We start from the raw sequence: 42,496 nt of genomic DNA, 5'->3' as shown, positions 1-42,496 counted from the left end.
GTTAACCTGTATTTTGACCGCCATGACGGCGAGGCCTGCACCATCGAAGACTGGCTGCGGGTATTTGAGGATCAGACCGGGCGCGATCTGACACAGTTCATGCGCTGGTACAGCCAGGCCGGAACACCCACACTGAAGGTAGAAGAAGAATGGAATTCAGGAACATATACCCTGACCTTTACACAAAGCCTTAAGCCATCAGACGCGACACCCGATCCACTGCCGCAGGTGATCCCGATTGCCGCAGGTCTGCTGGCACCGGATGGTCATGAGGTCATGCCGACGCAGGTTCTTGAAATGACCGAAGCAACCCAAAGCTTCACTTTTGAAGGCCTCGATGCACGGCCGGTGCCGTCTGTACTGCGCGGATTTTCCGCGCCTGTCGTTCTGGAAAGTGATCTGCCGGTGGAGCAGCGTGCCTTTCTGCTGGCGCATGACACCGATCCGTTCAACCGATGGGAAGCAGGGCGCAGCATCGCGCGCGACAGTCTGCTGAACTCGATCCGGACCGGGGACGCACCGGATCACGCATATATGGACGGGATGCGCCTGGTGTTACAGGACGAAACGCTTGATCCGGCCTACCGCGCTCTGATGCTGGGCCTTCCAGGCCAGTCAGACCTTGCGACAGCTCTGCACAAAGAAGGCACAACCCCGGATCCCGATGCGATTTATGCTGCTACCGAGGCGATGCGCGATGCACGGGCCGCGCACCTGGGCGATCTGGCGCAGACGGTTTACGCCGTCCATCAGGTCAGTGACCCCTTTCGTCCCGATGCCGTTCAGGCCGGACACCGCGCCCTCTCAAACGCCATGCTGGCTCTGCTGGGCCGCCTTGATGGCGGCGCGCAGGCTGCGAGGCAATACGCAGCCGCGGACAATATGACCCAGAAGCTCGCCGCACTGAGCGTGATGCTGGAGGCCGGCACCGGCGATGATGCCCTTGCCGCCTTTGAAGCGGAGTGGAAAAGCGACCGCCTTGTTATGGACAAATGGTTTGCGCTGCAGGTGGTGGCCTCTGGACCTGACCAGACCGCGACAATCGCGACCCGGCTGACAAAGCACCCGGACTTCAATTGGAAAAACCCCAACAGGTTCCGCTCGGTCATGGGAGCGCTCGCCGGCCATCACCCCGGTTTTCACGCAAAAGACGGCGCAGGGTACCGCTTGCTGGCGGACTGGCTGATACGCCTCGATCCGGTAAATCCGCAGACCACGGCGCGCATGTGTTCAGCGTTCCAGACCTGGCGGCGATATGACGATGCACGGCAGGCGCTGATCGCATCTGAACTGGACCGGATCCTCGCCACACCTGATCTGTCGCGCGATACAACTGAAATGCTTACCAGAATCCGAGGAAATTCCTGATGAAACCAGTCCTTCTGATCACCGGCGGCTCCAGCGGCATTGGCGCGTCCTGCGCCCGCATCGCCGCTGCGCGCGGCTATGACCTCGCACTCAGCTATCGCTCCAGTGCAGCTGAGGCAGAGAAGGTTGCCAACGACTGCAAAGCGCAGGGCGCCGATGTCATCCTGTGCCAGGGCGATGTGGCCGACCCCGCGGATATCACGGCGATGTATGCACAGATTGACGACCACTTCGGGCGGATTGATGCGCTGATTAATAATGCAGGTGTCGTTGATCAGACGGCCAGGCTCACCGAAATGGATCATGCGCGCCTGAAAAGGATGTTCGACATCAATGTAATTGGCGCGATGCTGGTGGCCAAAGAGGCCGTTTTACGGATGCAGGCACAGGGCAAAGGGGGTGTGATCGTAAATATCTCTTCAGCTGCGGCGCGTCTTGGATCTGGAAACCAGTACGTGGATTATGCCGCATCGAAAGCTGCAATTGATTGCTTTACCAAAGGCTTATCGGACGAAGTTGCCGCAGATAATATCCGCGTCATGGCGATCCGTCCAGGACTGATTGAAACCGAACTGCATGCCAAAGGCGGCGAGCCCGGCCGTGCCGACAAACTAGCGCATATGGTGCCGATGAAACGCAAGGGCTCGGCTGACGAAGTGGCTCAGGCGATCATGTGGCTGGTATCGGATGAGGCAAGCTATGTGACCGGGTCAACCCTGGATGTGACAGGTGGCCGCTGAGGCGTTTCAGTACCGGCGGCGGGGTCGCAGCCGTGCGGCCCTGCTGACAGTCGGACTTGTGTGGCTGGCCCTCCTTGCAGCAATTGTACTTCTGGATGCCGCCTGGTGGCTGGTGGCGATCATCGGATTTTTCAGCCTTCCCGCGATCTGGGAGCTGATAAGCAACCCCGAAGCGGGGCTTGATCTGGATGACCGTACCGTGCGCTGGTTCTCAGGCCGCCGGGAGGCACAGATGGCGCTGAGCGAGATCTCGAAACTCCGCCTTGATACGCGGCTGGATTTCTCGGTGCGGGCGACACTGGTCCCGTATGAGGGACGCAAAATCCGCCTGCCCTATGAATGCACACCACCGCATGAGGCGCTGGAACGGGCCTTTGCTGACCGCGGGATTGCGTCAGAGCGCCACCACTTTTCGCTTATCGGCTGACAGGCTCAGGAATGACCGGCGTGCGTTCAGGCCGTTTCGCCGGGACCAGCGGTGCAAGGCAAAAAGGCTGCGCATTTGTCCATGCAGCCATTTCATTACGTTTACGCGGCACCCGCAGCGGCCCCCAGTCTGCGGCCACCCCGCGCCAGCGCGTATCGCGATCGTCAATGACCCCGTCACGCGGCACGGTCGACGCCATGATCCGCACGGCACAGCTCAGGTTTTCGCCACCCCGTTTGAGTGCTTCGCCGGTGCCCGCCCGGCATCCGTATCCGCGCGCTGTCGCAGGCGAGATCTGCAGCAGCCCGTACCATCGACCTTCTCCGCCGACCGCACGGGGCCGCCAGGTGCTCTCATGCTTGGCCAGTGCCGACATGAAGCCGACCCAGAATGCCTCGCGCACTGCAATACCCGCAATCGGATAAAGCGGACACCATTCCCCGATATCGGCAGGCACCATCTCAACAAGTTCGCGCCCGTGGGTGCGCAGCGCATCCAAAGCAGCAGCATTCCAGAGCGCGCTGTTTTCGGCGTGATGCCAGCGCATCTGGGGCAGTGCGCGGGCGTCGGATCCTGTGGCACCGGTCGGGTCCGCGCCGGCCGTCATTAGCGCCAGGATGGCCGCTGCAGAATATCGGAGAAAAGCACGTCGGATCATCGCGCGATATTGCGCCGCGCGCGGGGCCTGCGCAAGTCGCAGCAGAAAGGCAGCAGCGAACCGGCAGGAAACGGTGCGTTGCGTCAGGCCGGACAATGCCACGGAAAAGGCACCGGAAAGGCCGCTGCCGGCGGGAAATCAACGCGATGTCACCCTTCCGGCGCCGCCTTTTTGCCCGATTGCCCGCGCATCCTGGAGGCCTCTGTCACTCCCGGAATGGTTAAATGTCGCTGTTGTCAATTCTTACCGGAAACCGCCGGCCTTCCCGCAAGGGGGGGACCCCTGATCCTGTGCCGCCACTGGCCAGGGTCACCCCCGGGGCCGTCCGTTCCGGGGACGCAGCATCAGACGCGCCGGCGCAAAGACAGAGCGCGGAGGTGCTGCACATCCCCAGCCCGGTCGTCTCCGGCGAAGAAGATGCGCGTGACATCCACCGACAGCATGGCCAGTTTCTGGCACGCCAGGACCGCTGGGACGATCTGGTTGCTGAAATGGCACGGGCCGATGCAGCGCGTGATACGACACCCGCCGGCATGCCAGTGGCCGAACTTTTGTGTTTTGGCGCGCGCGCGGATGTGGTGATGGCCGTTGAACACGCGCTGTCCGACGAGAACGCCGCCGGGACCACCCCTCTTATTTCCGGCATCGAAGCGCTGGAGCATATGCTGGCCGATCATCCGGCCTGCGCCTTTCGCGCAGCAACGGTGGCACAGGCGCATATGGACATCGGCTGGACCTGGCGCGGCACTGTGACCGATGCGCAGGTACCGGAAGGTAACCGCGAGGCATTCGAGGCACATTTCGACCGTGCCGCCGAGATCCTCAGATCGTACCGGCAGCACAGTTCACGGTCGCCGCTGATCAGAGCCGCCTTTTGTGCGCTGCATGGTCGGGGCACAGGCACAACAGATGATCTCGTGCGCGACTACGAAACGCTTATTGATCTGCACCCCGATAACCCCGCGCCCATGCGCAGCCTTGGCGCCTATCTGTCGCCGCGCTGGTTTGGCAGCCACGAAAGGCTGGAACTCGAGGCCCGCAAAACAGCCGCGCGGCTTACCCCCGACTGGGGCGCAGGTGGCTATACCTGGGTCATGATGGATGCGCTGGCGGATGATAATAACGCCTGCGCTCAACTCGACCTCGAATTCTTTATCGAAGGGCTGCACGATATTCTCGACCGCCGGCCCGATCAGCACACGGTCAATCTGCTGGCGGCATGGTGTGCAGTGTCCCTCGGCCGCCAGATGAGCGGGCATACCCGTGCCGACACCACCCGCAAAGCCGTCGCAGGCTGTTGTGACTGGATCGTGCGCGGCTTCATGACCGAAATGCACCCGCTGATCTGGGCCCATGCGGCACAGGGGTTTGACAACAACATCAGCATCGGATCGCCCCGCCGGTTTGCCAGTGCCGGAGAGACCGTGGCGCTGCGCACCATCCGGTCTGTCTTCGACACAGAAATCAGCGCCGGAAAGCGCATTTCATTCACCGCAGACGGGCCGGTAACGGCACCGGTCTGACACCGCAGGAAAGGAACAGTTTATGGGACAGATCCCCGCAGATGCCACCCACTGGGACAGCGGTGACTGGATAGAATGGCACCGTACCGCAATCGGAAAATCCCCTGCGCCCTCCATTGCGACACCTTCTGATCCGATGGCCGCCCTGACGGCCCTCAACGTGAATATGCTGAACAGCGCCCGCGCCTGGTGGGAGGCCACAGGCGAGCACCTGCTCGTCTATGATGCGATCGCCAGAGTACACGCAGCACTTGAATACGATCTGCCCGTTTCGGGCGAGGACCCCGACCCTGAGCGCATGATAAGGATCTGCGTGCTGCCGCCGCACGGCCCCGGTAACACGGTTGACGTTGATCTTGGACAACCGTTCAGTGCCGTTCTGCTGGTACGGATCCGCGACAACTGGACGGTAGAATCGCGGATGGTCTCACGCGCGCGGCTTAACTGCGCCGAAGAAGGCACGCTGAAGCTTTCCTGGGCTGCCCTGCCCGCAGCGCGCTGACGAACCGGTCCGGTATTTTAGCCGCCGTATCCGCGCCTGCCCTTGCGACCCTGCACAGGGTGATCTAAACCCGCTGCCAGTGCATTTTCTCCATGAGGCGCGGCATGCTTGATCTGACCAGTGAGACCCCAAAACCCAAAGTAATTGCTGGTGCAAAGCATGACTGGGAACTGGTGATCGGCATGGAAGTCCACGCCCAGGTCACCTCGAAAGCCAAGCTCTTTTCCGGCGCTTCCACAAAATTCGGGGCTGAGCCCAACAGCAATGTGGCATTTGTGGATGCCGCAATGCCCGGCATGTTGCCCGTGATCAATAAATTCTGTGTTGAGCAGGCCGTGCGCACCGGGCTGGGCCTGAAGGCGGAAATCAATCTCGAAAGCGCCTTTGACCGCAAGAATTACTTTTATCCGGACCTGCCGCAGGGATATCAGATCTCGCAGCTTTACCATCCGATTGTCGGCGAAGGCGAAGTGCTGGTCGAGATGGGCGACGGCACTGCGCGGCTGGTACGGATCGAACGCATTCACCTCGAACAGGACGCGGGAAAGTCGATCCACGACATGGATCCGAACATGTCTTTCGTCGACCTGAACCGCACCGGTGTGGCGCTGATGGAAATCGTCTCGCGCCCCGACATCCGCGGCCCGGAAGAAGCGGCGGCATATGTGGTGAAACTGCGCCAGATCCTGCGGTATCTGGGCACCTGCGACGGCAATATGCAGAACGGCAACCTGCGCGCGGATGTGAACGTCTCCATCTGCCGGCCCGGCGATTACGAGAAGTATCAGGCCAGCCAGGATTTCAGCCATCTCGGCACGCGCTGCGAGATCAAGAACATGAACTCGATGCGCTTTATTCAGGCCGCGATCGAGGTCGAGGCCCGTCGTCAGATCGCCATCGTCGAAGCGGGCGGCACGGTGAATCAGGAGACCCGTCTCTATGATCCGGACAAAAACGAGACACGCTCGATGCGCTCCAAGGAAGAGGCGCATGATTACCGCTATTTCCCCGACCCCGACCTGCTGCCGCTGGTGATCGAACAGGCCTGGGTCGATCAGATCAGCGCGGACCTGCCCGAGTTGCCGGACGCAAAGAAATCCCGCTTCATCAATGATTTCGGCCTTGCAGATTATGACGCATCGGTGCTGACCGCGGATCTGGACAGTGCGGGGTATTTTGAAGCCGTGGCGCAGGGCCGTGATGGCAAGATGGCCGCAAACTGGGTCATCAACGAGCTGTTCGGCCGCCTGAAAAAAGATGACAAAGACATAGCGGACAGCCCGGTCACGCCCGGACAGCTTGGCGGCATTGTCGATCTGATCGCTTCGGATGCCATTTCAGGCAAGATTGCAAAGGATGTCTTTGAAATCTGCTACACGACCGGCCGCGACCCGGTCGAGATCGTGAATACCGAAGGCATGAAACAGGTCACCGACACCGGCGCCATTGAGGCCGCAGTCGATGAGATCATCGCCGCAAACCCCGATCAGGTGGCGAAAGCCCGCGAAAACCCAAAGCTTTCAGGCTGGTTCGTGGGACAGGTGATGAAAGCCACGGGCGGCAAAGCCAACCCGAAAGTCGTCAACCAGCTGGTGGCTCAAAAGCTCTCTGGCTGAAAGGTGTGCGGGCGCACGGGATGCGCGCGCGTTACGGCCGGCACTTATCCTTGTGGTGGGCGCTCAGCGCTGCACGTTGCCGGTTCAGTCGCACAGCGACAGGATCAGCTGCAATAAAAACCCAGGTCCCGGCAGATCGGGCACCGAATACAGCACCGTGACCGCACTTAGCATGCAAGTGTACGCAATAACGCCCGGAAGCACCTGACGCGGGTGACTTCCGGATCGCTCTCACGGAACACCGGGGTCAGCCGCAGTGTCGCGGAGATGTCGTGTGACAGGACAATGTCGTCGGCTGGTCTCATCAGATTTTCCCGTATCACCAGGCCGGATAATCGCCTCTGGATGTGGCAGGATAACGGCGGATCATCCTTAAGAGACCGTAAGAACATCATCTGTCCGGGGACGCACCGGGGTAAAACATTTTGCCATGCGCCGTTTCCTGCCCTAAGTCTCAGGAATGCAGCCGAAAATCTCCGATCCTCTGAACGATGCCCCGTTCCGCTCCTCTGTCATGACAGTCCGCCCTGAGTGGCTCGATTATAACGGTCATATGAATATGGCCTATTATGCCGTGCTCTTTGACGAGGCAGCGGATGAAATCTACCCTGTGCTCGGGTTCGGTCCGGAATATCAGAAGACCGGGTTCACCACCTACACTGCTGAATTTCACATCTGCTATCTGCGCGAGTTGCACGAGGGAGATCCGGTCACAGTAACCCTGCAGTTGCTGGATTTTGACGAGAAACGCTTTCACATCTATCAGGAAATTCACCACACGGACGGCTGGTGTGCAGCAACCGGCGAATCCATGGGCCTGCATATTGATCAGTCAGGGCCACGCGTCGCACCGATGCCCGGCGAGATCCTCGCGCGCGTGCGGGCGCTCCACAAGGCACATGAGAATTTGCCCTGGCCTGAACGCGCCGGACGCAGCATCGGAATTAAACGTAAGCAGTAACCTGACGGAGGTCGGTCCGGACCGGAGGCAAGGCGTCTTTCCCACAGGTCAGCCGGTTGATATAGTTAACGCAGGTGTCTGAGAGGCTGAGCATGCCGCAATACGAATACAGGGTCATTCCCGCGCCGGACCGCGGTCTCAAAACGAGGGGTCTCAGCACGGCGGATGCACGCTTTGCAAATGCCCTGCAGACCCTGATGAATGACATGGGCGTGCGGGGCTGGGAGTACCAGCGGGCAGAAACTCTGCCCGTTACAGACGGCGAGCCGGAATCCGCCGGGACACAGTGGCGCAATATGCTGGTCTTTCGCCGGCAGATCCCCGAACGCTCACCGCTGATCCTGCAGGCTACCGAACGACTTGATGTGACATACCCGCCCGCACCGGTGGCGGATGCGGCGCAAAAGCGCGCGGTATCGCCCCGCCCGATGCCCTATTCGCAACCGGCAAGCCCGGATGATGATGCTTCTCAAAGCGAGGGTGCCACCCGGATGCTGCGCGACAACGGTGTCGAAGAACACAGCGACGTCTCCGGCATCTCAAACGCGCTTATGCGTCTTGCGGCCAGCAGAAATCACTTTAAATCAAAAAACTAAGACACGACGTTAAACATCCACATCAAGTGCGAGCGCGTGAATTTGTCCGATCAGTTCAGGCCCGAGTGCCGTATGAACAGCCCGGTGCCGTGCCAGCCGGTTCATGTCCTGAAAGGCCGGCGCCCGGATAGCCACATTGAAATGGCTCTCGACGCCTTCGGTGAAACCAGCGTGCCCGCGATGGCTTTCTGTGTCATCCACAACTTCCAGCCGCGTCGGCTGAAAAGCTTCACGTAACCTTATTTCGATCTCTTGTCGTTTAGACATTTTTTTGCCTCCGCCCCCTTCAATCTTTTCCTGTGCAGTCTAAACTAAGCGGCCTCGACTCGTATAGGTGCCATAAAATGCCAAAACCCGACCCCTTTGGATTCGACATGTCCGTGTCCTCCTCCAAAAAGAAAAACCCACGCGGACGGAGGGGCATGTCCGGTGCGTCGGAAACATCGACCCGCATCTGCGACAAAGAAGGCTGTGGTGAAGCGGGCAAATACCGCGCGCCAAGGGCACCTGATGTTCTCGATGACTATTACTGGTTTTGTCAGGCTCATGTGCGCGAGTACAATCTGAAGTGGAATTTCTTTGATGGCACCACTGAGGCCGAGCTGAACGCTCAGATGTCTAAGGACAAAGTCTGGGAACGCGACACAAAACCGATGGGCGACCCCGAAGCCAGGGCGTGGGCCCGGCTTGGCATTGAAGACCCGCATCAGGTGCTGGGCGCCAATGCAACGCAGAACCCCGGACGCGGTGCCCAGGCCGGGCGGCGCCTGCCCCCGACTGAACGGCGCGCCATTGAGATCCTCGAGGCCAAAGACACCTGGACCAAACCAGAGGTCCGCAAAGCCTATAAAGCGCTGATCAAAGTGCTGCACCCTGACATGAACGGCGGCGACCGCAGCCAGGAAGAACAGCTGCAGGAAGTCGTCTGGGCCTGGGACCAGATCAAAGGCAGCCGGAATTTCCGCGACTGAGACCGGGTGAGAGCGCGGTCCTGCCCCGGGCCCTTTCCCTTGCACCCCGGCGCAATATGTTGCACCAGATGACCCGGGCAACGCGTGCCCGGACAGACCTGTTTTTTCAAAGGACGACACCCATGGCCGACGGCGCACTGGACATCAACACCAAGCCCACCGAAGAGATACACGTGCGCGAGGTCTTCGGCATCGACACCGATATGGTTGTTAAGGGCTTTTCCGATGCCAGCGACCGGGTGCCGGATCTGGATTCCACATACAAGTTTGACCCCGACACCACGCTGGCGATCCTTGCAGGGTTTTCCCATAACCGCCGGGTGATGATCCAGGGCTATCACGGCACGGGCAAATCGACGCACATTGAGCAGGTCGCCGCACGTCTGAACTGGCCTGCGGTGCGTGTGAACCTCGACAGCCACATCAGCCGGATTGACCTTATCGGTAAAGACGCGATCAGGTTGAAAGACGGCAAACAGGTCACCGATTTTCAGGAAGGCATCCTGCCCTGGGCGCTGCGCAATCCGACCGCGATCGTGTTTGACGAATACGATGCAGGCCGCGCGGACGTGATGTTCGTGATCCAGCGTGTGCTGGAAGTGGACGGCAAACTCACGCTTCTCGATCAGAACCAGGTGATTGAGCCGCACCCCTATTTCCGCATTTTTGCGACGGCCAACACTGTTGGACTGGGCGATACGACCGGTCTTTATCACGGCACGCAGCAGATCAACCAGGGTCAGATGGACCGCTGGAGCCTCGTGGCGACGCTGAACTATCTCAGCATCGACGCCGAAACCGCGATCGTTCTGTCCAAAAACCCGCACTACAATACCGAGAAGGGCCGCAAGACCGTCAAACAGATGGTTACGGTGGCCGACCTGACGCGTACGGCCTTCATGAACGGAGATCTTTCCACAGTGATGAGCCCGCGGACAGTGATCGCCTGGGCGCAGAATGCCGAGATTTTCCGCAATATCGGCTATGCTTTCCGGCTCTCCTTCCTTAACAAATGCGATGAGCTTGAACGCCAGACCGTGGCGGAGTTCTACCAGCGCCTCTTTAATGAAGAACTGCCCGAAAGCGCTGCAAGCGTGAGCCTCGGCTGACGTGACGCTCGCCGCCATCAAAACGCGCGCCAGGCGCGAGGGACGGGGTGCTGGTGGATCCGTCTGCGGCAAAAACCGGACGGGGGCGCCGTCATGAGCAAAAAGCAATCTGACAACCCCGCCGACGCTTTTAAAAAGGCGTTGGGAGAAGCAACGAAGGTCATGGCGCATGACCCCGAACTGACGGTTTCGTATTCCGTCGATCCCGCCGGCATGTCCGGGGACGCGATGCGCCTGCCGCAGGTCAGCCGCCGCATGACGCGCGAAGAGGTCTTGCTGGCACGCGGAACGGCAGATGCGCTGGCGCTGAACCGGCGCTATCACAACGGCCAGACCCATGCGAAATATGCGCCTCAGGGCGATATGGCGCGGGATCTTTACGAGGCGATGGAAACTGCCCGCTGCGAGGCGATGGGGGCCCGGGATATGCCCGGCACTGCCGGCAACATTGATGCCAAGATCGGCCACGAAGCTATGCGCAAAGGGTATGACCAGGTCACCCAGGCGGCGGACGTACCGCTGTCTGTGGCCGCCGGATATCTGATCCGCCATCTGGCCACCGGGCGCGATCTGCCCTCAGGTGCGCAGAACGTGATGGAGCTGTGGCGCGGGTTCATTGAGGAACAGGCGGGTGGCACGCTTGAGAACCTTGATGAGACGCTGGCGGATCAGTCTGCTTTTGCGAAGTTTGCCCGCCAGATGATTTCGGATCTGGGGTATGGCGATCAGCTTGGCGATGACCCCGATCAGATTGACGAGGATCAGGAAGAAGACGCAGAAGACAGCTCAGAGGACGACAGCGAACCCGACAGCACCGGTCAGGACGATCAGGATGAAGAGGACGCCGATGCCTCCCCTGAACAATCCCAGGAAGAACAACAGGACGCAGCACAGGCCCAGGTCTCCATGGATGACATGGCCGATCAGGAAATGGGTGAAGAGGCCGAGATGCCGGAAGGAGAGGCCCCGCTGGAGCCGCCTGCCCCGCAGCCTGCCTCGGACGCGGATCCCAATTATCTGGTTTATCTCTCTGATCATGATGAGGAAATCGGCGCAGAGGAGCTTGCCGAACCGGTAGAACTGGAGCGCCTGCGCGCCTATCTTGATCAGCAGCTGGAACCGCTGAAAGGCGCTGTCAGCCGGCTGGCCAACAAGTTGCAGCGCCGTCTGCAGGCGCAACAGAACCGGTCCTGGGAATTCGATCTCGAAGAGGGCATACTGGACGCGGGCCGTCTGGCACGTGTGGTCGCCAACCCGACGACGCCGCTGAGCTTCAAGGTCGAGAAAGACACCGAATTCCGCGATACCGTTGTGACGCTGCTGCTGGACAACTCCGGCTCGATGCGCGGGCGTCCGATCTCCATCGCGGCGATCTGCGCGGATGTCCTCGCCCGCACGCTGGAGCGCTGCAACGTCAAAGTCGAGATTCTGGGATTTACCACCCGCGCCTGGAAGGGCGGCCAGGCGCGCGAGGCATGGCTCAACGACGGCCGGCCGCAGCAGCCCGGGCGGCTCAATGACCTGCGCCACATCATCTATAAATCCGCGGATGCGCCCTGGCGGCGGACGCGACCCAATCTGGGTCTGATGATGAAAGAGGGCCTGCTGAAGGAAAATATTGACGGAGAGGCGCTCGAATGGGCGCACCGCCGGATGCTGATGCGCGCTGAGGCGCGCAAGATCCTGATGGTGATCTCTGACGGTGCGCCGGTCGATGACAGCACGCTGTCTGTGAATCCTGCGAACTATCTGGAAAAACACCTGCGCGACGTGATTGCGATGGTCGAAAAACGCAAAGCCGTCGAGCTGCTGGCCATTGGCATCGGGCATGACGTAACACGCTACTACGACCGCGCGGTAACTATCACGGATGTGGATCAGCTCGCCGGAGCGATGACCGAACAGCTTGCCGCACTCTTCGACAGCAATCCGCGGGCCCGGGCGCGCATGATGGGCATCCGCCGCGCGGGATAAAGTGATACCTGCCTCCGGCGGGAGTAGTTCAGCCAAAGAAACCGGGGGATCCATGTTTCAGTCATTCAAAGTCACAGCACGGCCCGAACAGGGCCCGCCCCGCCTTGCCGCTTTGCGCGAGGTTCTGGCAGCTGAAGGGCTGGACGGCTTTCTTGTGCCACGCGCGGACGCGCATCAGGGCGAGTACGTCTCCGCGCATGACGAGCGGCTTGCCTGGCTGACCGGATTTACCGGATCGGCGGGCTTTTGTGCCGTCCTGACCGGAAGTGCGGGCGTGTTTATCGACGGCCGGTACCGGACACAGGTGAAATCCCAGGTCGCGGCTGAGTTCACGCCAGTGCCCTGGCCCGAAGTTACTCTGGGAACGTGGCTTGCGGAGCAGTTGCCCGATGGTGGCACGGTCGGATTTGATCCCTGGCTGCACACCCCCGGGCAGATCGAAACCCTTGAGCGTGCTCTCAAAGGCAGTGGTATCGACACGCGGGCCTGCGAGAACATGGTGGATCGTGTCTGGGACGATCAGCCGGCTCCGCCGCGCGCGCCGGTCCGTGTCCATCCGATGGAATTCGCCGGGGAAAGCCATGCTGACAAACGCGCGCGCCTTGCAGATGACCTGCGCGATGCCGGTCACCGCTCTGCCGTGATCACCTTGCCCGATTCCCTGTGTTGGTTGCTGAACATTCGCGGCTCGGACATTCCGCGCAATCCCATCGCCCAGGGGTTTGCCGTGCTGCACGACAACGGACATGTGGCCCTGTTCATGGCGGCGGAAAAACTCGACGGGCTGATGGAGCATTTCGGCCCGGAAGTCAGTGTTCAGGATCCCGATGATTTCGAAAGCTTTGTCGCCGGACTGGACGGACTTGTCAGGCTGGACAAAAGCACCGTCCCCGTGGCGGTCTCTGAACTTCTCGGCGACAGAGTGGTCTGGGGCGATGAGCCCTGCGCCCTGCCCAAAGCCCGTAAGAACGAGGCTGAAATCGCCGGAGCGGCGGCCGCACACCTGCGCGATGGCGCGGCCGTCGTAGAACTTCTGGCCTGGCTTGATGCGCAGCCCGCAGGCAGCCTCAGCGAAACGCAGGTGGTCAGCCGCCTTGAGGCCCTTCGGCGCAATGACAACGCGCTGCAGGACATCAGCTTTGAAACCATTGCCGGCACCGGTCCGCATGGCGCGATCATGCATTACCGTGTCACCGAAGAGACCGATGCCACGCTTGAAGACGGCCATCTGCTGGTGCTCGACAGCGGCGGGCAGTACCTCGACGGCACGACCGATATCACCCGCACAATCGCAATCGGTGAGGTGCCCGAAGAGGCCCGCGAGGCCTTTACACGGGTGCTGCAGGGCATGATCGCCATGAGCCGCCTGCGCTGGCCGCAGGGTCTTGCCGGCCGTGATATCGAGGCCATCGGACGCATGCCGCTATGGCTTGCGGGGCAGGATTTTGACCACGGTCTCGGGCACGGCGTCGGTGCCTATCTGTCTGTGCACGAAGGCCCGCAGCGCCTCAGCCGGATCAATCACGTGCCGATTGAGGCCGGGATGATCCTGTCGAATGAGCCGGGATATTACCGCGAAGGCGCATTCGGTATCCGTATCGAAAACCTGATCGTGGCCCGGGATGCGCCTGATCTGCCGGGCGGCGACGACCATCGCAACATGCTGGACTGGCGGACACTGACATGGGTGCCTGTGGACCGGCGCCTGGTAGTGCGGGAGATGCTGAGTACGGAAGAACGCGACTGGCTGAACACTTACCATGCGGCAGTGGCAGAAAAGATCGGCCCCCGGGTATCCCCGGATGCAAAAACATGGTTGGATGCGGCCACCGCGCCGCTCTAGACTGCGGACACACAAATCATTCTGCCGCGCACCAACGACAGAATATCGTTACAATACAAAGGGGAGGAGACCTGACATGGCCGATCATATCACCGTACGGAAATCTGCGGGCACGTGGTCTGTCAGGGCCGGTGGCGCCGTTCTGGGAGAGAGCAGCGATGCCCTCGAACTGGTAGAGGGCGACTACCCGCCGGTGATCTATTTTCCGCGCGGCGACATCGCTATGGCATTTCTTGACCAGACTGACAAATCCACCAACTGCCCGCACAAAGGCGACGCCACATATTTCTCGGTTGTAACCAAAAGCACCACGCTGAAAGATGTCGCCTGGTCTTATGAAGCACCCAAAGAGGGCGTTGCGCGCATCAAAGACCACCTGGCCTTTTATACTACCGGCGATGTGACAGTCGAAGAGATCTGATCACGAGTGTTCTTCAGCCGCCGTCGCCGCAAGAGCCCGGTTGTAAGCCTTGAGCGCATCCACATGGAAGAGCGCGCCAAGTAACTCAGGCGGTGCCGCGTTTTTATTCAGGGACACCACCGGAATAAACTGCACACCGGCTTCAAAAAGCGGCATTGCAGCTTCGAGCGTGGCCGTCGCGTCGACATAAACCCCGTCGCCGATCATGTCCCAGCAGACTTCTTCACTGGCGGCACGCGGATGGTCGGGCGGGCGCATCACTCCGTTCACCCGGAACATGGCCAGCAGATAGGCCTGCGGCCCTGCGGCAAGGTGGATATTCCGCCGTTCAAGCTGGCTGAGAAAGAAACTGCGGTCCACAATTTTTGAGGCCAGAGCGGTCGACATCGACACCGCCACCATGACCGCCAGCCCGGTCTGCCAGTCGCCCGTCAGTTCAAATACAATCAGCGTTGTTGAGATCGGCGCGCCCAGCACGGCAGCCGCCACAGCCCCCGTCCCGGCGAGCGCATAGAGCGAAATAGATCCGGAAACTTCGGGGAAAACGCTGGTGGCAATCAGCCCGAAGCTCAGGCCCGTCAGCGCGCCGATCATCAGCGATGGCGAGAATACCCCGCCGCCCATGCGCCCCGCCATGGTCACCGCCACAGCAATGGTTTTGATCACCGCAAAGACAATCGCATCCCGCAGGAAAAGCTGGCCGTCCATAGCGAGGAACGTCGTTTCATACCCGACGCCGATGATATGCGGATACCAGATGGCGATGCCGCCGAGCAGTGCACCGGCAACCGCCGGGCGCAGCCAGCGCGGCAGACCGGTGCGTTCCTGAATGTGATTACCGAAATCATCCGCCCAGAAAATTGCTTTCATCAGAGCCACAGCCACCAGTCCGCAAACCAGTCCGAGCAGGAGATAGGCCGGCATCTCCTGGTAAAACTGCACTTCGTTCACGGTGGTCAGCGTGAACTCGGTCACGCCGCCGAACTCAAGGCGGTTGATGACCGTGCCGGCTGCACTCGCAATGACAATCGGGGCAAAGGCATGTACGGCAAAGTGGCGCAGTACCACCTCAAGCGCAAAAAGCGCACCGGCAATCGGCGCGTTGAAACTCGCAGAAACCGCCGCCGCCACGGCACAGCCCAGCAGATCGCGCCCGGTGATCCCGTCTGCATGCATGCGGCGGTTGACCCAAGTGGAGATCACGGCCGCAAGGTGCACTACCGGCCCTTCCCTGCCACTCGACCCGCCGGTGCCCAGCGTGATCATCGAGGCCAGGGCAGATGCCAGACCGGCCCGCGTCTCGACCCGCCCGTCGTGCATCGCGGCGCCATGAATAACATCCGCCACTGAGCGTGCGCGTGCATCACGGGTAAAATTGTGCAGTATCAGACCGACCACCAGCCCGCCGCAGATCGGGATGATCAGGATCATATACCACGGCAAAGACTGCGCAAAACTGTGCAGCAGGCGCACGTCCTCGGTTCCGTAAAGAAAGGTTTGTAAGCTGTTGACACCCTTTCGGAAAAAGATCGCAGCGAACCCGGCCACGATACCGACCGCCAGTGCGATAAACCAGAACTGAACCTGACCCGGCCCGTGCTTGCGGATGTGAACGAGACCGTCGCGACAGGAGCTGACCGCCATGTCCAGTTGTCGTGAAATGTAGGATCGGTCGTTGTCAGGCATCCGTTGCCCGCCCGGGGGATTGCGGATTTTCAACGAGAGGCGCACACCGGTGCCTGATCATCCGCTGCACCCCTGAACAGCGAGCAATGACCTCGCGGCCGCACGGGCTTCATCGGTAATGGTGTCACCCGACAGCATCCGGGCAATCTCGTCTATGCGGTCGTCGCCGGGCAGCGGGACAACTGTCGAGGTGGTCATGCCGCGCGAGACCTGCTTTTCCACGCGCCAGTGATGCGTGCCAAGGGCTGCCACCTGAGGGGAGTGGGTCACGACCAGCACCTGGCCGTCCGCTGCCAGCGCTGACAGGCGACGCCCCACCGCATCCGCAGTTGCGCCGCCGACACCGCGATCGATCTCGTCAAAAATCATGGTCAGGCCGGTCTGTCCACGCGTCAGGCACACTTTGAGGGCCAGCAAAAACCGGCTGAGTTCACCGCCCGAGGCGATCCGGTTGAGCGGCCCTGAGGGCGCGCCGGGGTTGGTGGCGACGCTGAACGCCACCGCATCATGGCCCTCGGGACCGGGCGCATCAGGCGTGATCTGTGTCGTGAAAACCGCGCGCTCCATCTTCAGCGGTGCGAGCTCTGCACTGACGGCCTTATCAAGTGACGTTGCCGCTGACTTGCGGGCCTCGCTCAGATGCGCCGCTGTGTCCCTGTATTCCGCCTCGGCCTTGTCGAGCGCCTGCCGGAGCTTTGAGAGATCAGCATCCCCGGCATCAAGGGCATTCAGCTTTTCACGCAGGGTATCGCCGAATACAGCAAGATCATCCGCCAGTATATCGTGCTTCCGGGCGAGGCCGCGAATGGCAAAAAGGCGCTCTTCTGTGTTCTCCAGATCATTGGGGTCAAAGGATAAGTCCTGAACGGCGTCACCGATGCCGTCGAGCGCCTCACCCAGTTCGGACATCGCGCGGGACAGTGCCGCCATCGGCGCCTCCAGCCGCCCTTCAGCATGCGTTGCCGCACCATCAAGCCAGCGCATCGCCTCACCAAGCGCTGCTTCAGCCCCCTGCGCCCCCAAAAGCTCATGCGCGCGCACAACATCGTTGCGGATCTTTTCCGCGCCCTGCATCAGACGCCGCTTTACATCGAGGCTGGCCTCTTCACCGGGCTCCGGTGCCAGTGCATCCAGCTCCGCCACCGCGTGCCGGAGATAATCCTCTTCTTCGCGAATGACGGCCATCGCGGCCTCAGCCGACTTCAGCGCTTTGGTGGCCTGTCCGCGCGTGTTCCATGCCGCCCGGACCGCTGCGCGCTGCGCCTCCAGCCCGCCAAATTCGTCCAGGATGACCCGGTGACCACGCGGGTTCAGAAGCCCCCGGTCATCATGCTGGCCATGCAGTTCCACGAGTGTGTCCGAGAGTTGCCTTAGCACTTCACCGGAACAACGGCGGTCATTGACCCATGCGGTTTTACGCCCGTCGCGGCTGTTTATGCGCCGCAGGATCAGCTCATCCCCGTCCGGCAGGCCCGCGTCACGGAGCACCGTACGGGCCGGATGACCGGGCGTGAGATCGAACCAGGCCGTTACCTCGCCCTGCTCCGCCCCCTGCCGCACCAGATCCGCCCGGCCGCGCCAGCCCAGCACAAAACCCAGCGAATCCAGAAGGATGGATTTGCCTGCTCCGGTCTCCCCGGTGAGCACATTCAGACCGGGCTGAAACGCCAGTTCCAGCCGGTCGATGATGAGCATGTCGGCGATGTCCAGTCCGCGCAGCATCGGCGTTATCGGTCCTCTGGCGGTGGCCGGGTCAGAGCCAGTTCCCTTTGATGGTCTGGCGATAGACCTGCCGCAGCCATCCGTCACCGGCCGCTTCCAGGGTAAGCCCCTGCCCGGTGAGCAGCGCATAGCTGTCCTCGTACCACGAGGTCGAGCGATAGTTGTACCCCAGAATGGCGCCTGCTGTCCGTGCCTGATCTGTAAGGCCAAGCGAGAGATAGGCCTCGACAAGGCGGTGCAGGGCTTCAGGTGTCTGTGTGGTGGTCTGAAAATCCTCAACCACGACGCGGAACCGGTTGATCGCAGCAGAGTAATGCTCACGACGCAGGTAATAGCGCCCGATCTCCATTTCCTTGGCCGCAAGATGGTCAAAGGCGAGATCAAATTTGAGGATGGCCGAGCGTGAGTAGTCACTCTCGGGATAGCGCTCGATCACCTCGCGCAGGGACTGCAGCGCCTGAAAGGTCAGCCCCTGATCCCGACCGACTTCGTCGATCTGATCGTAATAGCTCAGCGCGAGGAGGTACTGCGCATAGGCCGCATCATCGTCGTCAGGGTAAAAATCAATGAAACGCTGCGCGGCGGACCGGCTGTTGGGATAGTCTTCGCCAGAGTGATAGGCAAAGGCCTGCATAATCAGCGCACGTCGGGCCCAGTCCGAATACGGGTAAAGGCGCTCGATTTCGGAAAAGTAAAACGCGGCCTCATCCGGCTGCGACCGGCTCAGCTCAAACTCCCCGCGTTCAAAAATCTGCTCAGCAGAATAGGTTTCCAGTGGAATTTCCTGCGGGTTGAAGAAGCTGCCGGTGGTCCGGCCACTGTCTTCGGCACAGCCGCCAAGTGCCACACCAACGAGCAGCGCGCCGATCACTCCGTGACGCGATCTGATCATTCCCATGCCGGCTTTCCTCATCCGTTTCCCCCGGGGCGCCGTATCCATGCGCATTCAGGTGTGTCGTAGCACAGAAAAAAGGCGCGCAAAACGCCCTTTGCACCTAATACATTGTTTGTGATGTTAAAAGCAGCCTGCCCTTCAGGCAACTGCGGGAATTTCATCCCAGACCAGTCCGTAACCCGGAAGACGCGCTGCGGTATCTTCATCACAGACGATCATGCGTACAGCACCCGGTGTCGCAAAAACCTTGCGCAACAACGTGTTGGTCAGCGAATGGCCTGCACGCACACCGGTATAGTGACCGATCAGCGGCGCACCCGCCATCGCCAGATCGCCCAGAGCGTCCAGCATTTTGTGGCGTACAGGTTCGTCACTGTGACGCAGACCGCCCGGGCTCAGCACCTGGTCGCCGTCGAAGACGACCGCGTTCTCGCCTGGGTTGCCGCCAAGCGCCAGACCACTGGAGAGCATCGCATCCACATCCGCCTGACGGCAGAAGGTGCGGCTGTCGCAAAGCTCGCGGGCAAAGCTGCCGTTGTTCATCACGAGCGATTTGCGCTGATGACCGATGGCGCGGTCTTCGAAGTCGATCTCAAAATCGATAATCAACGTCTCCGCCGGGGCCAGCGTTGCGGAGGCCTCGCCGTCGGTCACGGTAATTTCTTTCATGATTTCAAAAGCGCGTACCGGCGCATGCAGGTCACGCAGACCGCGCTGCATGATGCCGCGTACGAAGGGAGCGGCAGAGCCATCAAGGATCGGCACTTCGGGACCGTCGATCTCGACAAGCGCGTTGTGCACGCCACAGCCGGCAAGCGCCGCCATCACATGCTCGACAGTAGAGACCTGAAGACCGGAACTGTTTTCGATGCGCGTGCAAAGCGGTGATCGCAGAACAGCGTCCCAGCGCGCGGGCACCATACGGTCACCCACGGCCACGTCGGTCCGTGCAAACCAGATGCCGTGCTCGGCAGTTGCCGGCCGGATGGTCAGCGTGGCTTTTTGACCGGAATGCAATCCGCGGCCCGTAAAACTGACCGGCGATTTAATGGTAGTCTGCACAGTAACCTCTCAATCCCACAGGTTTTTCACCCGCTTGACAGCTAGTTAGGTGCTGACGCCCCTGGAGCCAACTCAATCTTTGCAACCGACTGAAACACTCCTGTTACATTTCGGCGCAAAGACGCCTGCACGATGCCAAATCCTTGATAACAATAAAAAAAGGGCTGCGTTTCCGCAGCCCCCTTCTCGTTATTCGTGATGGTTTCAGTTCGCTTGGCGACGCAGAAATGCCGGAATTTCGATGCGTTCCTGATCGGGGTCCACCTGATCCTGAGGCATCGGAGCGGGTGCGGCACTGCGATGCTGAACCTTTGGTTGCTGGCGCGGCGCTGGCTGCGGGGCACCTTCGCCGTGACCTGTCATCCGGTTGATCAGCGAGTTTATCCCAAAGCGCGGGCGTTCGCCCTGTTGGGCAGCTTCGCGGGCAACGCGTGCCTGGTGATCGGAAACGGTCTGCGGTGCGGCCTTCTCGGCAGCCGCGCGCAGGCGGGCAAGAGCTTCCGGTGAGGGCGTGCCGGGGGCAGGAGCGCGCGGTGCGACAAATGCTTCGGCCTGTGCTTCGGGCGCATCGCGGCGCGGCTCGAACGCCGCGACTTGGGGCTGATACGCAGGCGGCGGCAGATCGTCAGCGGCCTGCTGCGTGTCCTCGGCAAAGATATCCTCGGCCATATCGGAGGCCGCGGCCTGTTCAACGTCCAGGGTTTCAAAGAGACCCGGCTCGTCAGTGTCGCGCAGAGCGACTTCCTGCTGCGGTTCGGGTTCGACGGCCACGGCGGCGGGCGCCACTTCTTCTTCGACCGCGGCAGGCTGGCGCAACGGTTCGGAAAGCGACCGGCGCGGAACCGGCATATCGGCATTCACATCGGCGGCGTCGATGCCGGTGGCAACAACGCTGACCCGCATCAGGCCGCCCATATCGGTGTCGAGTGTGGAACCGACGATGATGTTTGCTTCCGGGTCCACCTCTTCGCGGATCCGGTTGGCCGCCTCATCGAGCTCGAAGAGTGTCAGGTCATGCCCGCCCGTGATATTGATAAGCACGCCCTTGGCGCCGCGCAGGCTGATTTCATCCAGCAGCGGATTGGCGATGGCTTTTTCTGCCGCCTGAACTGCACGATCTTCGCCGTCAGCTTCGCCGGTGCCCATCATCGCCTTACCCATTTCGTCCATTACGGCGCGTACATCGGCAAAATCGAGATTTATAAGGCCCGGCCGGACCATCAGATCGGTGACACCTTTGACGCCCTGATAGAGCACATCGTCCGCCATCGAGAATGCTTCGGTGAAGGTGGTTTTTTCATTGGCCAGACGGAACAGGTTCTGGTTGGGAATGATGATCAGCGTATCGACGACCTTCTGCAGGGCCTCGACACCGTCTTCGGCCTGGCGCATCCGCTTGGCGCCCTCAAACTGGAAGGGCTTGGTGACGACGCCGACAGTCAGAACACCCAGCTCACGCGCGGCCTGAGCGATGATCGGCGCCGCGCCGGTTCCGGTGCCACCCCCCATACCGGCGGTGATAAAGCACATATGCGCGCCGGCCAGATGATCCACGATCTCTTCGATGCTTTCCTCTGCGGCTGCGGCGCCGACGGATGCGCGCGCCCCCGCGCCAAGTCCTTCGGTCACTTTCACGCCGAGTTGCACGCGGTTTTCCGCGCGTGCTTGCTGCAGCGCCTGGGCATCGGTGTTGGCGACAACGAATTCAACACCATCCAGCTCTTTCTCGATCATATTGTTGACGGCATTCCCGCCGGCACCGCCCACACCAAACACGGTGATACGGGGTTTAAGATCTGCCTGTCCGGGCATCGAAAGAGTAAGTGTCATGGTTAAATCCGCCTGTGATGAAAACCCGCATTCGCGGGTATTTTTTCCGGTCCTGTTCCTTGACGACTTTATCCGTTGCCGGCCCCAGGGTCACGCAAAAAACGCAAATTTGCCACAAAATGTAGGGTGCAATCAGGCGTTGAGAGCCTGGTAGCGGGGCTATCGGCAAGATGTTGCGCAAAATCAAAGCGCAACACCTGGAACATGATGCAACCCTAACGAGAACGGCGCAGAAGCTGTGCCGGACGGTGGGGTGATTCACTACTTAGGGGCGCCTGCTCGATCGCCTTCAGACCTCTGTCGGGCCTTGTGGATAACTTATCATGCGAGTCATTGAGCGTCACCCGATTCTTTCAGCGGAACAGACGCAACCGGACACGTATCGGAAACAACTGTTGCCGGCGTGGAAACAACCCTCCCTCACCAGTTGTCCCGGAACCACCGCACCGCACGCTTCAGCGACCTGTTCGGATAGCCCTCGGCAGGAATATCAAAATCCCACCATTCATCCTGCGGATGCGCCGCAAAAAGGGACAGCCCGACAACCGAGGCAAATCCCGGACCGGTAGCAGCTTGCGGCAGCCCGTGCACACGCAGCGGCCGGCCCAGTCGCACCTGCTGTCCGAGAATCCGGCTCGCCAGACCATCGAGCCCGGGGATCTGGCTGCCGCCGCCCGTCAGTACAATTTGCTGGCTCGGAAGGTGGTCAAAGCCCGCTGCATCAAGCCGTGCGCGCACCTCTTCGAGTATTTCCTCGACCCGCGGACGCATGATCCCGATCACCTCAGCGCGGCTTACGGTCCTGCGATCGTGTTCAAAATCACCCGTGTCACCGCCGATTTCAATCATTTCGCGGTCATCCACACCCGTGGCATGTACGCCGCCGTAAAATGTCTTGATCCTTTCGGCATTGGCCATCGGGATCTGCAGACCCATTGAGATATCAGAGGTCACGTGATCGCCGCCCATCCGCACGGTGTCGGCGTAAATCATGTGTTTCTTTATGAAAATCGACACACCGGTTGTGCCGCCCCCCAGATCGATACAGGCCGCGCCAAGTTCCTGCTCATCCTCCACCAGCGAGGAATACCCGCTGACATAGGCCGACGAGGCGATCCCTGCGAGTTCCAGATCACACCGCTTGATGCAATGTGCCAGATGCTGCACGGCCTGTCCGTCTACGGTGAGCATATGCATATCCACCGACAGCATGGTGCCAAGCTGTCCGCGCGGGTCGACGAGACCCGAGCGGTGATCAATTGCAAAATTGACCGGCTGTGCATGCAGCACCTCGCGGCCCGGTCCGTAATCCGGTACATCACAGGCGGCCAGAACGCGTGCCACGTCCTGCTCTCCTACGGCTTCGCCCTCGAGCGGCAGAGCGGCATCAAGCCCGTAAGAGCGCGGCTCGGCACCAGCGAAACAGGCGATCACATGATCGACACGGATCCCGGCCATCTTCTGGGCACCCTGCAACGCCGTGCGGATCGCGCGTTCGGTCTCCTGCATTGCGCAGACCTCACCGAATTTCACACCGCGTGACCGGGTTGTGGCCGCACCGATCACCCGGAACCCCGATTGTCCGGCAAGCGAGCCGATCTCACCCTCATCGCCCAGCGGGCCGGTGCCGTCAAAGCGCAGCACCAGACAGGAGATCTTTGAACTGCCCACATCCAGGATCGCCACCACACCGCGCTGCATCGCGGCCTTGCGCATCTGTCTCATCTGCCGCTGATTGTCGTATAAGTCGCTCATTCTACTGCCCTGACACTTCCCGCATCTCCCACCAGGTCCCGGTGGCTGCCTTGCTCATCTGTACTGTCGGCCGCTGTCCCAGCCGCAGATCGATCCGCCGGATATCGCGGGCCAGCACGTCCTGCACGCCGTCCATCGCAATCACCCGGTCAAGCGCACCAACGGCGTCGGTTTCGGGCAGCAGAATACGCTGCCCCCGGTCGAGCACGACGTCCCACCGCCGCTCGCCCATCCGCACGATCCCGCGCAAACGCCCTCCGAGGGGAGCCGCGGCCCGGTAAATCTCCAGCGCTTCTTTGACATGCTCCTGCGCCCCGGCTCCCGCAATCAGGGGCAGATCCGGCCGGTCCATGCGGGCGGCCAGCGTATCAACCAGAACCCCGTCCACATCGACCATGTTCAGGCCCCCGGGACGGCGCCAGACCACCACAGGCCTGCGCGGCACAACGTCCACCTGCAGGATACCGCCCGGCCGGATACGCACGGTCGCGCTCTTTACCGGGGGCAGATCAGAGATCGTCGCGCGGATAGAGCTGAGGTCGAGGTCAAATGAGCTGAGCGGAAAGCCAAGCGGCACCACCTCGCGGATATCCGCCGCAAGCGCGTCGCCGGCCCCGTCAATCGCCATCAGGCGCACCATGAACTCCGGGCGGGTCTCAAAGGCGGCTTTTGCCTCGGAAACCGTTTCGCGGATCGCCTCGCGGCGCGTTTCATCCGAAAGCCAGACAGTGCCTGCCGTAAATGTCAGCGCCATCGGCAGGCCCGCGCGCAGCATCAGCCGGAAGGCCGGCGTCAGCATCAGACGCTGCATCCGCCAGGACCAGCGTGAGGGCGCAGGGTCACAGGCCGTGTTGTTTTTGCCCCGGAACCTCAGCGCGCGCATGAAGCGTCCTCCACCATCCAGGCACAGAGCGCACCGAAACTCATCCCGCAGGCCTGCGCCTGTTCGGGCGAGAGCGAGGTCGCGGTCATGCCGGGTTGCGTATTGGTCTCAAGTAGGATCAGCCCGTCCGCGCCACGGCTTTCGTCCCAGCGAAAATCCGTGCGACTGACACCGCGGCAGCCCAGCACTTTGTGAGCACGCAGCGCATAGTCGAGACAGAGGGCGGTGATCTCATCGGGGATCTCTGCCGGCACGATATGCCGCGAGCCGCCGGGTTTATACTTTGCATCGTAATCATACCAGCCGTCGGTCAGAATATCCGTGACCACCAGCGCCCGGTCACCAATTACTGTGGTGGTCAGCTCGCGTCCCGGTGCGAAGGCTTCCACCATGACTTCATCAGGCATATCAGCGGCCAGAGCCGGCGGCCCGTTGCTCGCCTCATGCACCAGATAGATGCCGACGGATGAGCCTTCGTTATTGGGTTTGACCACATAGGGCGGGTCCATCACGTGGCCTGCGCACACTGCGTCGCGGGATGTGATGAAGCTCTTTACCACTGGCAGTCCGGCAGCGACAAAAGCATCTTTGCTGCGCTGCTTATCCATAGCGAGGGCGGAGGCCAGCACGCCGGAATGCGAATAGGGAATGCCCAACCATTCCAGCAGGCCCTGAACGCAGCCGTCCTCGCCCCAGCGACCATGCAGGCAGTTCAGCACCGCATCAGGAGAGATGTCCTGCAGAACGGAGCACAGGTCGCGGCCCGCATCGACTGCGACCACTTCGTATCCTTCTTCCCGCAAAGCGTCAGCGCAGGCCTGCCCGCTGGACAAAGACACTTCGCGCTCAGCCGAAGGTCCGCCCATCAATACTGCCACTTTCGGGGGTGTCCTGCTCGACTTACCCACCTTGGTGCCTCTGGTGGACCGTTTCGGTCCGTTTTATTTTATAAGCTCCGGCTTTGCGCCGGTTCACCGTCTTTATCTGTGCATCCGAGCGTGGCGGTTTATGGTTAAATTGCCGTTAATTCTCGCCGACCCGCATGATTTCCCATTCTAGCGTGATACCGCTTTGGGCGTAAACCTTTTTTCGCACGTCCTCGCCCAATCCCTCAAGATCCGCCGCAGTGGCATCCCCGGTATTGATCAGGAAATTAGAATGCTTTTCGCTCATCTGCGCACCGCCACGCCGTGCGCCGCGCATACCGGCGTCGTCAATCACCTTCCAGGCCTTGAGATCATGCACGTCATCCGACTGCCCGGTCGATGAAAACCCTGCCGGATTGCGAAATGTCGATCCTGCACTGCGGTCTTTCACCGGCTGGGACGCGTTGCGCTTTGCCAGCTGATCTTCCATGCGTGCATGCAGCCTGGCGGGATCCTCCCGGGGTGCGTTAAAGACCGCAGCCGTGAGCACAGCCCCGTCCGGCAGCACGCTCTGGCGGTAGGCAAGCTGCAGATCTGATGCGGGTATGGTGATCACTTCGCCGGAACGCGTGACTGCCCGTACCTCCGAAAGGACATCCGCCGTATAGCTTCCGTAACAGCCGGCATTCATGCGCACGGCCCCGCCGATACTGCCGGGAATGGTACGCAGAAATGTCAGATCGAGCCCGGCATCCGCCGCACGGCGCGCGACATGCGCATCAAGGGCTGCCGCCCCCGCCGTCACCTGCGTTCCCGTGCAGTCAATTGCGTTAAACCCGCGGCCAAGGCGGATCACCACGGCACGCAGACCGCCATCGCGCACGATCAGGTTGGAGCCGACACCCATCGGGAAAACCGGAACCTCCGGCGGCAGGGCTGCGAGAAATGCACAGAGATCTTCTTCGTCCGCCGGTTGGAAGAGCCAGTCGGCAGGACCGCCCACACGCAGCCATGTCAGATCATTCAGCGTCCGGTCCGGCGTCAGCCGCCCGCGCACCTGTGGCATGTCCGTCATCAGGGCCCTCTCAGCGCAGCGTGATGCGTCTGATCCAGCGGCCAAGATAAATCACCGGCCAGCGCAGCACCGACATGCCGGCGACCATTACCAGCATTCCGATCCAGGGACCATGCGCCCAGGTCACCAGACCGACAATAGGGATGCCCACGGCGATCAGAATATAAGCATTGCGCCAGTGGTGGTCCCTGCTCGGCGTCATAGCGAGGATATTGGCAATAAGCGCCCAGACGGCGGCGAGGATCAGGGGCGTGCTCATCGGGGTATCTCCGGTCGTTCGCCCCGTGCCCGGGCAAGAAAATAACGCAGCGGATTGCGGAACATCGACACGAAGGCAAAGAGCGCAAAGCCCGCCACCCACCAGTTCCAGGCAAGCCCGGCCAGCACGATCAGCACCGGCGCCATCAGGAGCAGGGCGATGCCAGGCACATATTGCAGCCGCATCGGCAGCATCGCGACCGCCGCCGAGGCGAGAACCCATGCAATACAGATCCAGAGCAACATAGCCTTCCCCCTAGTAATATCTGATTTTTGACACGCCGCCACCGATTGCAAACCCCGCGACTGCGGGCACAAGGTATCCGCAGAGGACGAAGGCGCCGACAATGTTGTCATTCCCACCCGCGCGCGCGAAAAACATCGCGGCACCGATGCTCGCCGCGGCCACTGCGAACGCCGTTCCGGCCAGGGCGTATCCACGCATTCGCTTTTCCGTCAACAGACCCCTCACCCCACTGGCGACAGATATCCCGGCCGTAATGGCAATCAGTTTCATACCCGCGCTATGCCACCTTTTTCTTCAGCCGGTCCGGCAGAGCGTTGGCCCAGGCGCTGATCGTACCGGCACCAAGACAGACGACCATATCACCGGGCCGCGCCTGTTCACGCACAAGGCGCTCCAGATCATCTTCATCAACGACGGCGCGCGCATGCCGGTGTCCGTGACGGATAAGCCCGGCCACCAGATCGTCGCGCCCGTATCCTTCAACCGGGTCCTCGCCGGCGGCGAAAACCTCGGCGATCCCCACCACATCCGCATCGTTGAAACAGGCGCAGAAGTCATCAAACAAACTGGAGAGCCTCGAATAGCGGTGCGGCTGGTGCACGGCTATCACCCGGCCCTCCGTCGCATGACGGGCCGCTTTCAGCACCGCCGTAATCTCGACGGGATGGTGTCCGTAGTCATCAATGATTGTCACGCCGTCAATTTCGCCCACCCGGGTAAAGCGCCTGTTAACGCCGCCGAACGCGGCTAACGCGGTCTTAATCTGCCCGGCCTTCATACCAAGATGGCGGGCGACAGCGATAGCAGAGAGCGCGTTGGAGACATTGTGATCTCCGGGCATGGGCAGGCTGCAGCCTTCGATGACGATGCCTTCGGCCTGCAGGGCCACATCGAAATGCGCGACCCCCGATTTGTAGATAAGATTGATTGCCCGCACATCCGCCTGCGCATTGAACCCGTAGGTGACAACGCGACGGTCGGTGATCCGCCCCACCAGCGCCTGCACATCCGGGTCATCGGTGCAGCAGACGGCGATGCCATAAAACGGAATATTCGAGACGAAATCGTAGAACCCCTGATGCAGGGCTGCTTCGGTGCCCCAGTGCTCCATGTGCTCGGGATCGATATTGGTGATGATCGCGATGGTGGCAGGCAGACGGTTGAACGTGCCGTCGCTTTCATCAGCCTCCACAACCATCCACTCGCCCTCGCCGGCCCGCGCGTTTGAGCCGTAAGCGTGAATGATCCCACCGTTGATCACCGTGGGGTCGAAATCACCGGCATCGAGCAGCGTGGCAACCATAGTGGTGGTCGTCGTTTTGCCGTGTGTGCCCGCCACAGCGACATTGGATTTCAGCCGCATCAGTTCGGCCAGCATCTCTGCGCGGCGCACCACCGGCAGGCCCTTCGCGCGGGCGGCATCCAGCTCCGGGTTGCCCGTTTTGATGGCGCTTGAGATCACGACGACCCCGGCGTTTTCGACATTGTCCGCCTTCTGGCTCTCAAAGATATGCGCCCCGAGACCCGCAAGCCGCTCGGTAATCGGAGAGGATTTCAGATCCGATCCCTGTACCCGGTAGCCATGGTTCAGCAAAACCTCTGCGATGCCCGACATGCCGATCCCACCGATGCCGACGAAATGAATAGGACCCACGTCCCCTGGCAGTTTTGTTGCAGCACTCATGTCTCATGTTCCTTTCCGGCAAGCCGCTCGACCATCCCTGCCAGCAGTTCGGTCGCCTCGGGTTTTCCGAATTTTGCCGCCGAGCGGGCCATTTGCATCGCCCCCTCTGGATTGTCCAGCACAGAGGCGATCATTTCCGTAAGTGCCGCCACGTCTGCCTTGGATTCCGGCACCATGATCGCGGCGCCGGCCTCGACGAGACCGCGCGCATTTGCCGTCTGGTGGTCACCGGTCGCCGCGGCAAACGGGATCAGGATCGACGGCCGCCCGATGACAGAGATATCGGCAACAGAGGACGCCCCCGCCCGACTGATCACCAGTTGCGCTTCTGACATCCGGCGCGGGACATCTTTGAAAAAGGGTTGAACATCGGCTTTGATGCCGTTGTCAGCATAATATTTCGCCACCCGCTCCTGGTCTTCCTCGCGGGCCTGGTGGCTCACGCGGATGTTGTCGAGGATGCGCATCGGCAGCCCGGCCACAGCAGGCGGCACCACATCGCTGAGAATGCGCGCGCCCTGGCTGCCGCCGATGACCAGCAATTCCATCGGGTAATCCCCGGGCGAGATATAACCCGCCTCGGACCGGTCGAGCACCGCGCGCCGCACCGGGTTGCCGGTATGCTCGCCCACCACACCTTCCGGCAGATCAGTGGGCCAGGTTCCGCAGGCAATCGCATTCACCCGCGTGGCAAAAACCGTGTTGACCCGCCCCAGAATACCGTTCTGCTCGTGGATCATGCGCGGCAGCTTCATCACAAAGGCCGCAGCCATCGCCGGGATCGCGGGATAACCGCCAAAGCCCACCACAACTGCCGGCCGGTCCCTGCTGAAGGCCATGAGCGCACCCAGAACACCCGCACCGATCCGGAAAGGCGCCGCAGCTTTAGCTGCAAGTCCACCGCGCGAAAAGGTGGCACTGCTGATCTCTTCGATCTCGGCACCGTCCGGAAAGGCGCCGGTATAGCGCGCGCCGCGGGCATCGGTGGAGAGCTTTACCCGCCAGCCACGGTCCAGCATCGCCTCGGCCAGTGCCTGAGCGGGGAACATATGCCCGCCGGTTCCGCCGGCCGCAATCACGAGAAGCGGCGCGGAACTCATCCTGAACGCCCGCGGGTCAGCAGATCGCTGATACCGCCCTGCGGTCGCGTGCGGGTAAAGGCCAGCAGCATGCCCACCGCGATGCCTGAAGCGATCACCGAGGAGCCGCCATAGCTTACGAAAGGGAGCGTCATGCCCTTGGCGGGCAGCAACCGGACCGCGACCCCCATATTGATCATCGCCTGAACACCGAGCGTACAGGCCAGCCCGGTGCCGGCCAGGCGAATAAACGGATCACGTTCGCGCACCAGCCGCATCAGAGAGCGCGTCACAACAGTTGTATAAAGCGCGATAATAACCAGCACGATGATCAGCCCGTATTCCTCAGCGGCCACGGCAATTATAAAATCGGTATGCGCATCGGGCAGCGACCATTTCACCTGCCCCTCGCCCACACCGACACCGAAAAGCCCGCCCTCGCGAATAGCATTGGCAGCATATCCAAGCTGGGTCGTGGGGTCGATATCTGCGCTCAGAAACCCGTCGATGCGGCGGGCGAAATGCTCAGAATTCGAATAGGCAATCGTGCCGCCGACAATTGCCAGCATTGCCATTCCCACAAGCAGAACCATCGGCGCACCGGCCACGAAATACATGACCCCCCATGCAAAAAGCACCAGACAGGCCTGACCGAAGTCAGGCTGCATCGCCAGCATCAGGACGATCGAGATACAAAGCGCAAAAGACCACGTTTTACCCGGTGGTCCGTTCACATCAGCAGAAGCGGCCATCAGCCAGGCCGCAACCACCACAAAGCCCGGTTTGAGAAATTCCGAGGGTTGCAGCGAAGCAAAGCCGAGCCCGTACCAGCGCACAGCGCCCTTTCCGAAATCCGTACCGAAAAACGGCAGCATTGCCATCGCCACGAAGGCCACCAGAAACCCCAGAACCGCGAGCCTGCGTACAAGAAGCGGCGACATCATCGAGGTAATCATCATCGCCAGCAGCGCGACGGTGCCGAAAAACGCCTGTCGCTGTACGTAGTGGAAGGGTTCAAACCCGTTTTTCGCCGCCAGCGGGGGCGATGCGGCAAGCCCGAGTAACAGCCCGACCGCGAACAGGATCAGGATGCAGGACATCGTCCATTTATCGACGGTCCGCCACCATTTCGGGAGGATCGGTTCGCCATCGCGAACCGGTACTGCGCCATAGACCATTTCCGTCATAGGGGCCTGCCTTGAAGTTTACACTGCCTCGATGCGCCCCTTTCCGGGGTCTGCTGGTGCGACAATAACGCGAATTCGCCCGTCGCGCCAGCCTGAACCCTTGTCTTTGAGCGGTTTTCGGGCCAATGGGCTGGGATGCAGACAGATACAGCTATCATCGGTGCCGGCGCGGCCGGTATGATGTGCGCGGCCCACACCCCGGGACGTGTGCTGGTGATTGACCACGCGCGGGCGCCGGGCGAAAAGATCCGGATCTCCGGCGGCGGTCGGTGCAATTTCACGAATATGCACTGCGATGCGCAGTCATTTCTGTCCGGGAACCCGCATTTCGCCAAATCCGCACTGGCGCGCTATACCCAGTGGGATTTCATCAGTCTTGTGGATCAGTACGGCATCGCCTGGCACGAAAAGACGCTGGGCCAGCTTTTCTGCGACGGCTCTGCAAAAGAAATCATAGCCATGCTGCTCGATCTGATGCAGAAAAACGGCGCGACACTGAATTTGCAAACGACAGCCCACGACTTTGCAAAGGGGCCGGAGGGGTTCACTTTTGCCATGACCCGCGAGGGCAGGACGACGCAGGTGACAGCAAAAAACCTCGTCATAGCCACCGGGGGCAAATCCATTCCGAAAATGGGCGCTACCGGTCTTGCCTATGATATCGCCCGGCGGTTCGGCCTGAGGGTTACCGATACCCGGCCCGCGCTGGTTCCCTTCACGTTTCCCGAAGGACGCTTTGCGCATCTCGCAGGGGTCGCGGCCCCCGCGCGGATCACAGCGGGCGGAACCGCCTTTGATGAGGCTTTGCTCTTTACGCATCGGGGGCTTTCCGGGCCGGCCGTTCTGCAGGCGTCAAGCTACTGGCGCGAAGGCGACACGGTGACGGTCAGTCTGGATCCGGAGAATACCCTGTCCGGGGCCCTGCGGGCGCAGCGTCAGAAGGCGGGCAAACGAAAATTCGTCACAGAACTCGCACAACATTATCCGGCACGTCTCGCAGACCATATCGCCAGTGAGTTCGGGCTCACAGGAAATCTTGCGGACCAGTCAGACGCGCAGTTACAGGACCTTGCAGGCCGCCTTGGAAACTGGGAAATGCTCCCCTCGGGCACCGAAGGCTATCGCAAGGCCGAAGTCACCCTTGGCGGGGTCAGCACTGATGACCTGTCCTCACAGACCATGGCAGCCAAAGATATCCCCGGGCTGTACTTTATCGGTGAGGCGGTGGATGTCACAGGCTGGCTTGGCGGGTACAATTTCCAATGGGCCTGGGCATCGGCCATGGCCGCAGCCCGCGCGATTTAAAATCGCATCCTAAGTCTCGATCTGACGCGTTACACACGTCGCGGAAAGGCTCCGGCCTGGCTGAACCGGACCTCAGAGATACTTTGACACCTCGGCCACAAAATCATCGCCGCGCTGCTCGAAATTATCGTACTGATCAAAGCTTGCGGCCGCAGGGGCCAGCAGAACCACATCGCCGGACACAGCATCTTCAGCAGCCCGGCGCACGGCCTCCTCCATTGTGGTGCAGACCTCAGCCTCCACCGACAACTGCAGAGCAAATCCGGCAGCTTCCCGTCCGATAACGTAAGCCTTGCGCACCGATCCGGCGGCATCCGCCAGCCCGGACAAGCCACCCTCTTTCTCCAGCCCGCCACAGATCCAGCGCACACTGTCAAAGGCGGCGAGCGCATGCGCTGCAGCATCCACGTTGGTCGCTTTGCTGTCGTTCACGAACCGCACACCGCGCACCTCGCCCACAAGCTGGCTGCGGTGCGGCAACCCGGGATAGCTGTGAAAGCCTTCCTCAATGACTTTGGGCGCCAGACCCAGCGCCCGGCACGCTGCCCATGCAGCACAGGCATTCTGATGGTTATGCGACCCCGGCAGCCCCGCGATGCCGCGCAGGTCAACCGATGCCACCTGCCGCTCCTTGCGATACTCTGCCAGGAACCCTTTGCGCGCAAAGACCTGCCAGCCCGGACCCGTGAGTTTGCGTTCAACCGACACCCGGATCACACGGTCATCGCCCTGACCCTCAGATAACTGGCCGGCCAGAAACCGGCCTTCGGCCTCATCGACGCCAATCACGGCCCTGTCCGGTCCGCCTTCCGCAAAAAGCCGCCGCTTGGCCGCGAAGTAGCCGCCCATGCCACCGTGCCGGTCCAGATGATCCGGTGAGAGATTGGTAAAGACGGCGATATCCGGCGTAAGACTGCGTGCAAGCTCTGTCTGGTAGCTGGAAAGCTCCAGCACGACGACCTCACCGTCATGCGGCGGGTCAATATCGAGAACGCCTCGCCCGATGTTCCCGGCAAGCTGGCAGGTCCGCCCGGAGGCCGAAAGAATATGATGAATGAGTGCGGAGGTGGTCGATTTGCCGTTGGATCCGGTCACCGCGATCACCCGCGGGCTGGCGTCAAACCGGTGCCAGTCGCTGGTGGCAAACGACTGAAAGAAAAGCCCGATGTCATTGTCTACCGGCACCCCCGCTGCGAGCGCCGCGGCGACCACGGGGTTCGGTTCCGGGTAAAGATGCGGGATGCCCGGGCTGACGATGAGCCGGGCGACGGCGTCAAAATCCCGTGCCGAGTGGAAAGCGCGACAGGTGAACCCTTCGGCTTCGGCGCGCGTGCGCGCGTCTGCGTTATCGTCCCAGCACAGGGGTTCCGCCCCGCCGGCAGCCAGAGCGCGTGCGGCACTCAGCCCCGAGCGCCCCAGCCCCAGAACGGCAACCTGCGCGCCTGCAAGGCCCGCGACCGGGATCATCCGGGCACCTGATGGGTGTTGGTGATATAGGCACCGCGGCTGTAATCAAGGCCAAAAGAGAAAAAGCAGCTGGTGTGAATGCGTGCCTTCACCGCCGCTTCAATATCGGCCATCAGCGCCCGGGTAAAAGCATCATCCCGATGCGGTTTCTCCAGCATCGTAAGGCTCAGCAGCAGGTGGGTGTGGTGCGTCTGCGCGCAGGGATACGCGCGGCCCTTGCACTCCCCGGAGCCCGCATCGTGCTGCAGAATAATATGTTCGATCTCAGCCAGAACCGCCGGCGCATCAAGCGTCAGGCTGTCAGAATATTTCAGCTCCGCATGGGGCATCAGCGCACCTTGAGCGTGGCCAGACCGATCATCGCGAGAATGAGCGAAATGATCCAGAAGCGGATCACAATGGTACTCTCCGCCCAGCCCTTCTTTTCATAATGGTGATGAATGGGCGCCATCAGAAAGACCCGCTTGCCGGTCTTTTTGAAATAGAGCACCTGAATGATCACGCTCAGCGCTTCGACCACAAAAAGACCGCCAACGATGGCCAGAACGATCTCGTGCTTCGTTGAGACGGCGATGGCGCCCAGCGCGCCGCCGAGGGCAAGGCTGCCGGTGTCGCCCATAAAGACAGCGGCCGGTGGCGCATTATACCACAAAAACCCCAGCCCCCCGCCGAAGATCCCGGCGGTAAAGATCAGAATCTCACCGGTGCCCGCCACATAATGCACATCGAGATATTCGGTGAAGTCGACCCGGCCCACTGCATAGGCGATGACGCCAAGCGTACCTGCGGCAATCATCACCGGCATAATCGCAAGCCCGTCGAGCCCGTCAGTGAGATTCACTGCATTCGCAGATCCGACGATCACGATCATCGCGAAGGGTACAAAAAGATAGCCAAGATTGATCAGCGTATCTTTGAACACCGGCAGCGCGAGACGGTTCTGCAACGCCTCGGGATGATAGCGCGCGGCCAGAATGGCGGCAGTGGCAGAGATCACAAAACCAATCGCCAGACGCATTTTGCCTGAAACGCCGGATGTCGTCTGTTTAGACACTTTGGCGTAATCGTCGAGAAACCCGATCAGCGCAAATGACACGGTCACAAAGAGCACAATCCAGATGAACGGGTTGTCCAGTCGCGCCCAGAGCAGGGTCGAAGTCAGAAGCGCGCCGATGATCAGCAGACCGCCCATGGTGGGTGTGCCGGCCTTCGCGAAATGCCCCTCGGGGCCGTCATCGCGAATGGGCTGACCCTTGCCCTGCCGCTTGCGCAGCACCCCGATCAGCGGTTTGCCAAACAGGAAACCGAAGACCAGTGCCGTCATGAACGCCCCGCCCGCGCGGAATGTGATATACCGGAAGAGGTTGAAAAAATCCCCTCCGTCCGACAGCAGCGTTAACCAGTAAAGCACGGCGATTTCCTATTCCATGTCCAGCGGGGCATGTCCCATTTTGCGGATGGCGTCAACGATGAGGCCCAGTTTCATACTCAGAGATCCTTTGGCCAGCACCACATCGCCGCTGTCGAGATGCCGCTTCAGCCGCGGCAGCGCGTCGGATGATGTTTCAAACCACTGGCCGCGCCGGGCTTCGGGCAGAAGGTCATAAAGCGACCGCATCAGCGGCCCGATGCAGTGGATTACGTCGATCTCCTGCACCGCGTCCAGATGTGCAAGCCCGGCATGCAGCGCGATCTCATCCGCACCAAGCTCTTTCATATCGCCCAGATAGGCGATGCGCCGTCCCTTTGAGACACGCCCGATATCGTTCTGCACCTCCGCGGTGCCCAGCACCTCAAGGGCGGCGGCCATAGAGGTCGGGTTGGCATTGTAGCTGTCGTCGATCAGATCAAGCGTCAGACGGGTGTCGACCGCATCAAGGCAGATGCGTTCGCGTTGCCCCCGGCCTTTGTAAGGCCGCCAGCGCCCGATCGAGGCCACCGCAAGCGCCATATCAGCGCGCAAGGCCGCCATAACCGCCAGCGCGCCAAGTGCGTTCACCGCAAAATGCCGCCCCGGGGTGGAGAGTTTAAAAAGCAGCGGGTCGTTACCCATCTGTGCCTGAACGACAGTTGTTTCACCCTGCACAACCGCTTTTTTCAGTTGAAAATCATAACCGTGCTCGCCAAAGCTGATGTCTCGCAGTTTGCAGTCCTGTGCCTTGGCCATCAGAATGGCAGAGGTCTCGACATCGGCGTTCAGTACCGCAATTCCGTTCGGGACGACGCCCTCGAAGATCGACGCCTTTTCGACCGCGATACCGGTGATATCGTTAAAGGCCTCCAGATGTGCGGCGGCCACCGTGGTGATCAGTGCTACATGTGGCTGCGCCATTTTCGCCAGCGGTGCGATTTCGCCGGGGTGGTTCATGCCGATCTCGACAATTGCGAATTCGGTGTCTGCCGGCATCCGCGCCAGCGTCAGTGGCACGCCCCAGTGATTGTTGTAGCTTGCAACCGACGCATGGGTCAGACCCTGATCGGAACACATGGCGAGCAGCATCTCTTTCGTCGAGGTCTTGCCGACGCTGCCGGTCACACCGACCACCCGGCCCTGCATCCGCGCGCGCCCGGCCTGCCCGAGCGCCTGCAGCCCGGCAAGCACGTCACTCACCACCAGAAGCGGCGCGTCTTCCTGCACCCCTTCGGGCACATGCGATACCAGCGCCGCGGCCGCACCATTTTCGAGCGCCTGCGCCACAAAGTCATGGCCGTCGCGCACATCTGTGAGCGCCACGAACAGATCACCCGGGTTCAGTGTCCGTGTATCGATCGATACGCCGCTGGCAGACCAGGCCCTGGTGGCACGCCCGCCGGTGACCGCCGCCGCCTCAGCAGAGGTCCAGAGCGTCACGCGAACCGCCCGTCCAGGGCGGAGACAGCGACACTGGCCTGTTCGGCATCATCAAAGGGGAGAATATCATCACCGACTATCTGCCCGGTTTCATGCCCCTTGCCCGCGATGAGCAGCGCATCCCCGGGCCCGAGCGCATCTACACCGCGCAGGATTGCCTCGGCACGGTCGCCCACTTCCAGCGCATCGGGCGCCCCCAGAAGAACCGCCGCACGGATCGTCGCGGGGTCTTCTGAGCGGGGGTTGTCGTCGGTGACGATCACCAGATCTGCGTGATCGGTCGCGGCCTGCCCCATCAGCGGACGTTTGGTTGCATCCCGGTCGCCGCCGGCACCGATGATCGCTATCAGACGCCCCAGCACATGGGGGCGCAACGCCTGGAGCGCAGTCGCGACCGCATCAGGCGTATGGGCGTAATCGACAAAAACCGCAGCGCCGTTTTCGCGCGTCGCTGCAAGCTGCATCCGCCCGCGCACGGTGGTGAGGCTCTCAAAGGTATCGAAAACAGCCGCCGGCGCGTCGCCACAGGCAATCGCGAGGCCAGCGGCAACCATGACATTTTCGGCCTGAAAATCCCCGATGAGCGGCAACCGGCGCACAAAGGTCTCGCCCAGATACCGGAAGGCCACAGTCTGGCCGGTCGGATCTGCCTGGACCTGACCCATATGCAGATCGCCGATCTGGCGACCGACGCTGATCACCGGGCAGTGACGCGCCGTGGCGATCGCAGCCATATCCGTGCCGCGCTCTTCTTCGATATGGATGACCGCGTGGGCATCTTCAGGCAATACACGGGCGAAAAGCCCGGCCTTGGCGTCGAAGTAATCCTCAAAGCTGGCGTGATAGTCGAGATGATCCTGAGTGAAATTTGTGAACCCTGCGGCCTTCAGTGTGACACCGTCCAGCCGGCGCTGATCAAGACCATGCGATGAGGCCTCCATCGCCGCATGGGTCACGCCGTGGGCCGCCGCCTCCGCGAGCGCGCGGTGCAGCGTGATCGGCTCGGGCGTGGTATGTGCAAGTGGCGCGGTCCAGGCCCCTTCGACGCCGGTGGTGCCAAGATTGATCGCCTGATGGCCGAGCAGCGTCCACATCTGGCGCACGAAACTTGCAACAGAGGTTTTCCCGTTGGTGCCGGTCACAGCCACCATGGTCGCGGGCTGGGCACCGAACCACAGCGACGCCGTACGGGCCAAAGCCTCACGCGGGGCCTGACTGACCACGACGGCGCACTCGCCTGATGCCAGCACATCGGCAGCGAGATGTGCTCCCTCAGAATCGGTCAGCACCGCGACGGCCCCCTGATTGAGGGCAGCTTCGATGAAACGCGCGCCATGGGTAGTCACCCCGGGCATCGCTGCGAAAAGACAGCCGTCGCGCACATCGCGGCTGTCCACAGCAAGGCCGGTTATGTCAGGGTTCCGGCCGCTTCTGGCGGTCAGACCGAGTGATGAAAGCTTTTTTGAGGTCTCGCGCATGGCCCCCGCCCCGGCGTTAGTTCTGAGTAAGCGTTATATCCATCAGTTCAGCAGGTTCAACGGTTGGTCTGAGCCCCAGCAGCGGGGCGATCCGCCGGATCATCTCGGCTGCAACCGGCACCGCTGTCCAGCCCGCTGTGCGTCGCGGCTCGTCCGAGGTGGTATCGACCGGCTCATCGAGCGTGACGATCAGTACATATCTGGGGTCATGGGCCGGAAAGATCGAGGCAAATGTCGCAATGACTTTATCATCGTAATATCCGCCCTGCGGTCTTGGTTTGTCGGCTGTACCCGTCTTGCCGCCCACCGCATAGCCCGCAACCTCGCCAAAACTTGCCGTGCCCTCGGTCACCACTTTGCGCAGCATCTTACGTGCGGCTGCCGACGAGTGTTCCGAGAAAACCCGCTCGCCTTTGCGTGGCCCGTCCTGTTTCAGGATCGTCGGCTGCACTTTGAGCCCGCCGTTTGCAATCGCCGCATAGCCCGCCGCGAGATGCATGGGCGAGGTTGAGAGCCCGTGACCATAAGAAATCGTCATCGCACTGATTTCAGACCAGTTTTTAGGAAACAATGGTTTTCCCGTAGCCGCCTCGACGATCTCAAAGCCGGTGGCGTCCAGCATGCCAAGCCTTTGCAGAAAAGAACGCTGTCGCGTCGCGCCGATTTCCATGGCAAGCCGCGCGGTACCGATGTTGGAACTTTTTACAATAATTTTGGTGACCGACATCTCGTCGCCGTAGTTGCGGAAATCGCGGATACGGAATTTGCCCCAGCGCAATGGCCCTTTGGTGTCGATGAGAGTATCGGGATTCACCAGACCGAGATCCATGGCCTGGGCCACGGTGAAAATTTTGAAGGTCGATCCAAGCTCGTAAACCCCCTGCACCGACCGGTTAAAAAGCGGCGTGTCTGAGGCATCGCCGGAGGCCAGCGGGCGTGGACGCGCATTGGGGTCGAACGTTGGCAGAGACACGACGCTGATCACCTCTCCGGTGTGCACATCCATCAGGATCGACGTGGCGCCTTTGGCATTCATCAGCTTCATGCCGCCGTAAAGTACCCGCTCCGCCGCCGCCTGAACGGTCAGATCAAGCGACAGCTGCAACTGCGAATTGGCCGGGTCCCGCAGATAATCATCGAAGTATTTCTCGACCCCTGCAACACCGATCACTTCAGCCGCCGAGACGCCCTCTTTGCCAAACCCCGCCCCGCCCAGTACATGCGCTGCCAGCTGTCCGTTGGGGTAAAGCCGCATGTCCCGCACGCCGAACATCAGACCGGGATCGCCGATCTCATGTACCGCCTGCATCTGCTCAGGGCTGATTTTCTTTTTGATCCACAGGAACTTACGCTTGCCTGTAAAATCCTCCAGCAAATCCTGTTCTTTCAGATCCGGGAAGACCTTAGCAAGCTCGCGGGCTGCATGGGCCGGGTCAACCATCTGGGGTGGCTGCGCATACAGTGCATGCGTTTCAAAATTCGTCGCCAGCAACGCGCCGTTGCGGTCCACGATATCTGCACGCGCGGCATGAATCACCGAGCCGGGCGCCTCCGCTCTGGGCTCGCGCGGCTCAGAGGTGGCCATCATGCCCATACGAGCGCCCACCACCATAAAGGCCATGAGGAAAAACACCCCCAGCACGAGCAACCGGCCCTCAGCGCGCTGCCGTGCCTGGTCGCGCATCTGTTCGTGACGGATACGTATGTTTTCACGTTCAATAGCTTCGGGACTTTCGCCCTTCTGGCGCGCGTCAAGGATCCGTGCGAGCGGACGAAGGGGGGTGCGGATCATTGCGTCACCCCTGACGGCGCGGCACCATCCACAAGGTTCGATACATCTACGCCGTCGGTGAATTCCAGTTCCGGCGCAGGCGGATAGGCAACCTGATCGATATGCCCGAACTGGTCGGGCCGCAGAGGCAGCAGCCCCAGCCGGTCGAAATTGATATCCGCAAGATCGCGCAGCCTGTCGGGTCGGTTGAGATAGGCCCATTCGGCGCGCAGAACGGTCAGGCGCTCATGCGCCTCGCGGATTTCCTGGCGCAGCGCTCGCGTCTCTGCGAGCGCCCCCTGTGTCGCGTAATTCTCACGATAGGCCCAGAACGCAAGGCCGATCACACTGAGCGTGGTGAGGATATAAAACACCGTCCGCATCACTTAACCTCTCTGACCACCGGCATGCCGATGGATTTTGCATCTATGTCCCCTGCCGGCGCGTCCGTGCGCCGCGCCACACGCAACCGGGCGGACCGGGCGCGCGGATTGGCCTCGACCTCAGCCTCATCCGCCGACACTGCTTTGCGCTGTGGCAGGGTAAACTGCGGCGGCTCTTTTTCAGTTTCAGGCGCAAATCTGTTGGCGTTGCCGCCGGCACCCGCACGGGCTGTCAGAAAGCGTTTTACCATACGGTCCTCGACGGAGTGAAAGGTGACGACAGCAAGCCACCCGCCCGGCCCAAGCGCCCGCTCAGCGGCCATAAGCCCCTGAAACAACTCCCCGTACTCATCATTCACTGCAATTCGCAAAGCCTGAAAACTGCGCGTTGCAGGGTGTGACTGGCCGGGCTTTGCCCGCGGCAGACAGCTTTCGATAATGCCCGCCAGACGTAAAGTGGTGGTGATGGGTTCGAGCGTTCGCTCGCGCAGAATGGCTTTTGCAATTCTCCGGCTCGCCCGCTCTTCCCCGTACTGAAAGAGGACATTGGCAATCGTCTCTTCGGAGGCCTCGTTGACGATATCAGCAGCAGAAAGTCCGTCCTGACTCATGCGCATATCGAGCGGCCCGTCGCGCATGAATGAAAAGCCGCGCTCGGGTGTGTCGATCTGCATCGATGAGACGCCCAGATCGAGCACCACGCCGTCGAGATCTGACGCAAAGCTGTCCATTTTCGAGAACACACCCTGCCGGAGGATCAGCCGGTCGCCATAATCTCCGGCCCAGCTTTCCGCCAGTTCGAACGCCAGAGGATCGCGATCAACCGCAATGACCTGAGCGGCCCCGGCCTCCAGCAAACCACGCGTGTAACCGCCGGCACCGAATGTGCCATCAAGCCAGCGCCCCTGCACCGGAGCAACAGCGTTCAGTATAGCAGGCAGCAGAACGGGGACATGAGGCGCAGACTGATCAGAAGTGGCCGCAGCAGCCATCACCTACTCCCCCTGCTTTGCATCCAGGAAGACCAGCGGATCAAAATCCGGCGGCAACTCATCAAGCCATGCTTCGGTTTTGGCGGCCTCTTCGGCCTCATAGGTGCCGGGCTCCCAGATCTGGAAGGTGTCACCTGCGGCGATAAAGAAGGCCTCCTTGTCGAGACCGATTTTCTGGCGCAGCTTTGCCGGCAGCACGAGGCGGCCGGTTTCATCGACGGACGTAGGGAAAGACTGACCATGAAAGAGCCGCTGCAGCATGCGCCGCTCCATCGACCCGCGCGGCAGCGCATCAATCTTGTCATCCACCTCGTTGATGGCTTCGATCGTGTAACACTCAAGGTAGTTGCGGCGGTGGTCGCCATAGACAATGACCAGTTCGGGGGCATCGCCCGACGTCCAAGCCGGATCAGCAGCTTCGATCACACGGCGGAAAGAGGCCGGTATCGAGACCCGCCCCTTTGCATCGACCTTATGCCGGCTTTCGCCTCTGAACCTGCGGCTCACTGCCTTATCCCAACTTCATGCGCTGCCTCAAGTTTCGCGCGCTTCCCCCTGATTTAAAATGGAAACGGCGGGTTGATCTGCTGCCACTGATCAACCCGCCGCCCTCGTCCCGCGTCTGCGGGGAAGTCCGACTGCGCGCGCCACCTGGGGGGATGTCTGCTCGCTCGCGCGCCGGATCTCTTGGTCTGATGAAATCGAGGTGCCTGTATGAAACCTGCTAGAGTTTTTATTGCATGGGGTCGTTTGGTGCCCCGGTCCCGCTCTCATCTGATGTAAAAGGTATAGCGTGGGAAATCGTGGTACAGCAAGGGATTTTTAGCTAACAAATCCCTAAATCCAGGCTTCAGTGTTAGTTAAATCAAGATATAGAGGCTCAATCCACGAATTTTTTCTACAAATTGATGAAATCTCACACTTATATACCAGATATAGATATCATCGGTCAGGGCAAAAATTTCCCACGATTTCCCGAAATTTTTGGCCCTTCAACAAATCTGGCAGAATGTTCTCATATTGTTCCCGCCACGCAGCCTCGAAATCAACGAAGAATAAGGCGTTCTTGCAGGTTTTGATTCGAATCAATGGCTGAAATAGATGCCGGACCATGATTTCCCATCAGGCCACAGGAAATCGCACTGACCTCGTCCGAACAGGCCGCAAGGCGCGATACCCCGCGCGAAAAGGAGCAGTTTCACTATATACTATGTCGCTGTTTGCAGCGTTCCGAGAAAGATCAGGCCCGTTCTGCTCAGGCCATCCCCCCGCGGATCAGCCCTTCAGCAATCCGCGCATAAGCGTCAGCCA

At 61.0% G+C, this 42,496-nt stretch carries 40 protein-coding genes; 14 read left to right on the top strand and 26 right to left on the bottom strand.

Annotated features, from left to right (window positions below; genetic code table 11):
- The 3 genes from Q0M35_RS02680 to Q0M35_RS02670 form a co-directional block, all read left to right on the top strand.
- Nucleotides 1–1,368: DUF3458 domain-containing protein (locus Q0M35_RS02680; protein ID WP_295311918.1), on the top strand; the 1,368-nt coding region annotated here is incomplete at its 5' end.
- On the top strand, nt 1,368–2,108 hold the full coding sequence (locus tag Q0M35_RS02675) for an SDR family oxidoreductase (RefSeq protein WP_295311917.1): 741 nt from the start codon (nt 1,368–1,370) through the stop codon (nt 2,106–2,108). The genes Q0M35_RS02680 and Q0M35_RS02675, both read left to right, overlap by 1 nt.
- Nucleotides 2,098–2,535 carry a hypothetical protein gene (locus Q0M35_RS02670; RefSeq protein WP_295311915.1) on the top strand — a complete coding sequence of 146 codons (438 nt, stop codon included), beginning with the start codon at nt 2,098–2,100 and terminating at the stop codon, nt 2,533–2,535. The genes Q0M35_RS02675 and Q0M35_RS02670 overlap by 11 nt, the downstream gene beginning before the upstream one ends.
- Here Q0M35_RS02670 and Q0M35_RS02665 read toward each other — a convergent pair.
- Nucleotides 2,525–3,295 carry a transglycosylase SLT domain-containing protein gene (locus tag Q0M35_RS02665; RefSeq protein WP_366519631.1) on the bottom strand — a complete coding sequence of 257 codons (771 nt, stop codon included), beginning with the start codon at nt 3,293–3,295 and terminating at the stop codon, nt 2,525–2,527. The genes Q0M35_RS02670 and Q0M35_RS02665 overlap by 11 nt on opposite strands.
- 275 nt (nt 3,296–3,570) lie before the next feature.
- Between Q0M35_RS02665 and Q0M35_RS02660 the strand changes: the two genes are divergently transcribed.
- From Q0M35_RS02660 to Q0M35_RS02640, 5 genes are all read left to right on the top strand, one after another.
- Nucleotides 3,571–4,716: a hypothetical protein gene (locus tag Q0M35_RS02660; RefSeq protein ID WP_295311913.1), complete on the top strand. Its 1,146-nt coding sequence runs from the start codon at nt 3,571–3,573 to the stop codon at nt 4,714–4,716.
- Between the two features lie 22 nt (nt 4,717–4,738).
- Entirely contained in the window at nt 4,739–5,218 is a 480-nt protein-coding gene (locus Q0M35_RS02655) for a hypothetical protein (RefSeq protein ID WP_295311911.1), read from the top strand.
- 104 nt (nt 5,219–5,322) lie between these two features.
- Nucleotides 5,323–6,834: an Asp-tRNA(Asn)/Glu-tRNA(Gln) amidotransferase subunit GatB gene (gatB, locus tag Q0M35_RS02650; RefSeq protein ID WP_295311909.1), complete on the top strand. Its 1,512-nt coding sequence runs from the start codon at nt 5,323–5,325 to the stop codon at nt 6,832–6,834.
- A 514-nt stretch (nt 6,835–7,348) separates the two neighbouring features.
- Nucleotides 7,349–7,795 carry a thioesterase family protein gene (locus Q0M35_RS02645; protein WP_295311908.1) on the top strand — a complete coding sequence of 149 codons (447 nt, stop codon included), beginning with the start codon at nt 7,349–7,351 and terminating at the stop codon, nt 7,793–7,795.
- A 92-nt stretch (nt 7,796–7,887) separates the two neighbouring features.
- On the top strand, nt 7,888–8,391 hold the full coding sequence (locus Q0M35_RS02640) for a DUF4177 domain-containing protein (protein ID WP_295311906.1): 504 nt from the start codon (nt 7,888–7,890) through the stop codon (nt 8,389–8,391).
- A gap of 9 nt (nt 8,392–8,400) precedes the next feature.
- On the opposite strand, the gene Q0M35_RS02635 is transcribed toward Q0M35_RS02640, so the two are convergent.
- Nucleotides 8,401–8,658 (bottom strand): BolA family protein, encoded by a 258-nt coding sequence (locus tag Q0M35_RS02635; protein ID WP_295311904.1) that lies wholly within the window; start codon nt 8,656–8,658, stop codon nt 8,401–8,403.
- A 77-nt stretch (nt 8,659–8,735) separates the two neighbouring features.
- Between Q0M35_RS02635 and Q0M35_RS02630 the strand changes: the two genes are divergently transcribed.
- The 5 genes from Q0M35_RS02630 to Q0M35_RS02610 all read left to right on the top strand — a co-directional run bounded on the left by Q0M35_RS02630 (nt 8,736) and on the right by Q0M35_RS02610 (nt 14,709).
- On the top strand, nt 8,736–9,362 hold the full coding sequence (locus Q0M35_RS02630) for a J domain-containing protein (RefSeq protein WP_169640015.1): 627 nt from the start codon (nt 8,736–8,738) through the stop codon (nt 9,360–9,362).
- 122 nt (nt 9,363–9,484) lie between these two features.
- The gene (gene cobS, locus Q0M35_RS02625; RefSeq protein ID WP_295311901.1) at nt 9,485–10,471 is read left to right on the top strand and encodes a cobaltochelatase subunit CobS; all 987 of its coding nucleotides are present in this window, start codon (nt 9,485–9,487) and stop codon (nt 10,469–10,471) included.
- Between the two features lie 93 nt (nt 10,472–10,564).
- Entirely contained in the window at nt 10,565–12,445 is a 1,881-nt protein-coding gene (gene cobT / locus Q0M35_RS02620) for a cobaltochelatase subunit CobT (RefSeq protein ID WP_295311899.1), read from the top strand.
- Between the two features lie 52 nt (nt 12,446–12,497).
- On the top strand, nt 12,498–14,288 hold the full coding sequence (locus tag Q0M35_RS02615; RefSeq protein WP_295311897.1) for an aminopeptidase P family protein: 1,791 nt from the start codon (nt 12,498–12,500) through the stop codon (nt 14,286–14,288).
- Between the two features lie 76 nt (nt 14,289–14,364).
- On the top strand, nt 14,365–14,709 hold the full coding sequence (locus Q0M35_RS02610) for a DUF427 domain-containing protein (RefSeq protein WP_295311895.1): 345 nt from the start codon (nt 14,365–14,367) through the stop codon (nt 14,707–14,709).
- Here Q0M35_RS02610 and Q0M35_RS02605 read toward each other — a convergent pair whose 3' ends face one another.
- From Q0M35_RS02605 to ftsW, 15 genes are all read right to left on the bottom strand, one after another.
- Nucleotides 14,710–16,395, bottom strand: a complete 1,686-nt coding sequence (locus tag Q0M35_RS02605) for a chloride channel protein (RefSeq protein WP_295311893.1) — start codon at nt 16,393–16,395, stop codon at nt 14,710–14,712.
- A gap of 57 nt (nt 16,396–16,452) precedes the next feature.
- Nucleotides 16,453–18,117: a DNA repair protein RecN gene (gene recN, locus Q0M35_RS02600; protein WP_295311891.1), complete on the bottom strand. Its 1,665-nt coding sequence runs from the start codon at nt 18,115–18,117 to the stop codon at nt 16,453–16,455.
- Between the two features lie 31 nt (nt 18,118–18,148).
- Complete coding sequence (locus Q0M35_RS02595) at nt 18,149–19,015, bottom strand: outer membrane protein assembly factor BamD (RefSeq protein WP_295311889.1); 867 nt, start codon at nt 19,013–19,015, stop codon at nt 18,149–18,151.
- Nucleotides 19,016–19,150: 135 nt separating this feature from the next.
- Nucleotides 19,151–20,074, bottom strand: coding sequence for a UDP-3-O-acyl-N-acetylglucosamine deacetylase (gene lpxC, locus Q0M35_RS02590; RefSeq protein ID WP_295311887.1), 924 nt, complete (start codon nt 20,072–20,074; stop codon nt 19,151–19,153).
- A 204-nt stretch (nt 20,075–20,278) separates the two neighbouring features.
- On the bottom strand, nt 20,279–21,904 hold the full coding sequence (ftsZ, locus tag Q0M35_RS02585) for a cell division protein FtsZ (protein ID WP_295311885.1): 1,626 nt from the start codon (nt 21,902–21,904) through the stop codon (nt 20,279–20,281).
- A 420-nt stretch (nt 21,905–22,324) separates the two neighbouring features.
- Nucleotides 22,325–23,659: a cell division protein FtsA gene (gene ftsA, locus Q0M35_RS02580; protein ID WP_169640005.1), complete on the bottom strand. Its 1,335-nt coding sequence runs from the start codon at nt 23,657–23,659 to the stop codon at nt 22,325–22,327.
- Nucleotide 23,660: 1 nt separating this feature from the next.
- Complete coding sequence (locus Q0M35_RS02575) at nt 23,661–24,542, bottom strand: cell division protein FtsQ/DivIB (RefSeq protein ID WP_295311881.1); 882 nt, start codon at nt 24,540–24,542, stop codon at nt 23,661–23,663.
- Entirely contained in the window at nt 24,530–25,408 is an 879-nt protein-coding gene (locus Q0M35_RS02570; RefSeq protein WP_295311879.1) for a D-alanine--D-alanine ligase, read from the bottom strand. The genes Q0M35_RS02575 and Q0M35_RS02570 overlap by 13 nt, the downstream gene beginning before the upstream one ends.
- A gap of 157 nt (nt 25,409–25,565) precedes the next feature.
- A complete protein-coding gene (gene murB / locus Q0M35_RS02565) occupies nt 25,566–26,483 on the bottom strand; it encodes a UDP-N-acetylmuramate dehydrogenase (protein WP_295311877.1) in 918 nt (305 codons plus the stop codon).
- 10 nt (nt 26,484–26,493) lie between these two features.
- Nucleotides 26,494–26,742, bottom strand: coding sequence for a DUF2484 family protein (locus Q0M35_RS02560; protein WP_295311875.1), 249 nt, complete (start codon nt 26,740–26,742; stop codon nt 26,494–26,496).
- The gene (locus tag Q0M35_RS02555; RefSeq protein ID WP_295311873.1) at nt 26,739–26,987 is read right to left on the bottom strand and encodes a DUF2484 family protein; all 249 of its coding nucleotides are present in this window, start codon (nt 26,985–26,987) and stop codon (nt 26,739–26,741) included. The genes Q0M35_RS02560 and Q0M35_RS02555 overlap by 4 nt, the downstream gene beginning before the upstream one ends.
- 10 nt (nt 26,988–26,997) lie before the next feature.
- On the bottom strand, nt 26,998–27,186 hold the full coding sequence (locus tag Q0M35_RS02550; protein WP_295311871.1) for a hypothetical protein: 189 nt from the start codon (nt 27,184–27,186) through the stop codon (nt 26,998–27,000).
- 79 nt (nt 27,187–27,265) lie between these two features.
- The gene (murC, locus tag Q0M35_RS02545; RefSeq protein WP_295311869.1) at nt 27,266–28,672 is read right to left on the bottom strand and encodes a UDP-N-acetylmuramate--L-alanine ligase; all 1,407 of its coding nucleotides are present in this window, start codon (nt 28,670–28,672) and stop codon (nt 27,266–27,268) included.
- Nucleotides 28,669–29,772, bottom strand: a complete 1,104-nt coding sequence (locus tag Q0M35_RS02540; RefSeq protein WP_295311867.1) for a UDP-N-acetylglucosamine--N-acetylmuramyl-(pentapeptide) pyrophosphoryl-undecaprenol N-acetylglucosamine transferase — start codon at nt 29,770–29,772, stop codon at nt 28,669–28,671. The genes murC and Q0M35_RS02540 overlap by 4 nt, the downstream gene beginning before the upstream one ends.
- Nucleotides 29,769–30,938, bottom strand: coding sequence for a putative lipid II flippase FtsW (gene ftsW, locus Q0M35_RS02535; RefSeq protein ID WP_295311866.1), 1,170 nt, complete (start codon nt 30,936–30,938; stop codon nt 29,769–29,771). The genes Q0M35_RS02540 and ftsW overlap by 4 nt, the downstream gene beginning before the upstream one ends.
- A 135-nt stretch (nt 30,939–31,073) precedes the next feature.
- On the opposite strand from ftsW, the gene Q0M35_RS02530 reads away from it, so the two are divergent.
- Nucleotides 31,074–32,243, top strand: a complete 1,170-nt coding sequence (locus Q0M35_RS02530; protein WP_295311864.1) for an aminoacetone oxidase family FAD-binding enzyme — start codon at nt 31,074–31,076, stop codon at nt 32,241–32,243.
- Between the two features lie 72 nt (nt 32,244–32,315).
- Here Q0M35_RS02530 and murD read toward each other — a convergent pair whose 3' ends face one another.
- The 9 genes from murD to mraZ are packed head-to-tail and all read right to left on the bottom strand — an operon-like array spanning nt 32,316 to nt 41,692.
- Entirely contained in the window at nt 32,316–33,710 is a 1,395-nt protein-coding gene (murD, locus tag Q0M35_RS02525) for a UDP-N-acetylmuramoyl-L-alanine--D-glutamate ligase (RefSeq protein ID WP_295311862.1), read from the bottom strand.
- Nucleotides 33,707–34,039 carry a hypothetical protein gene (locus Q0M35_RS02520; RefSeq protein ID WP_295311860.1) on the bottom strand — a complete coding sequence of 111 codons (333 nt, stop codon included), beginning with the start codon at nt 34,037–34,039 and terminating at the stop codon, nt 33,707–33,709. Before Q0M35_RS02520 ends, murD begins: the two co-directional genes overlap by 4 nt.
- Nucleotides 34,039–35,121: a phospho-N-acetylmuramoyl-pentapeptide-transferase gene (mraY, locus tag Q0M35_RS02515; RefSeq protein ID WP_295311858.1), complete on the bottom strand. Its 1,083-nt coding sequence runs from the start codon at nt 35,119–35,121 to the stop codon at nt 34,039–34,041. The genes Q0M35_RS02520 and mraY overlap by 1 nt, the downstream gene beginning before the upstream one ends.
- Before the next feature lie 9 nt (nt 35,122–35,130).
- Nucleotides 35,131–36,561 (bottom strand): UDP-N-acetylmuramoyl-tripeptide--D-alanyl-D-alanine ligase, encoded by a 1,431-nt coding sequence (gene murF, locus Q0M35_RS02510; protein WP_295311856.1) that lies wholly within the window; start codon nt 36,559–36,561, stop codon nt 35,131–35,133.
- Nucleotides 36,558–38,039, bottom strand: a complete 1,482-nt coding sequence (locus tag Q0M35_RS02505; protein WP_295311854.1) for a UDP-N-acetylmuramoyl-L-alanyl-D-glutamate--2,6-diaminopimelate ligase — start codon at nt 38,037–38,039, stop codon at nt 36,558–36,560. The genes murF and Q0M35_RS02505 overlap by 4 nt, the downstream gene beginning before the upstream one ends.
- A 16-nt stretch (nt 38,040–38,055) precedes the next feature.
- A complete protein-coding gene (locus Q0M35_RS02500; RefSeq protein ID WP_295311852.1) occupies nt 38,056–39,831 on the bottom strand; it encodes a penicillin-binding protein 2 in 1,776 nt (591 codons plus the stop codon).
- A complete protein-coding gene (locus Q0M35_RS02495) occupies nt 39,828–40,193 on the bottom strand; it encodes a cell division protein FtsL (RefSeq protein WP_295311850.1) in 366 nt (121 codons plus the stop codon). The genes Q0M35_RS02500 and Q0M35_RS02495 overlap by 4 nt, the downstream gene beginning before the upstream one ends.
- Nucleotides 40,193–41,185 carry a 16S rRNA (cytosine(1402)-N(4))-methyltransferase RsmH gene (gene rsmH / locus Q0M35_RS02490; RefSeq protein ID WP_295311846.1) on the bottom strand — a complete coding sequence of 331 codons (993 nt, stop codon included), beginning with the start codon at nt 41,183–41,185 and terminating at the stop codon, nt 40,193–40,195. The genes Q0M35_RS02495 and rsmH overlap by 1 nt, the downstream gene beginning before the upstream one ends.
- A gap of 3 nt (nt 41,186–41,188) precedes the next feature.
- Nucleotides 41,189–41,692, bottom strand: coding sequence for a division/cell wall cluster transcriptional repressor MraZ (gene mraZ / locus Q0M35_RS02485; RefSeq protein ID WP_295311844.1), 504 nt, complete (start codon nt 41,690–41,692; stop codon nt 41,189–41,191).
- Nucleotides 41,693–42,496: the final 804 nt, after the last annotated feature.

The sequence above is a fragment of the Roseobacter sp. genome, from assembly GCF_024639605.1.
Classification (GTDB): domain Bacteria; phylum Pseudomonadota; class Alphaproteobacteria; order Rhodobacterales; family Rhodobacteraceae; genus Roseobacter.
The sequence above is the reverse complement of the archived record's forward strand: the minus strand, read 5'-3'. Positions and strand labels throughout refer to the sequence as shown.

Bases quoted from the DNA above. Each gene is read 5' to 3' on its own strand.
- Q0M35_RS02530 (WP_295311864.1), top strand. From the start codon at position 31,074: ATGCAGACAGATACAGCTATCATCGGTGCCGGCGCGGCCGGTATGATG.
- Q0M35_RS02610 (WP_295311895.1), top strand. From the start codon at position 14,365: ATGGCCGATCATATCACCGTACGGAAATCTGCGGGCACGTGGTCTGTC.
- ftsA (WP_169640005.1), bottom strand. From the start codon at position 23,659: ATGAGCGACTTATACGACAATCAGCGGCAGATGAGACAGATGCGCAAG.
- Q0M35_RS02560 (WP_295311875.1), bottom strand. From the start codon at position 26,742: ATGAGCACGCCCCTGATCCTCGCCGCCGTCTGGGCGCTTATTGCCAAT.
- Q0M35_RS02500 (WP_295311852.1), bottom strand. From the start codon at position 39,831: ATGATCCGCACCCCCCTTCGTCCGCTCGCACGGATCCTTGACGCGCGC.
- Q0M35_RS02655 (WP_295311911.1), top strand. From the start codon at position 4,739: ATGGGACAGATCCCCGCAGATGCCACCCACTGGGACAGCGGTGACTGG.
- murD (WP_295311862.1), bottom strand. From the start codon at position 33,710: ATGATCCCGGTCGCGGGCCTTGCAGGCGCGCAGGTTGCCGTTCTGGGG.
- Q0M35_RS02635 (WP_295311904.1), bottom strand. From the start codon at position 8,658: ATGTCTAAACGACAAGAGATCGAAATAAGGTTACGTGAAGCTTTTCAG.
- murB (WP_295311877.1), bottom strand. From the start codon at position 26,483: ATGACGGACATGCCACAGGTGCGCGGGCGGCTGACGCCGGACCGGACG.
- Q0M35_RS02605 (WP_295311893.1), bottom strand. From the start codon at position 16,395: ATGCCTGACAACGACCGATCCTACATTTCACGACAACTGGACATGGCG.
- Q0M35_RS02540 (WP_295311867.1), bottom strand. From the start codon at position 29,772: ATGAGTTCCGCGCCGCTTCTCGTGATTGCGGCCGGCGGAACCGGCGGG.
- Q0M35_RS02630 (WP_169640015.1), top strand. From the start codon at position 8,736: ATGCCAAAACCCGACCCCTTTGGATTCGACATGTCCGTGTCCTCCTCC.
- Q0M35_RS02615 (WP_295311897.1), top strand. From the start codon at position 12,498: ATGTTTCAGTCATTCAAAGTCACAGCACGGCCCGAACAGGGCCCGCCC.
- Q0M35_RS02675 (WP_295311917.1), top strand. From the start codon at position 1,368: ATGAAACCAGTCCTTCTGATCACCGGCGGCTCCAGCGGCATTGGCGCG.
- cobT (WP_295311899.1), top strand. From the start codon at position 10,565: ATGAGCAAAAAGCAATCTGACAACCCCGCCGACGCTTTTAAAAAGGCG.
- ftsW (WP_295311866.1), bottom strand. From the start codon at position 30,938: ATGACGGAAATGGTCTATGGCGCAGTACCGGTTCGCGATGGCGAACCG.
- ftsZ (WP_295311885.1), bottom strand. From the start codon at position 21,904: ATGACACTTACTCTTTCGATGCCCGGACAGGCAGATCTTAAACCCCGT.
- Q0M35_RS02505 (WP_295311854.1), bottom strand. From the start codon at position 38,039: ATGCGCGAGACCTCAAAAAAGCTTTCATCACTCGGTCTGACCGCCAGA.
- gatB (WP_295311909.1), top strand. From the start codon at position 5,323: ATGCTTGATCTGACCAGTGAGACCCCAAAACCCAAAGTAATTGCTGGT.
- Q0M35_RS02555 (WP_295311873.1), bottom strand. From the start codon at position 26,987: ATGTTGCTCTGGATCTGTATTGCATGGGTTCTCGCCTCGGCGGCGGTC.
- recN (WP_295311891.1), bottom strand. From the start codon at position 18,117: ATGCTGCGCGGACTGGACATCGCCGACATGCTCATCATCGACCGGCTG.
- cobS (WP_295311901.1), top strand. From the start codon at position 9,485: ATGGCCGACGGCGCACTGGACATCAACACCAAGCCCACCGAAGAGATA.
- Q0M35_RS02640 (WP_295311906.1), top strand. From the start codon at position 7,888: ATGCCGCAATACGAATACAGGGTCATTCCCGCGCCGGACCGCGGTCTC.
- Q0M35_RS02570 (WP_295311879.1), bottom strand. From the start codon at position 25,408: ATGGGCGGACCTTCGGCTGAGCGCGAAGTGTCTTTGTCCAGCGGGCAG.
- rsmH (WP_295311846.1), bottom strand. From the start codon at position 41,185: ATGGCTGCTGCGGCCACTTCTGATCAGTCTGCGCCTCATGTCCCCGTT.
- Q0M35_RS02550 (WP_295311871.1), bottom strand. From the start codon at position 27,186: ATGCGTGGATACGCCCTGGCCGGAACGGCGTTCGCAGTGGCCGCGGCG.
- Q0M35_RS02495 (WP_295311850.1), bottom strand. From the start codon at position 40,193: ATGCGGACGGTGTTTTATATCCTCACCACGCTCAGTGTGATCGGCCTT.
- Q0M35_RS02645 (WP_295311908.1), top strand. From the start codon at position 7,349: ATGACAGTCCGCCCTGAGTGGCTCGATTATAACGGTCATATGAATATG.
- Q0M35_RS02520 (WP_295311860.1), bottom strand. From the start codon at position 34,039: ATGCCCCATGCGGAGCTGAAATATTCTGACAGCCTGACGCTTGATGCG.
- Q0M35_RS02575 (WP_295311881.1), bottom strand. From the start codon at position 24,542: ATGCGCGCGCTGAGGTTCCGGGGCAAAAACAACACGGCCTGTGACCCT.
- Q0M35_RS02595 (WP_295311889.1), bottom strand. From the start codon at position 19,015: ATGGGAATGATCAGATCGCGTCACGGAGTGATCGGCGCGCTGCTCGTT.
- murC (WP_295311869.1), bottom strand. From the start codon at position 28,672: ATGAGTGCTGCAACAAAACTGCCAGGGGACGTGGGTCCTATTCATTTC.